General features: G+C 35.8%; 42 protein-coding genes, 4 pseudogenes and 1 riboswitch (1 of these 47 only partly in view). Of the genes and pseudogenes, 7 read left to right on the top strand and 39 right to left on the bottom strand.

What is annotated here, in order from left to right; all coding sequences use genetic code 11:
- Positions 1–154 precede the first annotated feature (154 nt).
- A complete protein-coding gene (locus tag HNQ85_RS04215) occupies positions 155–1333 on the bottom strand; it encodes an acyl-CoA dehydrogenase family protein (protein ID WP_181536449.1) in 1179 nt (392 codons plus the stop codon).
- 559 nt (positions 1334–1892) lie between these two features.
- Between HNQ85_RS04215 and HNQ85_RS04210 the strand changes: the two genes are divergently transcribed.
- The gene (locus HNQ85_RS04210; protein ID WP_181536448.1) at positions 1893–3527 is read left to right on the top strand and encodes an APC family permease; all 1635 of its coding nucleotides are present in this window, start codon (positions 1893–1895) and stop codon (positions 3525–3527) included.
- Between the two features lie 162 nt (positions 3528–3689).
- On the opposite strand, the gene HNQ85_RS04205 is transcribed toward HNQ85_RS04210, so the two are convergent.
- From HNQ85_RS04205 to HNQ85_RS04160, 12 genes and pseudogenes are all read right to left on the bottom strand, one after another.
- A complete protein-coding gene (locus HNQ85_RS04205; RefSeq protein WP_246326769.1) occupies positions 3690–3962 on the bottom strand; it encodes a LysE family transporter in 273 nt (90 codons plus the stop codon).
- A gap of 10 nt (positions 3963–3972) precedes the next feature.
- Complete coding sequence (locus tag HNQ85_RS04200) at positions 3973–4416, bottom strand: NUDIX hydrolase (protein WP_181536447.1); 444 nt, start codon at positions 4414–4416, stop codon at positions 3973–3975.
- 149 nt (positions 4417–4565) lie between these two features.
- Positions 4566–4862 carry a hypothetical protein gene (locus HNQ85_RS04195; RefSeq protein ID WP_181536446.1) on the bottom strand — a complete coding sequence of 99 codons (297 nt, stop codon included), beginning with the start codon at positions 4860–4862 and terminating at the stop codon, positions 4566–4568.
- A 228-nt stretch (positions 4863–5090) separates the two neighbouring features.
- Positions 5091–5873 carry an SMI1/KNR4 family protein gene (locus HNQ85_RS04190; protein ID WP_181536445.1) on the bottom strand — a complete coding sequence of 261 codons (783 nt, stop codon included), beginning with the start codon at positions 5871–5873 and terminating at the stop codon, positions 5091–5093.
- 142 nt (positions 5874–6015) lie between these two features.
- Complete coding sequence (locus HNQ85_RS04185; RefSeq protein ID WP_181536444.1) at positions 6016–6471, bottom strand: GNAT family N-acetyltransferase; 456 nt, start codon at positions 6469–6471, stop codon at positions 6016–6018.
- A gap of 147 nt (positions 6472–6618) precedes the next feature.
- Positions 6619–6948 (bottom strand): annotated as a pseudogene (locus tag HNQ85_RS17540) (hypothetical protein); the annotation flags it as partial.
- Positions 6949–6959: 11 nt separating this feature from the next.
- On the bottom strand, positions 6960–7538 hold the full coding sequence (locus HNQ85_RS04180) for a cysteine hydrolase family protein (protein ID WP_181536443.1): 579 nt from the start codon (positions 7536–7538) through the stop codon (positions 6960–6962).
- A 133-nt stretch (positions 7539–7671) separates the two neighbouring features.
- Positions 7672–8079, bottom strand: a complete 408-nt coding sequence (locus HNQ85_RS04175) for a hypothetical protein (protein ID WP_181536442.1) — start codon at positions 8077–8079, stop codon at positions 7672–7674.
- Positions 8080–8372: 293 nt separating this feature from the next.
- Positions 8373–8663 (bottom strand): type 1 glutamine amidotransferase family protein, encoded by a 291-nt coding sequence (locus HNQ85_RS17535; RefSeq protein WP_246326768.1) that lies wholly within the window; start codon positions 8661–8663, stop codon positions 8373–8375.
- Positions 8664–8723: 60 nt separating this feature from the next.
- Positions 8724–8873, bottom strand: a complete 150-nt coding sequence (locus tag HNQ85_RS17530; RefSeq protein WP_246326767.1) for a hypothetical protein — start codon at positions 8871–8873, stop codon at positions 8724–8726.
- 849 nt (positions 8874–9722) lie between these two features.
- Positions 9723–9923, bottom strand: a complete 201-nt coding sequence (locus tag HNQ85_RS04165) for a hypothetical protein (RefSeq protein WP_181536441.1) — start codon at positions 9921–9923, stop codon at positions 9723–9725.
- Between the two features lie 145 nt (positions 9924–10068).
- On the bottom strand, positions 10069–10173 hold the full coding sequence (locus HNQ85_RS04160) for a YjcZ family sporulation protein (RefSeq protein WP_181536440.1): 105 nt from the start codon (positions 10171–10173) through the stop codon (positions 10069–10071).
- A gap of 312 nt (positions 10174–10485) precedes the next feature.
- Here HNQ85_RS04160 and HNQ85_RS04155 point away from each other — a divergent pair.
- Positions 10486–11815 (top strand): annotated as a pseudogene (locus tag HNQ85_RS04155) (IS1182 family transposase).
- A gap of 361 nt (positions 11816–12176) precedes the next feature.
- Here HNQ85_RS04155 and HNQ85_RS04150 read toward each other — a convergent pair.
- Positions 12177–13394 (bottom strand): cytochrome P450, encoded by a 1218-nt coding sequence (locus HNQ85_RS04150; protein WP_181536439.1) that lies wholly within the window; start codon positions 13392–13394, stop codon positions 12177–12179.
- A gap of 890 nt (positions 13395–14284) precedes the next feature.
- Here HNQ85_RS04150 and HNQ85_RS18005 point away from each other — a divergent pair.
- Both HNQ85_RS18005 and HNQ85_RS04140 read left to right on the top strand, forming a co-directional pair.
- Positions 14285–14488: an Hsp20 family protein gene (locus tag HNQ85_RS18005; RefSeq protein WP_181536517.1), complete on the top strand. Its 204-nt coding sequence runs from the start codon at positions 14285–14287 to the stop codon at positions 14486–14488.
- Positions 14489–14756: 268 nt separating this feature from the next.
- Positions 14757–14972 (top strand): YppG family protein, encoded by a 216-nt coding sequence (locus HNQ85_RS04140; protein ID WP_246326783.1) that lies wholly within the window; start codon positions 14757–14759, stop codon positions 14970–14972.
- A 677-nt stretch (positions 14973–15649) separates the two neighbouring features.
- Here HNQ85_RS04140 and HNQ85_RS04135 read toward each other — a convergent pair.
- The 3 genes from HNQ85_RS04135 to HNQ85_RS04125 all read right to left on the bottom strand — a co-directional run bounded on the left by HNQ85_RS04135 (position 15650) and on the right by HNQ85_RS04125 (position 18459).
- Positions 15650–15733, bottom strand: a complete 84-nt coding sequence (locus HNQ85_RS04135; protein ID WP_111643811.1) for a YjcZ family sporulation protein — start codon at positions 15731–15733, stop codon at positions 15650–15652.
- 57 nt (positions 15734–15790) lie between these two features.
- Complete coding sequence (locus tag HNQ85_RS04130) at positions 15791–15928, bottom strand: YjcZ family sporulation protein (protein WP_181536437.1); 138 nt, start codon at positions 15926–15928, stop codon at positions 15791–15793.
- A 1124-nt stretch (positions 15929–17052) separates the two neighbouring features.
- A complete protein-coding gene (locus HNQ85_RS04125) occupies positions 17053–18459 on the bottom strand; it encodes an amino acid permease (RefSeq protein WP_181536436.1) in 1407 nt (468 codons plus the stop codon).
- A 520-nt stretch (positions 18460–18979) separates the two neighbouring features.
- On the opposite strand from HNQ85_RS04125, the gene HNQ85_RS04120 reads away from it, so the two are divergent.
- Positions 18980–20398 carry an amino acid permease gene (locus HNQ85_RS04120; protein ID WP_181536433.1) on the top strand — a complete coding sequence of 473 codons (1419 nt, stop codon included), beginning with the start codon at positions 18980–18982 and terminating at the stop codon, positions 20396–20398.
- Between the two features lie 224 nt (positions 20399–20622).
- Here HNQ85_RS04120 and HNQ85_RS04115 read toward each other — a convergent pair whose 3' ends face one another.
- The 6 genes and pseudogenes from HNQ85_RS04115 to HNQ85_RS04095 all read right to left on the bottom strand — a co-directional run bounded on the left by HNQ85_RS04115 (position 20623) and on the right by HNQ85_RS04095 (position 27146).
- The gene (locus HNQ85_RS04115; protein WP_181536432.1) at positions 20623–21597 is read right to left on the bottom strand and encodes a S8 family peptidase; all 975 of its coding nucleotides are present in this window, start codon (positions 21595–21597) and stop codon (positions 20623–20625) included.
- Positions 21598–22102: 505 nt separating this feature from the next.
- Positions 22103–22537: a DMT family transporter gene (locus HNQ85_RS04110; protein WP_181536430.1), complete on the bottom strand. Its 435-nt coding sequence runs from the start codon at positions 22535–22537 to the stop codon at positions 22103–22105.
- A gap of 457 nt (positions 22538–22994) precedes the next feature.
- Positions 22995–23969 (bottom strand): spermine/spermidine synthase domain-containing protein, encoded by a 975-nt coding sequence (locus HNQ85_RS04105; RefSeq protein WP_246326766.1) that lies wholly within the window; start codon positions 23967–23969, stop codon positions 22995–22997.
- A 17-nt stretch (positions 23970–23986) separates the two neighbouring features.
- Positions 23987–24109, bottom strand: coding sequence for a homocysteine S-methyltransferase family protein (locus HNQ85_RS18000; RefSeq protein ID WP_409994116.1), 123 nt, complete (start codon positions 24107–24109; stop codon positions 23987–23989).
- Between the two features lie 537 nt (positions 24110–24646).
- Positions 24647–25797 (bottom strand): annotated as a pseudogene (locus tag HNQ85_RS04100) (MFS transporter).
- A 713-nt stretch (positions 25798–26510) separates the two neighbouring features.
- Entirely contained in the window at positions 26511–27146 is a 636-nt protein-coding gene (locus HNQ85_RS04095) for a nitroreductase family protein (RefSeq protein WP_409994112.1), read from the bottom strand.
- A 373-nt stretch (positions 27147–27519) separates the two neighbouring features.
- On the opposite strand from HNQ85_RS04095, the gene HNQ85_RS04090 reads away from it, so the two are divergent.
- The gene (locus HNQ85_RS04090) at positions 27520–27861 is read left to right on the top strand and encodes a winged helix-turn-helix transcriptional regulator (RefSeq protein ID WP_181536425.1); all 342 of its coding nucleotides are present in this window, start codon (positions 27520–27522) and stop codon (positions 27859–27861) included.
- 107 nt (positions 27862–27968) lie between these two features.
- Here HNQ85_RS04090 and HNQ85_RS04085 read toward each other — a convergent pair whose 3' ends face one another.
- Positions 27969–28118: a hypothetical protein gene (locus tag HNQ85_RS04085; protein ID WP_181536423.1), complete on the bottom strand. Its 150-nt coding sequence runs from the start codon at positions 28116–28118 to the stop codon at positions 27969–27971.
- Between the two features lie 502 nt (positions 28119–28620).
- Here HNQ85_RS04085 and HNQ85_RS04080 point away from each other — a divergent pair.
- The gene (locus HNQ85_RS04080) at positions 28621–29256 is read left to right on the top strand and encodes an FMN-dependent NADH-azoreductase (protein ID WP_181536421.1); all 636 of its coding nucleotides are present in this window, start codon (positions 28621–28623) and stop codon (positions 29254–29256) included.
- A gap of 276 nt (positions 29257–29532) precedes the next feature.
- Here the strand turns inward: HNQ85_RS04080 and HNQ85_RS04075 are convergent, their stop codons facing one another.
- From HNQ85_RS04075 to HNQ85_RS04010, 15 genes and pseudogenes are all read right to left on the bottom strand, one after another.
- Entirely contained in the window at positions 29533–30093 is a 561-nt protein-coding gene (locus HNQ85_RS04075; RefSeq protein ID WP_181536419.1) for a GNAT family N-acetyltransferase, read from the bottom strand.
- A gap of 310 nt (positions 30094–30403) precedes the next feature.
- Complete coding sequence (arsC, locus tag HNQ85_RS04070; RefSeq protein WP_181536417.1) at positions 30404–30823, bottom strand: arsenate reductase (thioredoxin); 420 nt, start codon at positions 30821–30823, stop codon at positions 30404–30406.
- Between the two features lie 18 nt (positions 30824–30841).
- Positions 30842–32137, bottom strand: a complete 1296-nt coding sequence (locus HNQ85_RS04065) for an arsenic transporter (protein WP_181536415.1) — start codon at positions 32135–32137, stop codon at positions 30842–30844.
- Positions 32138–32152: 15 nt separating this feature from the next.
- Entirely contained in the window at positions 32153–32497 is a 345-nt protein-coding gene (locus HNQ85_RS04060) for an ArsR/SmtB family transcription factor (protein WP_181536413.1), read from the bottom strand.
- A gap of 288 nt (positions 32498–32785) precedes the next feature.
- Positions 32786–33328, bottom strand: coding sequence for a DUF7010 family protein (locus HNQ85_RS04055; protein ID WP_181536411.1), 543 nt, complete (start codon positions 33326–33328; stop codon positions 32786–32788).
- 721 nt (positions 33329–34049) lie between these two features.
- A complete protein-coding gene (nfsA, locus tag HNQ85_RS04050; RefSeq protein ID WP_181536409.1) occupies positions 34050–34799 on the bottom strand; it encodes an oxygen-insensitive NADPH nitroreductase in 750 nt (249 codons plus the stop codon).
- Positions 34800–35009: 210 nt separating this feature from the next.
- Positions 35010–35189 (bottom strand): hypothetical protein, encoded by a 180-nt coding sequence (locus HNQ85_RS04045; RefSeq protein WP_181536407.1) that lies wholly within the window; start codon positions 35187–35189, stop codon positions 35010–35012.
- A gap of 717 nt (positions 35190–35906) precedes the next feature.
- Positions 35907–37241 (bottom strand): hemolysin family protein, encoded by a 1335-nt coding sequence (locus tag HNQ85_RS04040; protein ID WP_181536405.1) that lies wholly within the window; start codon positions 37239–37241, stop codon positions 35907–35909.
- A gap of 76 nt (positions 37242–37317) precedes the next feature.
- On the bottom strand, positions 37318–38007 hold the full coding sequence (locus HNQ85_RS04035; protein WP_181536403.1) for a zinc metallopeptidase: 690 nt from the start codon (positions 38005–38007) through the stop codon (positions 37318–37320).
- A 46-nt stretch (positions 38008–38053) separates the two neighbouring features.
- Positions 38054–39016: a sporulation protein gene (locus HNQ85_RS04030; protein WP_181536401.1), complete on the bottom strand. Its 963-nt coding sequence runs from the start codon at positions 39014–39016 to the stop codon at positions 38054–38056.
- A gap of 27 nt (positions 39017–39043) precedes the next feature.
- A complete protein-coding gene (locus tag HNQ85_RS17520; RefSeq protein ID WP_246326765.1) occupies positions 39044–39199 on the bottom strand; it encodes a hypothetical protein in 156 nt (51 codons plus the stop codon).
- A gap of 78 nt (positions 39200–39277) precedes the next feature.
- A pseudogene (locus HNQ85_RS17775) lies at positions 39278–39460 on the bottom strand (MerR family transcriptional regulator); the annotation flags it as partial.
- A 338-nt stretch (positions 39461–39798) separates the two neighbouring features.
- Entirely contained in the window at positions 39799–41634 is a 1836-nt protein-coding gene (locus HNQ85_RS04020) for an APC family permease (RefSeq protein WP_181536399.1), read from the bottom strand.
- Between the two features lie 167 nt (positions 41635–41801).
- Positions 41802–41945: riboswitch (cyclic di-AMP (ydaO/yuaA leader) on the bottom strand.
- A gap of 498 nt (positions 41946–42443) precedes the next feature.
- Positions 42444–42845, bottom strand: a complete 402-nt coding sequence (locus HNQ85_RS04015) for a DoxX family protein (protein ID WP_181536397.1) — start codon at positions 42843–42845, stop codon at positions 42444–42446.
- Positions 42846–43817: 972 nt separating this feature from the next.
- Positions 43818–43928, bottom strand: the 3' end of a protein-coding gene (locus HNQ85_RS04010; protein ID WP_181536395.1) for an NAD(P)H oxidoreductase. It continues 498 nt past the right edge of the window; the window shows 111 of its 609 coding nt (coding positions 499–609); its start codon lies beyond the right edge, outside the window; it ends in the stop codon at positions 43818–43820.

Raw genomic sequence — 43928 nt, 5'->3', positions numbered from 1 at the left:
GTTTCGTTCTTAGAGTACCTTTCTGAATTTCCAGAAAAAGTGCTCCAACGCATCGGACAGGTGGTTATGTCGGAAAATTAATCTGAATCTATATAGATATGCTGTACAAATTCTAGGAATCTGATATTAAATTAGAGAGCGCTTTCATGATCGTTTAAACAAATTGACCGATTTTTACATGCCCTTTTAATAGGTTTCTAGCAATAATCATGCGCTGGATTTCATCTGTACCATCGTAAATTCTCCAAAGTCTTGCTTCTCGGTACCAGCGCTCAATTGGCAATTCTCTTGTATAGCCCATTCCTCCATGAATCTGCAGAACTCTGTCTACGACTCTATTTCCCATATTAGCGCCATACAATTTCGCCATCGATGCTAAATGTCGATTATCCTCACCTTGATCCAGCGTAAAAGCTGCATTGAGCACTAGCCATTTTGCCGCCTCGATTTCCACTGCCGAATCAGCAATCTGCCATTGGATTGCCTGTCTTTCTGCAATCGGTTTGCCGAAGGTGATGCGCTCTTTTGAATAGTCGATCGCCATTTGTAGCAAACGTTCTGCTGCTCCGACTGCTCGCGCTCCAACAACCCATCTCGCATATCCAATCCATTCCAATCCAAGTTTATAACCGCCATGCAATTCACCTAAAATGTTTTCTTCCGGAACACGGACATTTTCAAATATTAAGCTGGCAGGGCCCCACTCTCCCATCGTATGGATATACTCTGATCTCCAACCCATATCGCGGTCAACGATAAAACATGTGACACCTTCACGTCCTAAAGTCGCCTTATGTCTTTCTTTATCAGTAATGGCAATAACCATGACAAAATCTGCTTCATTTCCGCCAGTAATAAACGTTTTTTCTCCGTTTAACACCCATTCATTTCCGTCTTTTACTGCTGTCATCTTAATATTTCTTGTATCCGAGCCTGCACTAGGTTCGGTTATGGCAAAGCATGATTTCTTCTCACCATTGATGGTAGGAATTAAGTATTTTTTCTTCTGTTCTTCATTGGAGTAATAGAGGATATTATCTGCTGATCCTCCAAATTGGAAAGGAACAAACGTTTTCGAAACTTCCATAATCACAATCGCCATCATTACATTCCCTAGGGCAGCGCCGCCGTATTCCGCAGGTGTGTTGATTCCCCAGAACCCCGCTTCCTTTGCTTTTAATTGAAGTTCCTTCAGTTTACCTGGCGGGAGGCTTGGTCTTCCTTCTCTCTCATTTCTCAGCACTTCATTTTCCAGAGGCATGAGCTCTTTTTCTACAAACTTTCTGATCGTTTTTTGTACCATCCTCTGTTCATCTGTGAGACGTAAGAACATAGTATCCTCTCCATTCACATAAAAATTCTTCTATCTTATGAATATTCACGTTGTTTAACAATATACCAACCGGTTAGTATGTTGATTTTATTATATTTATAAATTTCTGAAAATACAAGTTTTATTTTCAGGTAGTATATCATTTTTCGCTATATAGTTCGCCGCAAAACGATTCTCCTACGTTCTTTCGGATCTCCAGTCACCACTACCACTTTTCCATCTAATAATGGATCCCGCGCGCGATTTCACAGCTGCAGTAAAAAGCATTACATTCAACATGTAAAATAACGCGGCTATTCTTAGGGTACATGGATTTCATTCCTTTCCGTTCTTTTTTCACACTGCATTTGATTTTTTTCGATTTGAGCCGCTCCAGTGTTGATTTTTTAGTCCAATAAAAGAAGAGCGAAATAAAAATCAGACTTTTTTGTTAGTATAGTATTTGATATTATTAAAATAAATCATTGATTTACCCCCTGGAATTGGTCTATCAAACGATCTTTTGATCAAACTTTTTCTCCCTATAGTTACTACAATACTTATGAAAGGGGTAACATTGATGAATTCTATGCATCGAAGGATGGGAACTTTCGCGCTTACTATGACGGGTCTCGGATCCATCATAGGATCGGGTTGGTTATTTGGTGCCTGGAAAGCTGCCCAAATCGCCGGTCCAGCTGCTATTTTTTCTTGGATTATTGGGATGGTTGTTATCCTATGTATTGCTCTTTCTTATAGTGAATTAGGTGCCATGTTTCCCGAAGCCGGGGGAATGGTAAAGTACACACAGTATTCTCATGGATCTTTTGTGGGATTTCTTGCTGCTTGGGCGAACTGGATTGCTATTGTTTCCGTTATTCCGGTAGAGGCAATCGCTTCTGTGCAATATATGAGCTCGTGGCCATGGGATTGGGCGAAGTGGACACATAGTTTAGTAGAAAACGGAATGCTTACTCCAAAAGGTCTTGGTATTGCCTCTGTGTTAATGCTTATTTACTTTTTCCTAAATTACTGGACTGTAAGTTTGTTTGCAAAAGCAAACTCACTTATAACAATATTTAAAATTATCATTCCTGGAGCGACAATTGGTGCACTCTTATTTGTTGGCTTTCACGGAGAAAACTTTACCTACGGGCATAGTGTGGCACCTTATGGATGGTCAAGTGTGTTGACAGCAGTAGCTACGTCCGGCATTGTGTTCGCGTTCAATGGATTCCAAAGTCCAATTAATATGGCGGGAGAAGCTAAAAAACCAGGTCGATCCATTCCTATTGCCGTAGTGGGTTCTGTTCTGGTTGCAACAGTTATATACGTCCTATTGCAAGTTGCCTTTATTGGCTCTATTGATCCTTCTATGCTTGTTAACGGCTGGCATCAACTAAATTTCAATTCTCCGTTTGCTGATTTGGCAATCGCTCTAAACATACACTGGCTATTCATTTTATTATACGTTGATGCTTTTGTTTCTCCTTCCGGTACAGGAATAACCTATACTGCTACAACAGCCCGGATGATATATGGGATGCAAAAGAATGGATATATGCCAGGAGTGTTAGGAAAGTTACACCCGATTTATGGTATACCACGTCAGGCTATGTGGTTTAATTTAGCCGTATCTTTTCTGTTTTTGTTCTTATTTAAAGGCTGGGGAGTATTGGCAGAGGTAATTTCCGTCGCTACCTTAATTTCTTATATTACTGGTCCTATTACCGTAATGACATTAAGACGAACAGGGAAACATCTGTACCGTCCTCTTCGTCTCAAGGGACTGCGTATTATTGCACCATGTGGATTTATCTTTGCTTCTTTAACTCTATATTGGGCACGCTGGCCACTTACAGGACAGGTGTTGCTCATTATTATGATTGGGCTTCCTATTTATTTTTATTATCAAGCAAAAGCAAAATGGAAAGGATTTCAAAAGAACTTCTTAGCAGGTATTTGGATGGTTATGTACTTGTTATCCATGATGTGTATCTCCTATCTGGGAAGTGAAAAGTTCGGGGGCATAAACATCATTCCATATGGTTGGGACATGATTGTTATCGCATGCTTATCCCTTGTTTTCTATGCTTGGGCCGTAAGAAGCGGATTTGAAACAGAATACCTACAAGAAGCTAATAAAGTAAATGCAGAGATGAGAGACAGAGACATGGTTATGGTGACTGACTCAAATCAGAGAGCAGCTTTGTAAAAAATACTTTCTAATTATCAGGATATCATGCCAAGATCGTAAGAGGGATCTGTTTATTTATCTATAGGTCGTGACCAATAATTTTACCTTCAAATATTCCAGGGTGTGTAAAGAAGAGCCGGTGTTCAACCGGCTTTTTCATATAGAACTACTGAATTATATTTATCTCAAGAAGGCGAGACACCCAAGGGAAATAATCAAAATTCCAGCGATTTTGTTTACTAATTTTAAATGAGGTGTAATCTTATTTCTAAGAATACTTACAACGAAACTTAAAAGGAACCACCAGAAAATCGCTCCTAAAAACACACCAGAGACGAATGTAAACGCAGCCGAATGAGAACTAGCTGTTTTATCAAAGCCTAATCCAGCAAACATAGCCACAAAATTCAAGATGGTAGTCGGATTCGTGATCATTAGAAACAGAGTAGACAAATACATCCCCCTATTTTATCTTTAATCCTTCTTTTACAGCCCATACCTGATGCTCGTGAAAAAGTAGTTCCTCGATATGTTCAACACGAATCCATTTTGAATAGTGGTTATATTCTAAGGGCTCTTGTACTTTATTTAACAGCTTTGCTAAATAAAAATAGCCGTCACTAAGCAAAGGTTCATTTTTTGTGGAAAAAAAGTATCTCATTGCTTGACCAATAAACGGGCCTATGACTACTTCATAACCGGTCTCTTCTAACCTCTCTCTTTTAAGGCATTCTGCATGCAGTTCATTATGTTCTATTCCTCCACCGGGTAAGAAATAATGACCGTTTGAAGTTTGAACGGTTAACACTTTATCATTTGTAGAATTAAAAATTACTGCATATACACCTTTTCTTATTTTGTAATTTAGATTATCTATTTTTTCACCGAATATCAATTTCTGTTCCATGTAGTCCCTCCGAATTTCGTATATTCCTATTAAACTATGCTCCCATCTTTAATTGCATTGTTTATACAGTATCATGAACTCTTCTTTTGGAAAAGAACGTCATATCTTTATTTTCCTAATTCAACTGTATCTACTTTGAAAAAAATTCTTCACCTTGGCTTCCCGTCTTTGTAGTTGAATAAAGTGACGGTGGCAATCGTTGTCACAATCATGATCGTGAGGGTTATCGTTTGCAGTACAAGATGCTGTAAATCCGGTGGCAGATGATTCCCAAAAGAAGGCAAGATTTTGATCGTTTCGCCAAACTTTTCATTGTAATCTTGTATTTCTTCTGCTGAGGCACCGAATATATAGCGTCCCCGCCAGAGCGATAACTGGATTCCAAGAAACACCATATTGTAAATGACGGACGCCCCGACAAACCAAGGGAACCACGGATCTTTCAACCGTTTCAGTCCGACGAGGAACAAATTTTTGGAACATCATTGGCTATACTAGCAGCCAAGTCAACAAATTAAGCGAACAGAGCATAAAAGAAAAAGCATCGATCATGTCTTATCAAGACTTAAATTATAAAAAGCTTAACAAATAAATGAGAGTACATATGATACATGACGATTATGTACTCTCATTTTATCTTTTATTAAACGAAACCACCCGTTATTACAATAAGCCTACGGAATATTCTCGGTACTAAATATATCTAAATATTCTTTTAATTCCTTATCTATACGAAGGATTGGAATCAATTCATCTACAAATTCAGTAGACAATACCCCTTTTTGATTGAAATGATAAGCATAAATGACTGCTAATTCTTTTATTTGTGGATTTGGATTTTGGAGAAGTGCCATTAATTTTTGTTCAATCATATTAACGTGTTCATTCGGTTGTATAAGAAGATAGTTGAGAGCACTAATCATTATCTGTTCATCATTTGATGATAATGCTGTATTAATTTCTTCAAGAGTCCATTCTTTTTCAATCCGCGCAGTGGAATCATCTCCAAATTCTTCTATGTATAACCCATCTAAAAATTCATCAAATGATTTGGCTATTTCCACTATTTGATTTAATTCAGTGTCAATGTAAATAACAGGTGGGTTTTCTTTCATTTTTCGATAATCCAAGGCAATCCACGAATGCCCATCTCCTGAAATGAGGACAATATTATTTGGTAATCCCCATTCTTTAATTAAATTCTCGCTTTCTAATATGCCGTTTGCTTCACCTATCCCCAAAATATGTTCTACGTTAATATGATTATCTGCCCAAGATGTAGGGACATTACAAGGATACGAGTTAAATTTGATATATCCCCCGTTTTGTACTTTGAGGATATTGATGTAGGATTTCGGTAACTTTACTTTAAGTATTTCCTCAGCCATTTCTACTGCCTCATCTGTCAATGTATCTAACTTATAGTTATCATAGCCCTCACGCCAAATATTCTTCACTATATCCACCTCATAAAATAGGTTTCTATCATTTTAGGTTGGGGGTTATTTCTTGAACTAAACTGCCCTGTTACCCGTTAGTCGAACAATAAAAGCGATACCGTTATCGAAGTATCGCTTTCATTAGCGAAAAATGTTCATATTAGCTGATTTCATAAAATAACCATTCTGATAATTTCCCACCCATTTTGTTGTATAAAGATTGGGCTATTTTATTATCTTTTGCCGTTTCCCATGTCATAGATGCAAACTCGTTTTCTCGTATGTATTCTAAACATGCTTGAAATAGTTTTTCTCCAATTTTCTTTCCCCTTACATTCGGGATGACAAATAAGTCATTTAAAACGGCCTGTCTTTTCACTTTTAACGTGCTAAAAGTAAAGTATAAAGTAGCAAAACCTAATAATTCCCCTTGATGTTCAGCAACAAATTGAAGTCCACTTGAAGGATTTTCAAGTAAGTGATTGATTAATTCTTTCAAGTCAGTCTCTTTAGGAGCGGGTTGTTTATAAAAATCAACGATATACTGTATCATTAGTTTATATAATTCAGAAATATCTTGCTTGGTTGCTGGTCTAATTACTACGTTATTACTCAATCTTTCCTCCCCCTTGAACCGTTTTAGTAATTATATCATAATTTTTATTTTTCTGATATTTATTTTCAAGTTAAACTGTCCTTTACTTCAAAAAGAAAAGCATTACCTCCTGCTTGTTGAAGTAATGCTAACCATTAGTGCAATAAGTTACTTACAGTGTTTTATGTTGTTAGTTAAGATAACTGGTCCTAACTTTTCTGTTTTCGAGTTAGAAAGACGCACTTGTATATGAACGTTTTCTCACTCTGCTGTTTTACTGTCAAACCTGCCAGCCCATGTTGGATCATCCTTTTCTGGAGAAGGATAAAGTTTAAACCGTCAACTAATTTCATCCGGTATGAATACAAAACCCTCGAAGCGATCGTAATCTCCTAAAGAGGAAGGGGCGGGAAGATAAAGAGCATGAATACTAATACTTGTGCGTGGAAAGCTTAGTGTTAGTTTTACTTTATACACTAGGGCCACTCCCATTGCATTAATATAGCTATTTATATTGGCAATTTAAGTGTAATGATTTGTTCAATAAGTTCCTCCGTAGTAAGAACAGTTGCAAATTCTCCATGTAAAGTGGCAAGAGAAATATGATGAATTTGATCAGCATCATAATATACATCATCAGGACCTTTCAGACCAAAGGCAGCAGTAGCATCTGAAATGAGGTATGTATTAAATCCTAAGTTCCCACTCATTCTAGTAGTGGTGGAAACACAATGAGGAGTAGTTAAACCGGTAATAACTACATTGTTGATATCATGTTCTTTTAGATATTGTTCCAAATTTGTTCCTATAAAGGCGCTATTCACCTTTTTTTGAATAACCACTTCCCCATCTAAAGGTTTTACGATCTCCTTAAATAATACTCCCTTGCTGTTTGCTGATAGAGGAGAATTAGGATTGGTAGATATATGCTGGACATGTATAATAGGCCATTTTTTCTCTCTCCATATTTTTAATAGCCTATATATGTTTTCTTCGGCGTTCGGATTATTACGTTTTCCCCATTTTTTATCCTCAAATCCTTGTTGAACGTCAATAATAATTAGAGCTAATTTATGATTTTCATCCATATTCATCCTCCTATCAAAATCCCCTTTTGAAAAATTCAAGTGTAAACATGCATAAAAAGAACTTGGTCTTCTTATTTGACAACAGAGTTTACCTCAATAAAAGCCTATTCATAGGCTCTTTTTTATTGAAAAACTATACATTTTTGTCAACCTTAAAGGCAATTTTATATTCTTTTTGTTGTGTATCTCTTCCCAAGTGTTCTATATCTAAATCCTTATTTATGAATAAATAATAATTCGTTCCCGTTTTATATCCTTCTTTAGGAGGAAGAATTTTTATCGTTGAATTATCCTCTCGTTGAATTTTTACAGGGATATGATTATTTCGATCGTCTAAAACATAAATGTTATCACTATTTAGCAACAACTCATTTATTCCTTTGTCAAAAACAATAACCCACTCTTTATTACGTTCAACCGTTTGATATAAATCAATATCTGTTTTTTTAATATCCTGATAAACATTTGGTGAATGAAAATAAAGATAAGTTGATAAACACACGGTAAAGATAGAGGAAAATAACCATACTTTCTTTTTCACTAATCCCACCCCCAGTTTTTTACTATTTTATAATAAACTAAAAATTTTTACAATTATAAACTAACAAGTATGTTCGTTCCATAAAATTTATAGGTGGAGTGATAAATACTTTATTTAACAAAATAAATTCAAACTTCATTACACCATATAATCTGAAGAGACTTTTTTATTCTCATAAACAAGTGGTATTGATGAAAAATTCCACATAAAAGACTAAGTCTTCTACCCTTCAACAAAGTATACACAGAGAAACAAGAAAAGCGATACCTTTTGTAGTATCGCTGCTCGTTAGTTCATTGATGATTTTGTTTAAAGATAGATATGTTTCCATCGGTTGAAGAGAGAATTTCATTTTTAAAATACAGACCCGAATCGTCATCAATGCCATAGCCTACTGAAACTTTCGTTTTTATTAAAGCCGTTTCCAAATTTTCTTCTTCATTCCACTTAATAAAATGAACACTAATAATACAATTTTTCATTAATCCTAACCCCTCTAAGAAAAGCGGTTTATTTTTGGTGTTATCAACGGGAGGGATGACACAATTCTTCGGACAAATTAAAGCACCTTGAGAATCCTGCAACCAGAACTCCCTCGTCATACATCTTTTTCACTTATTTTTCGGTGTTTCAACAATATAGCTTCAGTAAAGTTCCGTATCTCCACCGCCTATAGCAATTCCTGAACAAGAACTTAATTGTTCTAAAAAAGCGGTCGATGGGATTGGAGATAGAGATAGATAAAGAAAATTCGCTATGTCGTATTGTTCCAAAACACCTGTATATTTAGGCATATATTCTTGCCAACCTTCTCTTTCAATAAATAATATGGCTACTTGATTTTTCCTTTAGAAGCGAGATTGGCAAACTTTCGTCCAAATTCGCTAGTAAATGGATGTCCTCCGGCAAACAAGAATAAATGCCTATTTTTCATAATTCTTCCCTAAAACTAACGTATCATGGTAGGCATGATTGTTTGTTTATTACAATGTCGCCGTTTGGATATTCTTTTACAATTCCTTGTTCATTTTTATAGACGATGTATGTGTTGTGAATTTTGGCATCGATTTTTGTTCGTTCTCCTGTCATTTTGATGTATTTTTGTCATTCTTGGCAATTAAAATATTGCTCATAAACCTCCCTTTCCTAGTTTTTATTACCTATATGATAGCATTCGATTGAACTATCGTGACAGACAAATGATTCGATGTATTAATGATGAACATGATTCTTTAACAGAGACAAATTTTTCTGGTTGATCATTTTTCTTATGGTTTAGTTGTACAAAAAAGATAACACCTTATTGAAGTATCGCACTCATTGGTTTCATAAGATGAGCAAACGCAACTTTTCTATTCTATTTCGCTCTATTCCTATATGGAACAACACTTCGTCATCCCATTTACGAAATCTTTCATATGCTTCCTCATTTGTTTTAAACATTGAGATTCATCCTATCAAACTAGAAAAATCCCTTGGAAACCAAGGGATTTCAGCTTGTCGACAAAATTGACAAGCCGAAAAGAGCCTATAAACTCTTTAAAAGATGATGTTGATTAAAACATCAATTGATCATTTATTCAGTTTACGAATCGAGGAAAGGGAGTCCAAAGGATTAAACAAAGATTTTTAGTTTTCGTTTTTTAGAAAATGCGCCGTCTTCCGAATCTTAAAAGAAAAAGAGCAGCGATTAAAAAGAATGGGATAAATCTTCTTCCGAAGCCGGTACGAATAAACATTCCACTTTGTGGGTTCACTCCGTCTATCATTCCTCTATGAACCCTTCCATAACGATCGATAACCTCAACAGGCTGTCCATGATATCTTCGAATTAAATTTTGCACTTTATATCCCTCCTTTCTAACACGGATATTTGAACAAAGAACAGCTTATTACAACAATCTGCCCTTTGCCTTTTTCAATAAGTGAAACCAACTATCCCATTAAATGAAGAATTTAAGAGAGTGTTTAATGTCACCTTGTGGGGAATTAATATCCGCCTCCATATTCACCAGATCCGCCTAGACCTACACAAGAACATCCTACAATGATAAGTAAGACGAATAAGACAACAATTAAGGCAAATTTGCTCATATATAACACCTCCTATTGAGTATTGGGGAATAGCTATTATACTATCCCTACTTTTAAGGTATGTTCTTAAGAAAGAGTTGGATTGGACAGACTCATCAACTGATAGAGAATTTCCATCTTTATCTAATAGATGCTATTTAATTCTAATAATCCCAATTTATGTAAAATGGTATATTACATTAAAAGAGCTCAGATCTGGTTTAGATATGAACTCAGCTTGTCGACAAGCTTTTTTATTATGATAGAGGAATGATTCGGTGTATTAAGGTGAGAAAGATGTTTTAACGGCAAGATACAGAAAAACGTCATACGATAGTGTCTGTAACACTGGATGAGTTAGTCCGACACGATCATCTCGTTCGAAAAATCGATGCAGCGATTGATTTTGCGTTTATCTATGATTTGATGAAAGATTTGTATTAAGAGGAAAAAGGCCGCCCTAGTATCGAGCCGGTCGTTCTGATTAAAATTCCGCTGATTCAGTACCTCTTTTTGGAATTCGCTCCATGCGTCAAACCATTAAGGAAATTGAAACGAATATGGCGTATCGTTGGTTTTTAGGATTTCACTTTTATGACCCTGTTCCTTATTTCTCAACATTCGGTAAAAACTATGAACAGCGTTTTAATAACACGATTCTGTTTGAACAAATTTTTTCTCATATTCTATCCCCAGCTATGGATCATGGATTCGTGAATACGAAGTACATTGCCGACTCCACTCATGTCAATGCGAATAAACGAAAACATTAAGAAAGAAATCGTCCAAGTGAAGGCGAAGGCATATCAGTCTCAATTAGAGAAAGAAACAACGAAGATCGAGTGACACACGGAAAAAGCCTCTACCTCCTGAATCTTCTCTAGAGGTTCAGGAGGTCAAAATCAGTACGACGGACCCTGAGAGTAAGCTATTTGTCAAAAATGAAAGAGAATGAGTCTTTGCCTATTCGTTTCATACGATGTGTGATGATAACGGATTTATCTTACACACGATGGTCAAGGCAAGTAACGTCCATGGCAGTCAAGTCCTTCATGAGCTCTTTCATCGAGTCAAAGAGAAAGTTGACAACCCCTCAGCTCTCGTGTTAGATGCTGGTTACAAAACTTTTGCGGTAGCGAAACTGCTCATCGATGAAGAAGTTCGCCCCGGTGCTTCCATATACTCGCACGAAAAAGGTATTTCCGGAAACAAGATGTTGTGTACGATGAAGTGAATGACTGTTATCTTTGTTGGAACGATCAAGTATTAACGTATTCGATAACGAATCGAAAGGGACTGCTCAAATACAAATCGAATCCAATGATTTGCAAAGAGTGTCCGTTTCTCTCTCGATGCACCTCATACCAAGGTCGTAACACGTCATATTTGGCAAGGATATTACGAAGAAGCTGAACACTAAAGACATACTCAAGAAAACAAAAGAGATCTATACTCGGAGAAAAGAAACGATTGAACGAGTGTTTGCAGATATGAAAGAGAAGCATGGTTTGCGTTGAAAGGCCATCGAGGAATGGAAAAAGTTTCGATGCAGGCGATGTTGGTTTGTGCTGCCATGAATTTAAAAAAGCTAGCCACATGGTTATGGAGGGCGACTCAAGGCTCTTCATTTTTTCATTTACTGGATTATTTTTCATCAAAATAGGGTTTCAACCCTATTTTATCTACAGTCTGAAATCCCTTGGAATTCAAGGAATTTTTTGTTTAGATAAACTTAGGACCGTTTTAATATTTACGAACGGTTTGTTAAAAACAGAACTACCGATAAAACCGGTGTATGTTAACTTTAACTATAGCAAGTAAATCTAAAAATTCCTCTTTGCATTTGTACCTAAACTTTTATTTTACTACAAAGTTTACAATTATTAAAAAGATAGTGACTCGAAAAGGATTTTTCCCTTTTGAGTCACCCTTCTAAAAAAAAACCAAAGTCTATTTCAGACTTTGGTTTTTTAGCATATTCTCAGTTTCATTGAGTTTCATTATAGTTATTTCTAAATCCAAAATTAGAGACTCAATCGTATAGGTAAGCGTTTTACACCAAAAACAAACGGACTTTGAATGGGCTCAAGTTCAACATGTTCTACTCGTTCTAGCTTAGAAAAAGATGTTAATAATATAGAAAGAGCAACTTTTGCTTCTAGTCGAGCTAACGGAGCACCTAAACAGAAATGGATACCAAATCCAAAGCTTAAATGTGGATTAGGATGGCGTTCCAGCATAAAACGATCTGGTTGTACAAATTTTTGCTCATCCCGATTCGCTGCCGCTACCCAGCTAATCACTTGAGATCCTTTGCGAATCGTGTGACCCCCGATTTCTACATCTTTTGTCGCAATACGACCAATTGCTTGGATTGGGGGATAGAAACGAAGAGTTTCTTCTACGAAATTGGGAACTAAAGAAAGATCTGATCGGACTTGTTCTTGTATAACTGTATCTTCTACCATGTAACGAACCGCATTTGCAATTAAATTCGTTGTCGTTTCGTTTCCTGCGACTAATAGTAAAATACAGAATCCCAGCAACTCTTCTTTTGTTAGTTTTTCTCCATCAATTTCTGCTGCCAATAATAAAGAGATTAAATCATCTTTCGGGCTACTTTTTCGCTCCCGAATAATCTCCTTAAAATATTCAGTTAAAAACTCAGCACCTTCCTGCCGCTTTTTCATCATGGCTTTAAAGGCTTCATCCGAATCATTCTCAGCTCCTGCAACAAGAATATCCGAGTAGGTTTTAAAAAGCTCCCTATCTTTGATAGGGACTCCTAATAATTCGGCGATAATAATGACAGGAAGCGGACCAGCAAAATCATGAATCACATCCATTATTCCCTTTGCCTTTACTTGGTCTAAAAGAAAGATTGTTACGTCCTGAATTCGTTGGGTGAGCTCGTTAACCGCTTTGGGAGTAAAGGCTTTGTTAATAAGATTTCTCATTTTTGTATGTTTTGGTGGGTCCATTGTTAATATACTCTCTCTTTTGTTTCCAATCCCACGTTTAGACGAAAACAACTTTGGATTCTTTAAGATATACTGAACATCTTCGTACCTAAATACATCCCAACATTCTCGAGTTTGATCATATCTTACCGGCGTTGTTTTACGAAGAGTGTTATAGATAGAAAAAGGAAACAACCGATCCTGAATGGATTGAATCTCTTTCATAGGAATAAGGTTTGCATAACGTTCTGTTTCGGATGTTGTATTCCTTACAGTTGTCATGACTTTATCTCTCCTTTTGTTCCTCATAAAATATTTAGAAAGTCTTTCCATGAACCGGTTCACATTATTACCATAACATTCTAATAATTCCCCTATCAACGGACATAATTTGAAAAATTTGTCAATCAATCAAAATGCCTGTTATGATTCTGATACAAATATCCTAAACTCGAAAATTGGGTGCAGATGCGAAAAATCTATAAAACTTGAAAATGATGCTCTTGTAACAGTTGCTGATCATCCTAAGTGGTGAATCACTTGTTTCGTTTTTTCGATGTCTAAAGCCCGTTGTAAAGCTATAATGACTCATTCTTTCGGCATTCGTGAATCGATATCTATAATCTTTCGTGTGTATAAACGATTGTTATAAGTCAAACCTAACTCTTTTGCCACTTAGGCGAATGCTGTTATTTTCAAGCACAGAATTCGTGCCACCAGTACTAAAAGTTCCCCTACCGCTTGCCACTTGAATAGCTGCCGAATTCAGTATCGCTGCTTCTAGAACGATGAAGCTGATTATTAAGAATAAACTCACCATCAATTCAGTGTCCAGACTCAATCTGCTTACCATCCATACTAATGTTCCTCTCCCTTTCCTCTCTCACACTCTGGTGCTTCTGGGGATGAGAAGAATCAATTTCCGCATTATTGCCAGCTTCATTCTTTCGCCCATCCCCGCTCGCAAATTAAAAGTATCATCATATATATAAAAAGACGGATATCTTCTAAAAAGATCCGTCTTTGATTTTGTTACAATTTATATATTTGTTTAGTTAGAATGTGCCATAAATCGTTTACTGATGAGTGACAATAAAGTCGTTTAATTTACAAAAATGTTGTTTAAAAACTTCAGCTATATTGTTCCATTAAAGGGCTAGTATAGTTTAACAATAGAATTTTCAAAATCACAGACGGAAAAAAATGATGAAAATACGTACTATCGTAAAAAACGATCTTTACAAAAAATTGAAAGATTCATCTCGTTACCATTTTCTATTTTGGAAAAAGACACTAGTGCTACTTATAAAGATGGCATATTAAGAATTGTTACTCCTAAAAGAAATCTAAACAGACGGTTTATTGACATTGAATAAAACTCCCTAAAGTTAAAATTAAAGGATCGGAGTCTAATCATCACCTTATGCGGGTATTTATGTTCTAAGCTTGTTGTCACTCTTTTTCTGGTCATCCTCATTAAAGTCTATATATTTTTCAGAAGGCAATCATTTATGTATGATTGCTTTTTTATGTATAGGAATAGTAATTATATGTTTTTAGGGACATGTACCTTTCCTTAAAGGTTCAATTTTTCATATATCTATTAAAGAAAAGATATGTAACTGAAAGGAGGTTTTTAATTTGATGCCTAGAAGACCCATGCCCCCTATTTTTCCTCCTGGTCCATTACGGCGCCCCCCAATAAAGCAAAATAAACAAGATTTTATGTCTTATTTTCGTACATCAGAAGGAAATTTAGATTTTAAAAAGATTGCAGAAACTGCTCAACAAGCTAAGAAAATATTTGATCAAGTAAGTCCTCGAGTACGTCCTCTAATTACAAAATTTCTTAAAAAATAGCCTATTATAAAAACATAAAGAAACCTACAAAAAAGTAGGTTTCTTTTAGCTTGTCGACAAAATTGACAAGCTGCAAAGAACCTATAGGCTCTTTAAAGATGATGTTGATTAAATCATCCATTGATCATTTATTCATTTTGCGAATCGAGGAAAGAGGATTCAAATGATGAATCAAAGATTTTTTGTTTTCTATTTTAGAAAACACGCCGTCTTCCGAATCTTAAAAGAAACAGAGAAGCGATTAAGAAAAAGGGGATAAATCTTCTTCCAAAGCCGGTACGAAGAAACATTCCTCCTGGTGGTGGGGCTCCGTCTATCACTCCTCTATGAACCCTTCCATAGCGATCTATCACCTCAACAGGCTCTCCCTGATATCTTCGAACTAAATTTTGCACTTTCTATCCCTCCTTTCTGACACAGGAGACTTTGGATAGGAAGTACATGAACGAGTCTTATCCATTTTTATGAATAAGATACCTTATAGGAGACGCAGGTTACAGTGATTTTACGTTAGTCGGTATACTAGATAATAGACTTACTTCTCATAAATGTTTGTCCAAGTAGATATTTCGAAAAAGGACAGATCATTAAAAATCTGTCCTTTTCCTTTTCAATAAGCAAAACCAACTATTTCTGTTAAATCTAAGAGAGTGTTTTAATGTCACCTTGTGTAAGAATTAATAACCGCCTAGACCTGTACAAGAACATCCTACAATGATAAGCAGGATGAATAAGACAACAACTAAGGTAAAAGTGTTCATATCTAACACCTCCTATTTATGGTAAGCAGTCTGTTTTTTATAAGAACGTTAGGCTTATTATTCGCTCCAAATAGCAGTTCCTACAATAATTAATAAAATGAACAATACAACAATCAACGCAAAATTGAAGCCACCGCCACCGTAGCCACCATATCCATATCCTGCACCGTCATATCTTCCATATCCCCAACACATAAATGTTTCACCTCCTATTGAGTATGAAGGGATTGCTAAATATTCAATCCCTACTATTTAATTATGCTCTCAAAAAATAGTTGGATTGGACAAACTCACTAATCGATAAGAAAATTCAATATTTACCCTATTAATGTTATTAGATTGCATTTCTAATCATTTTTAAATTCAACAAAGGCTAAAAGCGCATGTTATGACATGCGCTTTTAGTAAAGTTGAAAGAAGGTGCATAGAAGGTGCATATGTCTGTCGGTGGCTACTTAGGAGACTTTTGTCTCTCATGTTATAAGATATGTAAAATATCAAAAATGATAATAGACAAGGGTGGATGTAAACGTGGAATTTTTAGCAATGAATTATTATTTGAACTACCTCCACTCAGCAAATCTTGGAGTGATGGTCTTCTCGCCGATTATGATCAATAAAAAGGACAGATTGAGTAATCTGTCCTTAGCGAAACCGACCATTATGAATGGTTAGATGGTAAATTCAGGGGAACTTTTAATATAGAGTATTAAAATTAAACAACTTTATTGTAAGTGAACATTTACTTTAAAATTATCATCTCTACAGGGCCATGATCATTACAATGTCCATTATGTACGTGATGCAGACGCCCATTTACAAGATAGTGGAAATGGTCACCATGAGGTACCATTTCATGGCCACAATCTTCTTCATGGAAAAATTTTATTTTATTGATTATTTAGAACATAGTTTTATTTTAAAACCTTAAAAGCTGAAAATAGAAAATAACATTGTTTTTTAACCAATTCATGTGTTGTAAATTCTTAACTCGATCGTTTGCAGAGCGATTCTTGATAATAAAAACACCAATAAACATAGAAAATAGGATCAATGAATTGTGAGAATGTAAATAAATAAGGTATTAAGAAATATGAATAAAAGGAATTAAATGAATCTGAGGTTTGATTTTCACTAACCACATGGTTTTGTCCCCCTATTTTTGGGATAGATAGCTATTTTAAAAGGGAATTCCTTTAAATTTAAAGGAATTCCCTTTTTCTTATACAATTTATATTCTATTGATGTGATCACGTATCATTTAAGCTAGGGAGAAACAAATAGAGAAACTGATGGTTCTCAACTTCCTTATTTTATTTTTACTGTCTGTTTGCAGAACTTGTTGCTAAATTACTCTTTCTCTTACCGTAAAGTACATAAATAACAAAACCTAAGATCATCCAAACTATAAAACGAATCCAAGTAATTTCAGGCAGACTGATGATAAGGTAGATGGAAAATACGATTCCAATCAAAGGAACCACCGGAACAAACGGCGTTCTAAATTTTCTTTCAAGTTCTGGCCGTTTCACTCGTAGCACGATAATGGATGAACAAATTAAGATAAACGCTGACAGTGTTCCGATGTTAACTAGTTCAGCTACTTCACTAATAGGAGTAAATCCTGAGACAAATGCGGTAATCACACCAATAATCAAGGTTGGACGATAAGGTGATTTAAATTTAGGGTGTACCTTCGTAAACCATTTTGGTAATAAACCGTCGCGGCTCATGGCAAACCAAATGCGTGAACCTGCTAGCATAAAAGAAAATAATACAGACAGAATACCCGCAATGGCAGAAGCAGAAATGATTAACGTGATCCACTTCAATCCGACATCACTAAAGACTTTGGCTACTGGCGCTGCATCATTGAGTGTATGATACGGAGCCATACCTGTAATAACAAGAGACATCCCGATATACAGGCATAGGGCAATAGCCAAGGATAATACGACAGCTATCGGCAGATCACGTTGCGGATTTCTTGCCTCTTCTGCCGCTGTAGTTAAGGTGTCATAGCCAAATACAGCAAAAAATACGAGTGCTGCCCCACTCATTACACCATCAAAACCAAAAGGCATAAAAGGATGCCAGTTAGCAGAATCAACATAGAAACTTCCTACGGCAATCACCACTAGAATAATACTTAACTTAATGATCACCATGAGGTTATTAAATTTAGAACCCCATTCGATACCTAAGTAAAGCAATCCAGCAATAGCAAGGCTGATTAACATTGCAATCAAGTCTACTTTATGACCAGCTCCAGTCCCTGGAGCACCTTGTGCCCATACTGGAAGATGTATGCCAATTTGTTGGAGAATTTCTTGCATGTAACCAGACCATCCGATGGCTACTACTGCAACAACTAAGGTATATTCGAGTAATAAATCCCATCCAATCAGCCACGCTGCTACTTCTCCTAAAACAGCATAACTGTAGGTGTAAGCGCTTCCTGCAACGGGTATTAAACCGGCAAATTCTGCATAACATAATGCTGCTGCTGCACTAGCCAGTCCAGCAATAATGAACGATAAAATAACGGCAGGTCCTGAATGCTCAGCAGCGGCTACGCCAGTTAATACGAAGATACCTACACCAATAATACCTCCTAAACCAATTGCGGTAAGTTGCCATAACCCTAAGACTCGATTTAGCCCGGTATTTTTGCCCCCCTCTCGTTGCAATTGGTCAATCGATTTTTTTCTCAAAAAGGCATTCATTGATGTTTCATCCCCTTTGTAATTCTTTAATAATCTGAAAAGAAACAAGGTTTAAATTATTTTAACATAATGAAGTGTGTTAAGAAAGTAGAATAAATAACCAATGTTATGAATAATTTTCGAGGCTCTCTTTTAAACAATAACTACTTTTTTAGTAATAACTGAAAAAATTTTAATGATAACTGTTTAAACGTTGTAATATCAACAAAATCATAAAGGAGACTCTTACAAAAATGTTGGATGATAATCACTTCCTTCAATATACATATCCTACTTTCTTTCGACTTGTTTGCCCATTCTATAACCTTTATGAAGTTTTGAAAAAACATAATAATAAAGATTATTTAGAATTAACAATCTTTATTTCTTTAATATATTATCACTTTACCAAACTAAAATAATGTTATATTATTTTACTGTAATAAACAAAGAGCCGCTAAATCAGAGCGAGTGAACTTATATTTTCCCTACTATCGTTTAGCAAATCTACATCTAGCGTTTGACATAAGGAGGAAATCATATGGAAACAAAAAAATGGGGTGTATGGATTTTAACCGCATTTGTAATTGGAAATATGATTGGTGGAGGCATATTCATGCTTCCAACTAGCTTAGCTCAAGTAGCAAGTCCAATGGGATCAACTCTTGCTTGGATGGCAACGGGATTGGGTGTATGGATGATTGCTCTTGTGTTCGGAAATTTAGCCACAAGGAAACCCGAGTTAAAAGCAGGACCGCAAAGCTATGCACAAGCGATGTTTTCTTCACCGAAAGCAGGTAATGTAGCAGGATACAGCATGGCGTGGGGGTATTGGGCCGCGAACTGGGCGGCAACTGCTTCTGTCATTATTTCCTTTGCAGGCTATCTAACTACCTTTTTTCCAATTATGCAAAGTAAACAAGTATTGCTGACAATAGGGAATTTTCAACTAGAAGTAGGAAAGGCTCTCACATTTACTGTATGTTCCGTTGTTTTATGGGGAATTCAATGGATTCTTTCTCGAGATTTCAATAATGCTGGTAACATTAATATTCTAGCAACAGGAACAAAAGTAGTAGGCTTCCTACTCTATATTATCTTAACCGTTTGGATTTTTGATGCTTCTAATTTAGGAGATGGATTTCAATTTGTAAATCAAGAAGGACAGTCTTTATCTCTTACAAGTCAAATAAATGGGGCAGCCATTACGATGCTGTGGGCATTTATTGGAATTGAATCAGCTGTTATGCTTTCTAATCGTGCAAAGTCACAAAAAGATGTAAAAAAAGCTACCCTACTTGGATTAGTCATCTCTGTATTCATTTATATCGGTATTACGTTACTGACAATGGGAGCGATTCCTCAAGAAGAATTACAGCAATCACAAAAGCCACTTGTTGATGCTCTACGTGCAGTCGTTGGTAACAATGGCGCATATATTATGGCTATTCTAGCTCTCATCTCATTGTTTGGATCTACCATTGGATGGATTGTTGTTAGTTCTGAGGTTCCTTATCAAGCAGCAAAAGAAGGATTATTCCCGGCCTTCTTTGCTAAAACCAATAAAAAGGGTAGTCCTGTTCGTTCCTTGTTTATTACGAATTTCATGACCCAGCTCTTTTTATTTTCAACAGTATCTGGAACGGTAAGCCAAGCTTATAATTTTGCTATTGTCGTAGCAACACTCGCCTATTTAGTTCCATATCTTGTTTCAGTTTTATATCAACTCAAGTTGATTATCACAGGAGAAACCTATCAAGCTACTAAGGGTGTGCGAGTCTATGACGGAGTTATTACCATTTTAGCTCTTATTTACTCCGTTTGGGTAATTAAGACAGGAACAGCAGATTTAAAGACATTCTTATTAGGAGTTGGATTATTTGTTCTAGGGCTAGTATTATATCCTTTTATCATGAAGAAGCCCTTCAATAATGAACAGGTGGAATCAAAAAACGCATAAATCCATGTGAAAAGGGACCAAAGATTTTTGGTCCCATTTTGTATACCATTCCATCATCGAACAACATAGTCTAAAAATCAGAAACGACAATCTAACAAGTAAACCATCCATTTTTACATTAATTCCTTTTTCTAATTACTTTCATCTTACTCGTTACCCACAGTAGCACTCTTTCTTATATGGATATCGCAGTTCATTCAAAATAAAAAACTTTCCATTCTGTTTTATATGCTTGAGACTTGTGGTTTTTTATGATGTTTATTTAGAAGATTCGGTGCCGTTAAGTAAACGAGCCCGTTTCCTTCCAATGCTTTCGGAAAGCCTAGCAGCATTGTACGTCTAATTAATTGAGCGTAGAGCTCAGGTTCTGTAAGCTTTCGTTCAAATTCTTTTTCAGATAATTGCTTGATTAAAGCCAAAGCTCCCGAAACATGAGGAGTTGCCATCGATGTACCACTAAAAATAGCAAATTTTCCGCCTGGAATGGTGGAAAGAATTTTTTCCCCTGGTGCAACAACATCAATTTCCTTATTAGAATTTGTAAATCGAGATATTTGACCATCGAGGCTGACAGATCCAACTGAAATAACTTCATTGTAGGCTGCTGGATAAGAAAATTCTTCCGTACTTTCGTTCCCGTCTCCTTCATTTCCTGCTGCACATACAACTAAAATATTGTTTTCAACAGCTCTTTTAATGGCTTGATGTAATTCCGGAACATCAGAAGGACCACCTAACGACATAGAAATAATATCCACTTTTTGATCTACAGCGTAGTTAATCGCATTTACAATCCATTCGTACTTACCAGTTGCTGATCCCGGATTGTTTGGATCATTTGCCAATACTTTTAAAATTAATAGTTTTGCTTCAGGGGCAACACCAACTACACCTTGATCATTTTCTGTTGCGGCGATCGTTCCAGCCACATGTGTTCCGTGACCGTTATAATCTGAATAATTATCAACATCACCGTTATCATCTGTGGTGAAGTTTCTACCGCCAATAATTCTATCTTTTAAATCAGGATGGTTTCTATCACATCCAGTATCAATGACAGCAATCACAATGTCTTTACCTTTTATACCTTCTTTCCAAATCTCAGGTGCTTGTACCATATTGACGCCTTCAGGGATTTCCTTTACATTCTCAAGCCTTTCTTCAATCTTAAACGGAATCAAACGAACAGTACTTTCCATACTAATCCCTCCTAAAAAATGAAATGGCTAAAACAGGTACAACTCCACCGACAACTGAATAAAAAATCTGAACTTTCTGTAAATAAACTATATCATAAACATGTCCCACAAAATAGATTCTTTAGTCTACTTTTTGATGATTTGATTTATAAGCCAAAAGTTATATATCAATTAACGGGTTTTACTAGAAGTCTGTGAACTTCATTGATATCACTTAGGGCTACTGTAAATTCGTCATCTGCTAGTGGTTTCGCAACCTTTTTCCCCATTCCTTGACCGTACTGCAGTCTTTTGTTTAGACATGATGAGATATTTCTTTTCACCTATATATCTTACACCTACCATATAAATTGAACTAATCTTATCATGATCATCAGCACTTGAACATATCACTTATCTGTCCGTAATCAAATTAAAAAGGCGACACCTCATTTAAGTATCGGCAGTTAACTGAATAAAAATTCTTCACTAAAAATATTTACATCCACCCGTTAGTAGAGAAACATTATTTTTTATAAAATAAAAATAAAGCACTAAATAATAAAACAATTCCTATCATTCTCTTGATATCAAACGGGATTTGCGTTCCACCAAGCAAGCCAAAGTGATCGATAATAGAACTCATCACTAATTGTCCGACGATAATAGCTATTATAGCCGTTGCAACCCCAATTTTTGGTACAACAAGTACCATGATGAAAACGTAAAAAGCACCTAGTAAGCCGCCAAGTAATTGCCACTTTGGAACGGAAAACATTTGAAGTAAGTTACCTTTTCCGAAAAACAATTGAAATAGAAATAACGCCATCGCTCCAATCAGAAACGATACGAATGCACCTTCCATGACACCAATTCTTTTTCCAAGACCACCATTTACTCCAGCTTGAACAGACGTTGCCATCCCTGCTATTACAGTCAAGATCATCCATAACCACTTCATCTCCGCACCTACATTCCTAAATTTTACATTTATATATAGTATTTTGCCAAATAGTAGAATTCTCCTTCCAAAAGATTCTTAAGTGAAATAGATTCCCTTTAAGTATTTCAGGTGATTTGCTTCATCTATTTATTAGCTCTTCGAATTGTTCGTTTCAATATTTTTCTAATATCTCAAAGAATTTTAAACCGAATAAATACGGACTAGAATCATCGAACAACCTCCGTATCAACTATGTCCGTTTCATTGATTCATCCCTAGTAAAGTCGATTGTTCTCTTGTTGAATTCCCTTAAATATTTTATTGATTATTTAGAACATAGTTTTATTTTATATAAACTCTAAAATATAAACCTTGATTTTTGGGAGTCTTCTCAGTGGTTTATGTAAAATGAAACCCTCCATCGAATGGAAGGGTTTAGTATGTTTTAGCATGTTTAGTAGTCTGCTGCTTAATCTCAAAAAGATTCATTCACAATATCAAGCAACACCGTGTTGTTGTCTGTTTGGATTTCCCCTTTATTCTGACCATTTGCAAGATAAAACGGCATGTGAAACATGTCCTTCAATCGTTCACGAGTCAGATAACGTGTCGGAACCAACATATGCAAGTCGTCTGGTTTCACTGGGAATTTTGTGGCTAGGCAAAATCCCCAGTCCTCCCCGTCTTCCAGAACGAAATTATGGTATGGTAGTACATGGAACCCCGCTTTTTTAAGAGTCGCTTGGATACTCCAGAAGTACCTGGGCATCCACGAGACAGTAGAACAGGCTATGGTGATTGCCCCCTCCGGTTCCAACCTTTCTTTTAAGAGACTATAAAACTCCCGGCTGAAGAGACGGGAAAGCTGGGGACATTGGTCAGTTGGCTCGGGAATGTCGATGATAATGACATCCCACTTTGCTGAATGGTTTTCCACAAATCTTCTACCGTCTTCAATAACGGTCTGAACTTTAGGATGATTCAAGGAGCCTTTATTAAATTTGACCAAAGCGTCCAGATTTTTACCAAAATCAATCATGACGTCATCGATGTCGACAGTGGTAATCTTCTCCACATCGAGATAACGAAGTGCCTCGCGGGTTGTTATTCCACCACCACCACCGATGATCAGAACATTTTTTCGCTTGCGTGCAGCTGCCATCGGAATGTGTACAATCATATCAGCATACACATTCTCGCCAACCGTTGTACTAAACATGACGTCGCCATTGCTATAAATCCACATTTCTCCATTATAATCGACGAGAGCAATCCGTTGGGTGGGAGTCTTAAATTTTCGTATGATCCGATATTTTCCTTTCGGCTCCTGATCCTCGTTGATATAATCCCTGATAGACCCGGTACCCAAATACCGCCAATAAAGCCAGTATAATACTTCAACAAAGAGAACGATCCCGGCACCAACGGCCATCCAAATCAGTTGATTCATACTCATCACTCCTTGTTTCAATCAGTCTTTTCAGTGCGTTTTTGTAACCCATATTCCGTCAAAACGTTACTCGTTGCCCGAAACATGTTGGCTATAATGTCAGCACCCGCTTTTAGATATTTCTCATGAATTTGCTTTATGAAGTCATGCTATCCATTACAACTTTTTAAACCGCCGCTATTAATAAGTTCGATTGCTGGATCATCGTTTCCACGGCCCCATCGAGGATGAAAATTTTTATATCTGTTGCTCAATACTCTTTCCAAAACAGGCTCCCTTCCTTCACCTAGATTGGTAATTTTATTCATTCTATGTTCTAACCATCCAAATGGATAGTCTCTTACTCCAAGATACTTTCCGCGTTTTCAAATAATTGTTCTTGCCCCTAATAATCGATAAAACAGTAAAATGCTTCTTTTTGATTTATAAAAAGGAAAAAACCCTTTGAATATCAAAGGGTTTTTCTTGAATAGAATTTGTCTTTAAGCAACCTTTTCGTACATAAATGTAATTTTCTTTATCTATTCATTTAACATTAAATGTTATTTATTGTTGAAAGCGAAATACAGTTCAAATGATGCATTGTATATTCCTTTTTATTTTACATCAATCATCTTATCAGCAATCAAAAAGCCCCCGAATTCTATTAAATCCGAGGGTTTGTTCATGCCATAAAACTATCCAGAATTCATTACGTTAAACGGCTGCTCTTGAATATCTCTATAATACTTTCCTTTTGATGGTAGTAAAGTCATCCAAAATAATATGAAAGCAAGGATGAACATGGCTACAGAACCGAATACAACCACCATTCTTACAGATAATAAATCACCTGTAAAACCGATTGCCAATGTGGCTGCAATCTGTAAAATCGCTAAGAACATTCCGAACACACTACTGACTCTCCCCATCATATCCACTGGGATATTGTTTTGATAAAATGTCAAGAAGCCGGTATTCGCAAAAGACAGAAAGAATGCTAATAAAAAGAAACCGACCGCTGCCATAAAAAACGTTGTAAAGAAGGCATAGATAAGATAACCGATTGCAATGAAAGTAGTACCAACACCGATTAGAAAACGTGTTTGTAACCATTTGACAATAATCGAGTTCATTAAAGAACCTACAACCACCCCCGCTCCAGCTATACTAACAAGCACACCATAACTAGACTCAGAGAGGTGTAACACTTGGCGTGTAAAAACAACTTCTTGTGAATCGATTGCTGTTGCTAGTACTATACAACTGTTAAATAAAAAATAAACGCACATCATATATTTTGCTTGCCGAGTGTATTTTAACACTTCCTTCCAGTCTGCTAATAAAATCTTAAATGACAACGAATGATCATCTGCATTCATTTGCGTTGTCTCGAGATTCGGCAGAAAAAATAGAATAATGGCGGAAATCAAAAACGATAAAGCATTCATATAGATGGCAATGATAGGGCTTCCTACAATAAACAATAAGCCAGCTATACCTGGACCTAATAAGAATGCACCAGATGTCATTAAATGATGTAACGAATTAAATCGTTTGCGATGGTTTGGCGGGATGAGCTGCGTCATATAAGTAGTGGAAGTTGGACTAAAAAAGAACTTGCCATATGAATCATTAGAACGAAAGCATAAATCGACCAGATGGATTGAACGAATGGAATCATTCCAACTAGTAAAGCTCTGAGTAAATCAAGAATGATCATAATACGCCGTTTATTCAAACGATCGATAACGCTCCCAGCCCAAAACGTTGTTAATATATCCGCAATTGGTTTAAGAATATAGAGACCAGCGACTGCCGTTGGGGAATTTGTCATATTTAATACCATCAGATTAAGAGCAATAAAGTAAATCCAGTCACCTAGATTAGAAATTCCGACACTGATTAAAAGTAAAGACGGATGTTTCCGACGTATAGGATTTATCAATCATTTTCACCTCATCATTGAAGTTCGCTACCTTGTAACTCATAAATTTTCCGCTACATTCTCAAGAAATTCTCTTTCTTAAGATACTCTTAGGTACGTATTTTCCTTCCAAGATTGTTCTTCCTCATGAGTCGAAAATATATTCTAATGCGATAAAATCTAGCTCTCTTGGTGCCATCACATACGCCTCTGTATCGACTGAATTTCCCGTTTGATAAAAATTGTGTCGGGTCCATATCCACTAACACAAACGTTGAAAAATCAGGAACAGATCAGTCTTTTAGGATTCCAATGAATTCATAATCAAACCTACCTCTATAATTTTTATAAATATTAGCATGATTACTAAAATTTGTACAATAAAATCAAAGTGTAAATTCTGTTTAAAATTACAGAAAAAAACTATGTCAACTAAACGAAAAAAAGCGATACTGCTTTCCAAGTATCGCTGCTGTGCAAATTTCTAAATTTAGTTTACTGTCATAATTGAACAATCGAATAATACCACCACATAGCTAATAATTAAGATATACTGTTGCTTCTCTTTCATACTTCCATACATTCTATAGCCATGAAACAAAGAAGCCAAACACATCAAGTGTTTGGCTTCTTGATTAATTTTCGATCCATGTTGTAATGGCGTCAATCGGAAGACGATTGGATTTGTGAGCAGGTGCTGCAGCCTTTCCAATCGTAATAAGCATCACTGGAATGTAGCGCTTTGGAATGTTAAATTCATTGACGAATTGTTCGGCATTAAAGCCGCCGATTGCGCAAGTATCCCATCCTTTTGCTTTCGCCGCAAGCATCAATTGCATTGCCGCTAATGAAGCATTACTAAATGCAGCGTCACGTGCATATTGACGATTCTCATAAGCTCCAGCAATTTGTCCGGCAAGCGTTTCTTTAACTTCAGCTGTCATATAACCCGCTTCTACTAAAGGATTATACACAGCATCTGTGTTTTTATTTGCTTCAAGATCACCTAATACAGCAATCACCGCAGATGCTTCAACAATTTGTTTTTGATTGTAAGCAATTGGCAATAGACGATTTTGTGCTTTATCTCCTTTGATTACAACAAAGTGCCAATGTTGCAAATTCCAAGCAGACGGAGCTTTGCCGGCTGCCTCAATAATTTCCTTTAATTCATTCTCCGAAATTTCAATAGATGGATTATACTTACGAACTGAACTTCGCTCGTTAATGACAGTAAAAACATCTTTTGTGTTTGTTACATTCGTTGTCATGTGCATTCCTCCGATGTTAATCTATTACTAATAGTAATAAAGTATCTTTTAGTAAGTTTATTTTGCTTTATCATATTAAAATTAGAATTCCACAGGAGTCAAGTTTTAAGCATTCGAGAGAAAATCATCTTGAACCTATAATAATTTCTCGAGCAATATAAAAATCTTCTCCAACATTTCATACAGCGTCTGCCATAAGAAAATCTAAAAAGAGAGGTCTTTGTCCATTTTACTACGAATTTAACTAACAATGCATATTTTTGAATATTTAGTTACTTTTAGTAATTAAGTATAATTATTAAAATTACTTTATCATTGTAACATGTTGAACGTCAACTCTTTTGTTATATAATATAATGAAGAGGTGACGTTTATGGGAAAAATGGAATTATGCCCCAAAATTGAAGCGGCGATGCAATTATTAGGAAAACGCTGGATGGGACTTATTATTTATGTGCTTCTTAATGGCCCTCAACGATTTGGACAGTTGGAATCATGCTTACCGATTAGCGGAAAGTTACTTTCGGAAAGATTAAAGGAACTAGAAAAATGGGGAATTGTGAAACGGCAAGTATATCCTGAAGTTCCGGTTCGGGTTGTATATGAATTAACAGAAAGAGGAAAACAAATGGAACCGATTATCTCTGCTATTCATCAATGGGCAGAGCATAGTTTTAGCGAGGATGATTTTCCTGTTGAGATAAATAAAGATTAGAAAATTCACACAAATTATATTAAGTAAAACCTAGCGTGTTAAATGCCAGGTTTTACTTAATCATTTAACATTTTTCCGAGAAGTCTCCATCCCTCTGTGGGAAAAGTTCATTCCGTAAAATCATTCAATGGAATATCCTTACCGTATTCAAACGGATAAGGTATCGTTTCTTTCTGATTCGTTTGTTCACTGTTTGTTACGATTTCTTGATAGTTAGTAATGCCATCAAGCGGAATGTCTTCTCTATAATCAAACATCGTCCCTTCCCCTCCTTTCTAGTACATATATTTTTTGTGATAAATACAAAAAATGATTCTATCATACACAATATCCCCTATAATTTTGTAATTTTCCTCCTACCTAATTAAAAATTTCTAATCTCAATCCAAATTCTCGTAGTTGGTATGTAAATAGTATGGATACTAAAAAGCTGCTCTGTTATTAGTAACACAGCAGCCTTTTTTATTCTTGTTTTAGGTTGCAGACCCAACTTCAATCATTGTTCTCCTGAATTTCATTAAAGTACCAAATGCTCACACGTCATCATGCGACGTCGAAAATTAGCAATAAAACAAATAATGTCCTTTCATATAGGTTTAAAAAAGTCATATTACTTTACAAAAGTAAGTAAGTGGTTTTATTATAGTATTGTGTTGAATACCCCTTCCGTACTATTCTTAACTGCTTATGGAATGATATTAGCTTTTTGGAGAAATATAATCCATGACTTCTATATTCAACAAGAAAAGGAGAATAAAAATGGCAAAATTACTGTATATTACTGCAAATCCAAAACCAGAAGACCAATCTTTCAGTTTATCTGTCGGCAGAGCATTTTTAAATGCTTACAAACAACAAAATCCACAAGATGAAATAGTGGAATTAGACCTTTACCAAACAGACATTCCATACATCGATACGGATGTATTTAATGGTTGGGGTAAACTTCAACAAGGACATGCGTTTGACCAGTTAAGCGCAGATGAAAAAGCCAAAGTAAGTCGAATCAGCCAATTAACTGATCAGTTTATCGAGGCTGATAAATACGTATTTGTTACTCCAATGTGGAATTTCAGCTTTCCACCAAAAATGAAAGCTTATATTGATACGATTTGTATTGCAGGTAAAACATTTAAATATACAGAAAATGGACCTGTGGGCTTATTAACGGGTAAAAAAGCGGTACATATTCAAGCACGCGGGGGAATTTATTCAGAGGCTCCAATGAAAGAAATGGAGTTTGGAGACCGTTATTTGAAAGCTGTGCTCGGTTTTATCGGAATTACAGATGTTCAATCGATTATCGTGGAAGGTATGGCGCAATTCCCTAACGAAGCTGAAGGTATTAAAGAAAAAGCAATAAAACAAGCCCAAGAAGTAGCTAAAAACTTTTAATGCTTTGTCCGTCTGACTAAATATTTTTGGAAGGGGTATACAAAACAGATATTTAAATCCCGATTGCAAAAGGCTGACCTGACAATCAATACAATCGTTTATTGTCATGTAAAATGGGCTGACCCATAAGCGAATAACCTCACTTGCATTTTACAATATATTGTTCATTGATCCAATGTGTTGTCCTGTGTTGTGAGGGCTTTACGTTGGGCCAGCCTCTTTTTGTTTTTCCATCCGTTTTCCTTTATCTAATCAGCTAGATACAGATTCAAAAAATTATTTGTCGTTCCCATATAATGCTAACCATTCTGTTTTTAACAGTGAAAAAATGAAAGCATCATGAATTTGATTTTTTTGATAAAAATAACCGCGTAATCTCCCTTCTTCTTTAAAACCTAATTTCTTTAATAAAGAAGATGAAGCAATGTTATCTGGATATGTTACAGCTCCGATTCGATACAAGTCTAAGTTTTCAAAACAATAACGTAACACTTCTTTAACAGCTTCAGAAGTAAAACCTTTTCTCCAATAATCAGGATGTATTTCATAACCAATTTCTGTCCTTTTATTCGCAAGATTCAAATTATTTAATCCTAATGTTCCAATAAATTCTTGATTTCCTTTTAGGATCATCCCCCAACGAATGCCACGTTTACTTAAGAAAGTATTTTTAAATGAATCAATCATCTTCACTGCCTCTTCTACATTTTTAAGATTTTCCATACCATAGTATCTTGTTACCTCATCTAATGACATAATTTCATAATATTTTTGACTATATTGTTGACTTATTTCTACTAGATACAACCGTTCTGTTTCAAGTGTCGGAAATAACATAATTTTCCCTCCCTAAAATCTATTAATCAATGATTCTCTCTTTATAAAAAAATTCCTTTTAATTGCTCCTTTACTTCAATAAAAAAGCATTACTTCCTGCTTGTGGAAGTAATGCTTCAGTTAGTCAAAGTGTATGCAGAGACATTATCTAAGTAATTCATTCAAAATGTTGTTCCTAGATTTTTATAATTTCGATGTCTTGTTAAGAACGTGTTGCCAAACGCAGAATGAGTGCATAAGTGAACTTAAAAGACTACCCTTTCGGAAATGATATACATTAACTAAAAAGTAACCAAAGGATTGATAATTTTTATTCACCCGTTTCCGCAAAACGTTTAATTCGTTCACCAATCTCATCGCGAACACGCTGAAATACAGCCCATTTTTCTTCTTCTGTTCCTTCTGCTTTTGCAGGATCATCGAATCCCCAGTGTACGCGTTTCACATGTGGTGGTGTCACCGGGCAATGGTCTGCCGCATGACCACATAATGTTACTACCAAATCAGCTTTGTTTAAAATTTCACGATCAATGACATCGGATGTTTGGTTGGAAATGTCAATCCCTACTTCTTTCATAGCTTTTACTGCGTTTGGATTTAATCCGTGTGCTTCAATACCAGCGCTATAAACTTCCCACTCATCGCCAAGATATTTTTTGGCCCATCCTTCTGCCATTTGACTGCGGCAAGAGTTTCCAGTGCATAAGAAGTAAATGATTTTCTTTTTCATGTGTATCTACTCCTTTTCTTAGATAATGAGTAACCATATATAAAGTCCAACAAGTGTAGTGAATAAGGTTGGAATGGTTAAAATAATCCCATTTTTAAAGTAGGTTCCCCATGTAATCTTGACTCCTTTTGTTGATAATACATGTAACCAAAGGAGAGTTGCTAAAGAACCGATTGGGGTAATCTTAGGTCCTAAATCGGAACCAATCACATTAGCGTAAATCAATCCTTCACGAATGATACCAGTTGTGTTTGTATCAGCAATCGCTAAAGCATCAATCATCACCGTTGGCATGTTATTCATAATCGATGAAAGAACCGCCGCAATGAAGCCCATGGAAATCGTTCCAATGAATAATCCTTGATTGGCAGCTGCTTGAATCACATCGGCTAATACATTAGTCAATCCTACATTTCTTAAACCATAGACAACCACATACATACCGATAGAGAAAAACACTATCGCCCACGGTGCGCCTTTTAATACTTGTTTGACGTGAACAGCCGAGCTTCTTCTTCCGATGAATAAGAAAGACAGCGCTACAACTCCTGCAATGAGAGACACAGGAACCTTTGTAAATTCACTGACAAAATAACCAATCAATAAAATGCTTAGTACAACCCAAGAAAGCTTAAACAATTTATGGTCTTTAATCGCTTCATTTGGTTTCTTTAAATGCGATAAATCATATTGTTTCGGTATATCTTTTTTAAAATACAGATATAATACTAAAATGCTAGCTCCTAATGAGAAAAAGTTAGGAATAATCATACGTGATGCATACTCAACAAACCCAATGTCAAAATAATCGGAGGATACAATATTCACTAAGTTACTAACCACTAACGGCAACGAAGTCGTATCAGCAATAAAACCACTCGCCAAGATAAAAGGTAACACTTTCTTTTCATCAAACTTTAAGGCTCGCACCATCGCAAGAACAATCGGTGTCAGAATTAGAGCTGCCCCGTCATTAGCAAAAAATGCGGATACTAAGGCTCCTAGAACGGAAACAAAGATAAACATCTTCACTCCGTTCCCATTCGCCACTTTCGCCATATGTAATGCTGCCCATTCGAAAAAGCCAATTTCATCTAAAATTAATGAAATAATAATGATCGCAATAAAAGCAAGGGTCGCATTCCAGACGATGCCTGTCACATCGAGAACATCTTTAAAATCAACTACACCTACTAATAAAGCAAGAAGTGCCCCTCCACATGCAGACCAACCAATGGATAAGTTTTTTGGCTGCCAAATGACAAACACTAAAGTCACGAGGAAAATCAATGCTGCCAGTATGACCGAAAGCAAACTATCACCTCTCCGTTACTCACACGAGATTTTTGTTCCTTTTTTTTCAAGCTCCTTTAATTTTTCTTGCTGGTCCGGAATATGAGCTAAAATATCTTTGATTAATGAATACATTTCATGTTCCTTGTTCATAGAATAAAAAATCCATTGGGCTTTTCTCGTTTCTTTCACTAAACCTACATCTTTTAATTTCCGAAGATGTTGACTAATGGCAGGTTGACTCATTTGAAAAATTTCAACCAACTCACACACACAACAATCGTTGTTATCTAATAGTGCCATGATCGTTAGTCTTGTTTTGTCGCCCAATAACTTTAAGACTGTCGCTACTTCTTCCACACCCACAACAACTTGCTTCATTATCCCCCTCCTATCTACTAATTATTATATAATAATATAATTATATAAAAAATAAAAAATGAATCTAATACTAACGGGTTCACTTCAGGGAGGAAAAATCTTAAAATACACATGAAATAACTAAGTAATTAGCACAATATTTGAAACAAAAATAGCAATATAAATCACAAAGAAAAACACTCGGATTTTAGTGCCGAGTGTTTTTCGTATTCATTTATTGTTACTTATTGAACTAACGCCCCTTTTAGTTGGACAAAGATTAAATATAATTAAAGGTTTTTAAGGTAATTACTTACACTTTTTCTTGTAATCTATATAAAGTAATAAATTTAAGACCAAAAGAAAAATTACCATAGTAAAAGGAATAAACCATAAATTCTCAATAGTTATTGCCCATCCGATTACCAAAATTATTATCGATATAATGGGTGCTATTATAAAATAGACTTTTGTATTATAAAGCCAACCATATGGAAAAAAATGAGCTCCTGTTATAACTGCGAAAAATAGAACCATGTTAGTGGGACTTTTTACAAATGCCCAAAATATTATGGGAAAATACATAATCTGTGTTAAATTTAAGTATAAACCTAATTTACTTAACGGATTATCATTGGCTTTCCAATCTGCTTTAATCACCTTTGAGATAATTATTGCTAATGGAAACATAAGACCTGTTGAGTATAACATAAAGACATTTTTCTCCTTGATTCCAAATGGTTGTAAGAATATGACTGTTATAATTGTCCAAATAATTGTAGCAGCTAGTAAAAATGATATACCGTTTTTGCTTCTTACAGATAATTCATTTTTAAATTCCAGTAAATTCAAACCGTTCATCCCCTTTTTCTCTAATGATAACCACTTCATTCTTACTTTCTGGCTATCTTTTGTTTTTTCATAATCCCTCCCTTTAGAGTGATTTTAACACAAATTCCCAATATTTGTTGTAAACTAACCCACTCATTAGCTGAATAACGTATACACAAAAATATTTACATAAAACCCCATATAACATTCAAAAAAATCATTCTATTTTGACAACAAGATGATTTATCTGAAGTAAATAATATCGCACACTAAAATAACCACCATTTAACATATAAATTAGCAATCATTTTAGCATATCATTTTTTCATTGACAAACGTGATTGTCATACTGCTAATTTGTATGCTAATTTAGTTACGATTTTACATATCAAAACAATAAAAATGCTGATATATCAATAAAAATAAAAAGACCAATTCCTATGCGAATTGGTCTGCTAATAGTTGTGTTATTTCGTGTTTTCTCTCCCGCAAGTGAACCCCTTAATCTAATACAGTAGTTTTTTAGTCTATGTTAAAAAATTTTAACTTGAAAATGGACAAGATTCAACGTTATGATTTCCTCTTAACAATGCATATCGAGATGGTTTTTTATATAGGTTTCGCATCCATTTTACGAGTCCAATTTCTTCTAGTTTTACCTAGTGTATTTTGATGTAATTATAAATAAATGGCAGAAGAAACCTCTTCTTCTGCCTGCTCCATTTATCCACCTTTCAGGAGGCTACTTTAAATTAAATCCTTTTCCTTCGACAAATTCCTTCATATACATTCTAACCTGTTTACTAAGCATGTTTGCCATTTGTCCAGTCCATGTATCATGGCGTTCCCCGTTTGTTCGCTTTTCATAATAGGACGAAATCGTTTCATTATATTGTTTTAGTTGCTCTTCTAATTTGGAGCGATCTTGCTGATATGTTTCTTCATGGTAAACATGATGAAAAGGTAAGCGCGGTTTTTTATCAGGATTTTGTGCTGGATACCCGACTGCAATTCCGAATAACGGAATCACCCGTTTCGGAACTTTTAATAGCTCACACACTTCAGGTAAATTGTTCCGCAAACCGCCAATATAACAAACTCCTAATCCCATTGATTCAGCCGCTATTACAGCATTTTGCGCAGCCAATGCCGTATCAATGAGCGCAACCATAAACTTTTCGGTGCTTTCTAATGTAGCAGATAAATCGACTTTTTCCATTTCACCGATCATCTCATGGCGATATAAATCCGCACAAAATATGAAGAAATGACCATTGTTCTCTACATATGATTGATTTCCAGCTAACTCAGCAAGCTTTCGTTTTACCTCTTTATTTTTCACTCCGATAATCGAATATGCTTGCATAAAGCTGGATGTTGATGCTGCTTGAGCACATTCGACAATGGTACGAATTTGCTCATCGGATAAAGCACGAGCCTCAAATTTTCGAATGGAACGATGCTGTAAAATCGTTTCAATGACTTGATTCATTTATTTATCCTGGTTACTAAAATCTATAAAAATCGACACATCGTAGCGGAACCAGCAAAACTGCTTGCCGCTCAGGAAACACCTGAGTTCCATCAGGAATGCGCCTCCCCTATTGTGAAAGACAACCCGTGGCTCGCTGTTAGCGATGGCATATGTCGCGCGCCATTCCTTCCATCGGTCAGTACACGACAACGATTTTAGTAACCAGGTCTACACCTCCTTTAGTTGAATTTGATATTGGTTCAGCCAACAGACTTTGGCGTTCCTTCCCTCCAGCAAACGGTTGAACGCATATCGCTTGGCTGAACAAAAGACACGCATCAACTCGTCTAATGAGTGAAGTAGTGTTTCATCATCGGAAACGATTTTTATGACCCGAACCGTTTTCATCTCTTGTCATCCCCCTCACCATATCATTAAAACATATATTCGCTACATGTTCTTCATTTCCTTTTTACATGAGGAAGGGATGATTTTTTCAGCCCGACTAGGGAAATGGTTCAGAAAATAGTCGAAATCCATAGATTCAGGGAAAAAACAAGAGATATGTACATCATTTGATACATTTTTATTGATTTTAAATGAACTGGTTATACCTCCTACACAAATGCTTATGAATTTCTAGTTAATTATTATTATAACAAAAAGGAATAGTAAAAATATTCGTAAGAATCATTTGTTTTTGCATTAATTTAAGAGGGAAAATAAAAACTTCTAGCGAATGATTAGATGCTGGAAAAGACACAAACGAAAATCTACTGCACTGTTTGAGATCCATTTGAAGCAACATACTACGCTAATCAGTCAAAAAGTAGCTACCTAGGTTCAGCTATTTATCTCTGTTTCACGTGTCTACCTTATTCACTGCTTTCGTTAGGACAAAAAATATTGTTAAAGGAATATATCATCATTAACTACTATCATTATTTCAACGTTCCAAAATATTATATGATTGAAACATTTCCCTTTCCAACTCGTATAGTGGTTGGAAAGGAGTGACTGCAGTTGGGAAAGTTGTTAACATTCTTTGTCGTTGGGGCAATTAGAATAACTTTACGTTTTATCCTTTTACAAAAAATAACCGGCAGCCGTTATAAGCTGCCGGTTTTAATTTGTTGCCGCTTCGTGTACGGTAAGTAAAGGAGTTTTCGCACGTTTAGTGATTTCAACCAATTGGATATGGTGTCCTTCCATTTTTAATACCTTAAATTCATAATCGCCGTAGGAAAGAATCTCGCCTTGTTGAATATCAAATTTCTCCGTTAAAATCCAACCGCCAATCGTGTCAACATCGGTATCATCGATATCTGTTCCAAGTAAGTCATTTACATCTTCAATTAATACTTTTCCATCAACAATCGTTGTGTGTTCGTTCACTTTACGAATCATCGGAATTTCGTCGATATCAAACTCATCTTGAATCTCACCGACGATTTCTTCTAATATATCCTCAACCGTTACAAGCCCTGCAGTTCCTCCGTATTCGTCTACTAAGATCGCCATATGAACTCGTTCACGCTGCATTTTTACGAGCAAGTCATGGATAGGGATGGATTCAATTACTTGTATGATGGGGCGAATATAATCATCTACTTTCTTTTCAATCACTTGTGGATTTTGAATACAATCCGTTAATATTTCTTTTATGTTCACCATTCCAACGATATGGTCTTTATCTCCTTCTATAACAGGATAACGTGTATATTTTTCTTGCTTCATAATTTCCAAAATGTCCGAGATTGAATCGTTTTTATCTAATGCGATAATTTCTGTGCGCGGTACCATGATTTCTTTGGCGATCCGATTGTCAAACTCAAAAATATTGTTTACGTATTTATATTCCGACTGATTAATTTCTCCGCTCTTATAACTTTCAGACAAAATGAGTCGTAATTCTTCCTCTGAATGGGCGATTTCATGTTCGGATGCCGGTCTTAGTCCAAATAATCCGGTAATGACACGGGATGCTCTATTTAATGCCCAAATAAACAGATACATCATTTTGTAGAAAAAGATTAGAGGCCTTGAACATAACAAAGTAATGGTTTCTGCTTTTTGAATCGCCAATGTTTTCGGAGCTAACTCTCCAACGACCACATGCAAAAATGTAATTGTAGAAAACGCAATCGCAAAGGAAAGAAAAGCCGCCACAGATTCATTTAGATTTATTCGTTCAAATAATGGATGAAGCAAAAGTTCTACGGTTGGTTCCCCGAGCCAACCGAGCCCTAATGAGGTGATGGTAATGCCAAACTGGCAAGCCGATAAATATTCATCTAAATTGCCGATGACCCGTTTTGCAGCCATGGCGTTTCGATTTCCTTCTGCCACGAGTTGATCAATACGTGTGCTGCGTACTTTGACAATGGCGAATTCAGATGCAACAAAGAACGCTGTTAAGGCAATTAAAAGGCCAACCATTAGTAAGTTAAATATCTCCAATTAAGCTCTCTAGCTGTATGCAAACAACTAGAGAATCCACCTCCTGTTAATTTTACTATACATTTAATTTATTAGGTCATTCTTCCTCATTATTCCCTTGGAAGAAAATCATAATAAACTTTATTAACTCTAACATAGAGATTAATGCGGCAGCTACATAGGTTAATGCAGCAGCATTTAAGACCTTATTCACTCCACGTACTTCATCACCCATGATAAATCCTTCCGCAAGAAGAAGCTTTTTAGCTCGAGAACTAGCATTAAATTCTACCGGCAGCGTAACTAATTGGAACGCCACAGCTGCTGAGAACAGAATAATACCAAGCCCAATGAGAGAAGTTTGGTGAAGCAGGAATCCTCCTAACAGTAGGAATGGAGCAATTCCAGAAGAGAAATTCACTACTGGAAACATACGATGTCGTAAAACTAACGCACCGTATGACTGTTGATGCTGGATCGCATGACCAACCTCATGCGCAGCTACCGATACAGCAGCGATAGAACGTCCATAATAAACTGATTCAGATAATCGAACAGTACGTGACAATGGATCATAATGGTCCGTTAATGTACCAGGTACTAATTCAACAGGAACATGATATAAACCATTGGAATCGAGAATCTTTCTTGCTACCTCAGCCCCAGTAAGAGACGAGTTAGCATAGACTTCCGCCCATTTATTGAATGTACCTTTTACTTTAAATTGTGCCCAAAGTGAGAGTGCAAATGCTAAAAAGATGAGAATATCCATCGGATGAAATAACATTATATTCTCCCCTTACTACTATTAGTATTAGAAACTTCATCTAGTATTAAAATTCTTCATCATCTTCTCCACCGAAGAAATCATCAAAAAATCCATCTTCCGTTTCTTCCATTTCCTCCTCAAAACCAAACGCTTCCTCCACTACATCATCTACGAGCTCCTCTACTAACATTCCCGCGAACAATCCTGCGGCAAAACCGCCAATCGCTCCCATCATGCTATGTCCTCGTCCATGAGAATGAGGAACATGGGAAGAATGAATCATATAGGACGAAGCTGTATACAGATATGGTTGTTGTATCATTTCTTGAATCATCTCACGAAGTTTATCAGCTAATACGCTAACATCGTTTATTTCCGCATATGGGAAAAATACTTCCCGTTTTAACTCTTTTTCTTGTAAACCAAAGGCTCCCGCATATACATCTACTTCAAGAAGTAAACGAATACCATCTTCTTCTAAAGATGCAACAAATTCAACTTCTTGAACAATCTCTCTAAATTGTTCAGTTGGAAACAGTTCAAATTCTTGGCCATACGGTTTTAGCGCTCCTGACGTCGCCTTTTCCCGGAAGCCTAATTTTTCAAAAGCAACAAAGATTTTCTCTAGTGGTAATGGCGGAAGAATTTGCACTGCATCTTCATCTAAATGATCGACACCGCCCGTAATATCAAGACGGGTAACAAACGTGTAACGAATGCCGTGTCTTGACACTGGTAGAGTTTTTGGTAATTCATATGTAAAAGGCAACACCTTTTTCTCGCCAGCTTGAATGACAAAGGCAGAAGCGACTGGGATTGTCGCCACTGTTTTTGTATATACTTGACCGTTTTGATTTAATGTTAGACGAAGTTCTACATCAATTTTGTTGATATGCTGCTCTACTGTTCCACCTTCAATGAAAAATTCACCACTAATGGCTTCTCCCAAGCGAACGTGGGGATGATGCAACATCAAGTTAATATTGGCAGAACCGATACCAAGTTTGGATAAAAATTTTCTAAACATCCTTTCATCTCCTTTAAAACCTATTGATTAAATAAAAGGATTTTCTCCAAGCAATATCGCTAATGTGTGTAACAAAGTGTAGCCTTGTTGTGCTAATGGTTTTGTCATTAGCTTTAATTGTTGATCGTTTAATTGTTTGAGTAACGGTTTTAATTCCAGCACTTCTTCTTGAATATGTTTCATTTGTTCTTGAAGATGCTCAATTTTATCTATAATTTCATCCACAGGAGCTGATTGATTTTTTATAATTTGTAATCGTTCCCTTATTTCCTCGAGAGTCAGATGTTGTTTCTTTAATGCATTAATTAATTGTAAATGTTCGATACTCTCTTCAGGATAATAGCGATAATTTGTCTCAGACCGAACAGGTTCGAGTAACCCTAATTGCGTATAATAATCAATAGTCCGTTTGGAAACGCCAGCTAATTCTGCAAGTTCACCAATTTTAAGGAACTTCCCAATGAACTCACTCCCTATTCATTGTTTGTTTCTAAATGAAATTATATAGTGAAAAAACCGTACAGTCAAACGTTATAGTGTTAATTTCTTTTGTTACAAATATGTTTCTATAAATATCTACGAATACATTGTCGATTCGGATTCATTATTATTAAAAAAACCTAAAGAGCGTAAATCTTTAGGTTTAGATAATAAAGATCATCAGTACCTGCGCAAGTTCTATACATTAATTTCCAATGAAAGATTAATAAAAAAGAGCGTTCCTACATTCATTATTAAAGAACGCTCTTGAAAAATTCCGTCTTCATTATTAGCTGTTTTTGTTATTCTTTTAAATGGTATGGAAGCGTCGCAATGACAACATCTTTTTTTAGAATTAAAAAGAATCTTAAAACAATCGCTGTTTGATTATGAAGTAAAGTGTGCCACCATTTTTTGACGATAAATTGTGGCATGAGTATCGTAACAGGTGCTCCCTTTGTTTCTTTTTCTACTTCATTAATATAGTCTAATAATGGAGAAAGAATGGTCCGATAAGGTGAATAAATAACTTTTAGTTCGATTTCCGGATACCACTTTAACCATTTTTCCCGTATTTTCTGTTCCTCTTCTTCAGTGAAGACAATCGTAATGGCTGTGATATCGTCTGAAATACTTTTTGCATATTGTACAGATTGATCAACTACTTTGCTAACCCCTGAAATGGGTATGATCACCTTCGGAGCCACGATTTCTTTTTTTGCAGTCCGATCACGTTCATCCAATTTTAATTGTTGAGCTAATTTTTCATAATGGGCATGAATCTTATAAAACAAGACAACCATTAATGGAATGGCCACGATGACTAACCATGCACCTTGCGTAAATTTCGCGATAACGGTAATAATCGTTACTAATCCTGTAGCCATCGTTCCCGTTATAATGATCGACAACGTGGCCATATTCCGTTTCGCTTTTTCTTTCCATATTTTTTTAATCATTCCGTATTGCCCGATGGTAAAGGAAAGAAATACCCCAACTGCATACAACGGGATCAGCGAATGGGTTTCACAATTAAATATGATAATTAAAACAATGGCTAAAATACTCAGAAGGATGATTCCATTTGAAAACACTAAACGATCTCCACGTGCTGCTAGGCTTCTTGGTAAATAACGGTCAGTAGCAATAATGGAAACAAGCTGTGGAAACCCGGCAAAACTTGTATTCGCAGCCAATACTAAAATGAACATGGTAATCATCTGAAAAATATAAAATAGTACACTATTGCCAAAGACGTGATTTCCAATTTGCGAAATAACGGTCTTATGTTCTAAAGGAGTCACTCCGAACCCTGCAGCTAAAATCGTAATACCCAGAAACATGATTCCTAACAATAATGACATCCATCCCATTGTAATAGCAGCGTTTTTGGAACTATCAGGTTTAAACGAAGGTACTCCATTGCTAATGGCCTCTACTCCAGTCATTGCCGAACATCCAGAAGAAAAAGCTCTCAATAAAATAAACACACCGTATCCCGTTGTGAAGAAATGCTCAGCTGAAGCATGATTAGCATAATTAAAACCATGCCATCCTTCGTTCAACAGTTTCCACCCACCGACAATAATAAGAAAAAGAACCGAAATGATGAATAAATATGTTGGATAGGCAAATACGGTTGCTGACTCGGTAATTCCACGCAGATTTAAAATCATAAGCATTAATACGAGAGCGATTGCTATTTCAACTTTCCAAGTAAGCAAGGTTGGAAAGGCAGAAGTAAGAGCTGCAACGGCAGAGCTAATACTAACAGCAACGGTAAGAACATAATCAATCATTAATGCTGCTCCTGCCACTAAGCTTGTGGTGGTATTTATGTGGTCTCTAGCAACTACATAAGCCCCACCACCTGATGGAAAAGCATAAATGATTTGTCTGTATGATAAGGTCACAATGACTAATAGTCCTACAATCGCCAAGGCAATTGGCAAGGAATAAAAAAAGACACTTGTTCCTAATATCATCAATACTAATAATATTTCTTCTGTTGCATAAGCTACGGAAGATAAGGCATCTGAAGAGAATACCGCCAACGCTTTCCACTTTGGCAATTTTTCATGTTTCAATCGTTTCGTTTCCATGGGTGAACCGATTAACAACCGTTTCAAATATGCCATTTTCATCATACTCCTTCTTGAACGTATTTGAACGTATCATAAAAATTCATTTGATAATATCACTTTAAGTATTTGGTTACGTTTTCCTCCCTTTTAGCATGATGAACTATATGTACTTTTATGTACATAAAAAACCACTGAGGATGTACTCAGTGGTCAAATAAATACACTCCTCCCAAAACGCTTACGAGGTTAGCTGTCGGATTAGGACCATGAGAGTAGCCCCTCCTTTTTCAAGGATTCACCCCAAGTAACAAAACGTTACAAAAGTGGTTCCCCCGCTCCTTACAAGGATTCAGCGATTCAAACAATGTATTCAATTATAGCAGTTATCTTACTTAGCCTATTACAAATTGTAAAGGCGTAAAAATCGAAATTTAATCGGATTTAAAACGAAAATAACCCCATATGACAGCAGTTTGTTATATTATTCGTTTTCTTTTTCATTCTTGCTCATGTATTTATAATATCTGTTTCCAAATATCTAAAAGAGACAGTGAATTCAGTCATTAGCGGAACAAAAAAAAGGTAATACCCAATCTTAAGGTATCGCCTTCTGTTAGATGAAGTTTTTGTGCAGCCAGAAGTTTAATCACATTCGGACCAGAAATTGTAGATAAAAAGGGTTATATGTATAAGATGAATCAAAAGTCTTCGATATGAAAGTGTGTACAGCTACAGTAAAACGAGTACTACTTTTCATGTGGTCCACCCTTTATTGTAACTATAACAGTTACAATAAAGGGTGGAGTTAAGTTTCATTGTACTTACTTTACCTAATTTTTTATGTTCATACTTTCGTTTGTTTATTATGAACCAAAAATGACAGCATCAAGTGAATATTGACCCGGCCCTATTAATAAAACCCCAATGGCAACAGCGATTAACATTAGATTATATTCAAAACCGTTTTGAGTAATCCAATAACCATTTGGACCATGAACTTTCACAATCGCGACAAACATTGTTCCAGCAATCAAAAGAGCAGCAATTGGAGTAAGTAATCCTAAAGCAAACATTGCACCACCGATCAATTCTGCAAGCCCCGCTAATATAGCCATTGTTACTCCAGGTTTTATCCCAATGGATTCAAAGAATCCACCAGTCCCTTTTATTCCATGACCACCAAACCAACCAAATAACTTTTGAGCTCCGTGCCCCATAAAAGTGATACCTACCACTAAACGAATGAGTAATAATCCTAAGCCCATTTTATACATCTCCCTTTCATAAATTTAGATTTAATATATCTCTAATTCAAGATATATACCTAAAAAAATATCAACTAATTTTACATATTAAAACTTTTTATCAAGAGATTTACCATAACTTCTGTTTTGCTGCTAAGCCCCCCTTTTTTTATCATTGAACATAGATCATCTGTTAATGCTCTGGACATATTGCTTGTTTTACATGTCCATAACAAAAATATCTCGATTACGATTATCTTTAATTCGAGATTAATTATAAAGTTAGCATTCTATTTTGTCAATAATAAAAATTCGACTTATTTTTTTAACATGAATGGTATTCTAAAAGCTTGCCCAACTCCCTTTTGAAAATCGTTCATTTTCAGCCTTTTTAATCAATTGTACGGTGTTTTTGTATACATGTGGTATTAAGGAAGAGGGCATGAAACACTTGTTTTTATATATAAGTGAAAATACGCAGTCATCAAAGCCCTTATCAGACCCATAATAATTGTAATGAATTTTGATTATTTAGCGACATAATTATTCCCCCGTTGACAAGACAAATCCCGTTAATCAATAGTTCAATGGGGTTATAAGCAAAAACTATTAAAATTGAAAAATATTTCTATAATAAAAACTTATGTAAAATGAGCTAGCTAGCATCTAAAATCAAGCTAACTCCCAATCACAAAAAGTGAACCCCTTCTTTATAGACTATTAAAATCAATGACTATTCCTATTTTTAACATAAAACAAATACCTAAGGTTCCATCAAATCTAGCTTGTTTTCTTTTGGGGAAGGCTATCTTAACGTAGGAGTTTTTTGTGATTTGCTTGACACGACCCCTTCAATTGTTTGAAGGGGTCAAATAGAGCATGCTGCCCTCTGCTCAAAAAAATTGAAAAAGAGGCATCACGAGAATTGCAACGTAATAAGCGGGAAAACTGTTATTATCATTTCGAATCAGTTTGACATGGGACTCGTCATGATTATTTTTCAGTTAATGAGTGGCTATATGTATTCCCTAGCTCATACGCCCGATTGAACAGACTGTCGTAATGCTTTTTGATTTCATCTTCGTTTTCGATATCTTCAGCTAA

The sequence above is a fragment of the [Anoxybacillus] calidus genome, from assembly GCF_013760845.1.
Taxonomy (GTDB): domain Bacteria; phylum Bacillota; class Bacilli; order Bacillales; family Anoxybacillaceae; genus Paranoxybacillus; species Paranoxybacillus calidus.
This window is presented reverse-complemented; position numbering and strand designations above follow the sequence as displayed.

Excerpts from the sequence above, each read along its gene's own strand:
- HNQ85_RS04215 (WP_181536449.1), bottom strand. The coding sequence starts at position 1,333 with ATGTTCTTACGTCTCACAGATGAACAGAGGATGGTACAAAAAACGATC.
- HNQ85_RS04210 (WP_181536448.1), top strand. The coding sequence starts at position 1,893 with ATGAATTCTATGCATCGAAGGATGGGAACTTTCGCGCTTACTATGACG.
- HNQ85_RS04200 (WP_181536447.1), bottom strand. The coding sequence starts at position 4,416 with ATGGAACAGAAATTGATATTCGGTGAAAAAATAGATAATCTAAATTAC.
- HNQ85_RS04180 (WP_181536443.1), bottom strand. The coding sequence starts at position 7,538 with ATGGATGAAAATCATAAATTAGCTCTAATTATTATTGACGTTCAACAA.
- HNQ85_RS17530 (WP_246326767.1), bottom strand. The coding sequence starts at position 8,873 with ATGCCTAAATATACAGGTGTTTTGGAACAATACGACATAGCGAATTTT.
- HNQ85_RS04160 (WP_181536440.1), bottom strand. The coding sequence starts at position 10,173 with ATGAGCAAATTTGCCTTAATTGTTGTCTTATTCGTCTTACTTATCATT.
- HNQ85_RS04150 (WP_181536439.1), bottom strand. The coding sequence starts at position 13,394 with ATGACAACTGTAAGGAATACAACATCCGAAACAGAACGTTATGCAAAC.
- HNQ85_RS04140 (WP_246326783.1), top strand. The coding sequence starts at position 14,757 with ATGCCTAGAAGACCCATGCCCCCTATTTTTCCTCCTGGTCCATTACGG.
- HNQ85_RS04135 (WP_111643811.1), bottom strand. The coding sequence starts at position 15,733 with ATGAACACTTTTACCTTAGTTGTTGTCTTATTCATCCTGCTTATCATT.
- HNQ85_RS04130 (WP_181536437.1), bottom strand. The coding sequence starts at position 15,928 with ATGTGTTGGGGATATGGAAGATATGACGGTGCAGGATATGGATATGGT.
- HNQ85_RS04125 (WP_181536436.1), bottom strand. The coding sequence starts at position 18,459 with ATGAATGCCTTTTTGAGAAAAAAATCGATTGACCAATTGCAACGAGAG.
- HNQ85_RS04120 (WP_181536433.1), top strand. The coding sequence starts at position 18,980 with ATGGAAACAAAAAAATGGGGTGTATGGATTTTAACCGCATTTGTAATT.
- HNQ85_RS04115 (WP_181536432.1), bottom strand. The coding sequence starts at position 21,597 with ATGGAAAGTACTGTTCGTTTGATTCCGTTTAAGATTGAAGAAAGGCTT.
- HNQ85_RS04110 (WP_181536430.1), bottom strand. The coding sequence starts at position 22,537 with ATGAAGTGGTTATGGATGATCTTGACTGTAATAGCAGGGATGGCAACG.
- HNQ85_RS04105 (WP_246326766.1), bottom strand. The coding sequence starts at position 23,969 with ATGAATCAACTGATTTGGATGGCCGTTGGTGCCGGGATCGTTCTCTTT.
- HNQ85_RS04095 (WP_409994112.1), bottom strand. The coding sequence starts at position 27,146 with ATGACAACGAATGTAACAAACACAAAAGATGTTTTTACTGTCATTAAC.
- HNQ85_RS04090 (WP_181536425.1), top strand. The coding sequence starts at position 27,520 with ATGGGAAAAATGGAATTATGCCCCAAAATTGAAGCGGCGATGCAATTA.
- HNQ85_RS04085 (WP_181536423.1), bottom strand. The coding sequence starts at position 28,118 with ATGTTTGATTATAGAGAAGACATTCCGCTTGATGGCATTACTAACTAT.
- HNQ85_RS04080 (WP_181536421.1), top strand. The coding sequence starts at position 28,621 with ATGGCAAAATTACTGTATATTACTGCAAATCCAAAACCAGAAGACCAA.
- HNQ85_RS04075 (WP_181536419.1), bottom strand. The coding sequence starts at position 30,093 with ATGTTATTTCCGACACTTGAAACAGAACGGTTGTATCTAGTAGAAATA.
- arsC (WP_181536417.1), bottom strand. The coding sequence starts at position 30,823 with ATGAAAAAGAAAATCATTTACTTCTTATGCACTGGAAACTCTTGCCGC.
- HNQ85_RS04060 (WP_181536413.1), bottom strand. The coding sequence starts at position 32,497 with ATGAAGCAAGTTGTTGTGGGTGTGGAAGAAGTAGCGACAGTCTTAAAG.
- nfsA (WP_181536409.1), bottom strand. The coding sequence starts at position 34,799 with ATGAATCAAGTCATTGAAACGATTTTACAGCATCGTTCCATTCGAAAA.
- HNQ85_RS04045 (WP_181536407.1), bottom strand. The coding sequence starts at position 35,189 with ATGAAAACGGTTCGGGTCATAAAAATCGTTTCCGATGATGAAACACTA.
- HNQ85_RS04035 (WP_181536403.1), bottom strand. The coding sequence starts at position 38,007 with ATGTTATTTCATCCGATGGATATTCTCATCTTTTTAGCATTTGCACTC.
- HNQ85_RS04030 (WP_181536401.1), bottom strand. The coding sequence starts at position 39,016 with ATGTTTAGAAAATTTTTATCCAAACTTGGTATCGGTTCTGCCAATATT.
- HNQ85_RS17520 (WP_246326765.1), bottom strand. The coding sequence starts at position 39,199 with ATGAAACATATTCAAGAAGAAGTGCTGGAATTAAAACCGTTACTCAAA.
- HNQ85_RS04020 (WP_181536399.1), bottom strand. The coding sequence starts at position 41,634 with ATGGCATATTTGAAACGGTTGTTAATCGGTTCACCCATGGAAACGAAA.
- HNQ85_RS04015 (WP_181536397.1), bottom strand. The coding sequence starts at position 42,845 with ATGGGCTTAGGATTATTACTCATTCGTTTAGTGGTAGGTATCACTTTT.